Source organism: Mesorhizobium sp. M0077 (genome assembly GCF_040322955.1).
GTDB lineage: Bacteria > Pseudomonadota > Alphaproteobacteria > Rhizobiales > Rhizobiaceae > Mesorhizobium.
Genome location: NZ_JAMYUL010000007.1, coordinates 218,938 through 275,000, shown reverse-complemented (window position 1 = coordinate 275,000; position 56,063 = coordinate 218,938). Strand labels below are relative to the sequence as shown.

Genomic DNA, 56,063 nt, shown 5'->3' with positions numbered 1-56,063 from the left:
CAAGGCCAACAAAGAAGGGCTCGGCGCGGCCCGCGAGGTGCCTTCCTATAAGAGCCAAAGCGGGGTCTGCGCATCACGGTTCGGAGCCTCCTATAAGAGGATAAAGGCGCCTCTCTACAAGGGGCTGTAAAACAGAGCGTGTGAGCGGGGATTTCGCCGCTTCGTTGACTTCACCCGCCGTGACAGGCAAATGTCATGGCCCAACAGAAGCGAAAAGCCGTTCCGCCCGGGGAAGAAGCAGCCTTTCTGGATGCCAGACACGGAAGATGTCATAGCCGAACTCGGCAATGAGCCGCCGCTGATCGCGGATGGCCACAGCGGCCCGCCCGACCGGCGCGAGGTTTCGGCGCGCTGGCTGTCGGGCACCTTTCTTACCGGCGTGACCTCGAGTGTGCTGATGGGCGTGGCGTTGTTTGCCGCCCTTGACGGCCGCCAGCAGCTGGCAACCCCGCCCGAAATCGCCGAACTGGCCCAGCTCGAAAGCGGCGGCGATTCCGGCGAGGTCGCCAAGACCACCAGGCTGGTGGCGCCGCGCCAGATCGCCAAGGCCAAGGACCGCCGGCGCATGGAAGTGTCGATGGTGACCAAGGTCGGCGACCGCGACGTTATCCACACCATGCCGTTCGTGCAGATCAAGATCGCGCTGGCAGCCGGCCACACCACCAACCGCGCCTATCCGCCTTTCGACCCGATGCAGGTGTTCGGCGACGATGGCGACTCGACGCCGGCGCAGCCGGCGACGGCCTCCGCAGTTGGCGGCCAGATCTACGGCGCCAAGGTCGAAAGCGAGATGAGCCTCAAGACGGTCGATTTCCCGGTTGAGACGGCCTCCTTCGACGAAAAAAGCGACCTGTCCGCCGACGAGGTTGAAAAAGTGGTGCGCGAAGCCGGCACCGACCTCAGCGACGGCGCCGTGCAGGTCGCCTCCCTGCATTATGTCGACCCGCAGCGATTCGGCGATGCCTTCGCCGAATCGATGGCCGGCTCCTACGACGTCAAGATCGTGCCGGAAAACGTCTCGGTGGCGCCGCGCGTCGCGCTCGACGACCAGACCCCGGCTTTCGCCGAGGAAATCATTCCCTTCACCAGGGACCGCGACATTGCCGAGGCTTTCGCTGATTCGGGCTATACGGGCGATGACGCCACCGGCATGGCGGAGGCGATCGGCAAGCTGCTCAACGCACCGGCGCTGAAGACCGGAACCGTGCTGCGCGTCGGGCTCGAGGTACATGGCGACGCCGCCAAGGTCGTTCGCACCAGCGTCTATGACAAGACAACGCACATCGTCACCATCGCGCTCGACGACCGCGGCCAGTATGTGCCGGCGCAGGAACCGGAGCCGAACCCCGAATTGCTGACCGCGTTCGATGATTCGTCGGCGCCGGTGGTGGTGCGCGGCAATCTGCCGAACGTCTATGACGGCATCTACCGCGCCGCCTATTCCTACGGCATGTCGAAGAAGCTGACCCAGCAACTGGTCAAGCTCCTGGCCTCCGGCGTCGACTTCCAGTCCAGGCTCAATCCATCGGACCGCATCGACGTGCTGTTCTCGCAGCCGGACGGCGACGACCAGGCCTCCGACGAATCGGAACTGCTCTATGTCTCGTCGACCTTCGGCGGCCAGACGCGCAATTTCTACCGATTCCAGATGCAGGACGGCTCGACCGACTATTTCGACGAGGACGGATCTAGCGCCGAGCAGTTCCTGTTGCGCAACCCCCTGCCCGCCGGGAAATTCCGCTCCGGCTTCGGCGCCCGCCGACATCCGATCCTCGGTTATGTCCGCATGCATACCGGCGTCGACTGGGCGGCACCGATCGGAACGCCGATCATCGCCGCCGGCAACGGCACCATCGAAAAGGCCGGCTGGGCCGGCGGCTACGGCAAACAGATCATCATCCGCCATGCCAATGGCTACGAGACCTCCTACAATCACCAGAGCGCCTTTGCCAAAGGCATCGAACCGGGCGTTCATGTCCGCCAGGGCCAGACCATCGGCTTCCTCGGTCAGACCGGCCTCTCCACCGGTCCGCATCTTCACTACGAGCTGATCGTCAACGGCACCAAGGTCGACCCGATGCGCGTGCGCCTGCCGGTCGGCAAGGTGCTGAAGGGCGACGACCTGGTCGCTTTCAAGCGCGAGCGCGAGCGCATCGATGAACTGCTCAAGCAGGAAGACAGCAATCCGCTGAAGGTCGCGAGCGCCAAGATCGAAGGCTAATGCATGTCGCCCAGAAGTGTGCCGCGGCTCTGGGACAAGGACATGCGTCAAAACAAAGACTTAACAGGCTGCTGCAAAAATCGCATTTGGCTTTGTTTTATGATTCACTTTCGTCTGACAACGGGAGTGATTTGCGATGCGGGGTCGTAGTGAAGGACCGGGAAGCCTTTTCAGCTATGTTCCGTTAGAGAAGTGCATTCCGTTGGATCATCCTCTGCGGGCGATCCGGCAGTTGTGCGATGAAGTGCTTGGTCGTCTGGATGGTCGCTTCGAGGCGCTCTATTCGGGCATGGGCCGGCCGTCGATCCCACCGGAGATGTTGCTGCGGGCGACACTGCTGCAAGCGTTCTTCTCGGTTCGTTCGGAACGGCAACTGATGGAGCAGATTGATTACAATCTGCTGTTCCGCTGGTTCGTTGGCCTGCCGCTTGACGCGCCGGCGTGGCATGCGACGGTTTTCACCCACAATCGCGACCGGCTGCTTGAAGCCGATGTGGCGCGAGAGTTTTTGGGTGAACTGATGGGCCTCAAGCGGGTGAGCAAGCTTCTGTCGAGCGAGCATTTTTCGGTGGACGGCACGCTGATCGATGCCTGGGCTTCGATGAAGAGCTTCCGCCCGAAGGATGGTTCGGGCGATCCGCCAGGGCCAGGGCGCAATGGCAAGCGCAACTTCCGCAAGGAGAAGCGCTCGAATCAGACACATGCCTCCACGACCGATCCCGACGCCCGGCTCTACCGCAAGGCGGACGGCCATCCGAGCCGCCTGTGCTTCATGGGCCATGTGCTGATGGGAGAACCGCAACGGGCTGGCGGTCGATGCAACGTTGACGCACGCCACCGGCAAGGCCGAGCGGGAAGCCACGCTTGTCATGCTCGACCGGCGGCAAGGCAAACATCGCATCACGCTGGGCGCCGACAAGGCCTATGACGTCATGGATTTCGTTGGCGACCTGCGCCAGCGCCAAGTCACTCCGCACATCGCCATACAAGGCACGGTCTCAAGCGCGGGCACGGTGCGCAAGACCGCTATCGACGGGCGCACCACGCGCCATGCCGGCTATGTGATCAGCCAGCGCATCCGCAAACGCATCGAGGAGATATTCGGCTGGGTGAAGAAGCCGGGCGGATTGGCCAAAACCAAATTGCGAGGGCAGCCAAGAGTGGAGGCCGTCTTCACCTTTGCGGTCATCGCCTACAATCTGGTTCGCATCCCAAAGCTCCTGAAAGGGCAGATCGCATAACCGTCAGCAGAAAGGACCGCAACTCGCGCAGCAAGCTCAGCTGCAACCCGCCGCGAAAATCGCGCAGACAACAGAAACTTCCGTCAAAAATATCGAGATCAGCAACGATCAGACTTTTGCAGCAGCCTGTTAAGCCGTCACACTCGACGCCGGCGAATCATAATCGCCCCATCAGAGCATTCCGAATCGGGTCGGCTCCGAATCAGGTCGACTGCTCCTCTTCGGCTCGTGACCAAGGCAGCTTTTGCCCCGAAACGGTGGCCCAGGCGATAACAGCGGCAAGCAGGCAAAGCACGGCCGTCACCGTCGACACGGCCGCGAACGCCGCATCGCTGGCGGCGAGCCGTGTTGCATCAAGGTCTGGCGCCAGGCCGGCCAATGCCGGTTCTCCGAACCCCGGAATGCCCGGCCTGACGCTGGTATCAAGCATCGTCGAATAGACCCAGGCCGCGAGCGAGCCCATCGCCGCCACAGCAATCAGCCCGCCAATGCGCGAAACCGCATTGTTGATGCCGGAAGCGGCGCCGGTATCCTTGTCCTCGACCGCGGTCATGACCGCCGTCGACAGCGGCGACACCACCAGCGCCATGCCGAGCCCCATCACCGCCATCAGCGGAAAGATACCGGTCCAGAAATTGTGCATGCCGGCATGAGTGAGCAAAGCCAGCCCGGCAAAGGCGATGGCGACCACCAGGCAGCCGCTGGCGATCGGAAAACGCGGACCGATGCGATCCGACCACTGGCCGACGAGACCCGACAGCAGCGCGATCGACGCCGACAGCGGCAGGAAGATGAAACCGACCTCTTTGGTGCTCAGCCCCCATCCGGCGATCAACAGCATCGGCAGGTAGAACAGATTGGCCGACAGCGCGAAATACAGGAAGAAGGTGGCGAGGTTGGCGCCGGCGAAGGCGCCGATCCGAAACAGCTTGAGATCGATCATCGGCTCGCGCTGCCGAAGCTCGAAGACGATGAAGATGATAAGCAGCACGGCGCCTGCGGCGATACTCGGCCCCGACATCAGCTCGCTGCCTTCGGCGCTCATCGAGGTCAGTCCGTAGGCAAGCGCCCCGAAGGCAAGCGTGGCGAGAGCGGCGCCGCCGAGATCGAGGCTTCGCTTCTCCGTCGGCGCGTCGGCGGGAATCTTGGCCAGCAGGAGATAGATCGAGATCAGCCCGAGCGGCAGGTTGACGGCGAAGATCGCCCGCCAGATACCGCCGCCAAAGGCCGACAGGACGAAGCCGCCGAGCACCGGACCGAGCGCCGTCGTCAGCGCCGAGGCGGCGGCCCAGATGCCGATCGCCCGGCCGCGCTCCTTCTTCGGATAGGCCTTGGCGATGATGGCGAGGCTGCCCGGCACCATGATCGCCGCACCAATGCCCTGAATGGCGCGAAAGGCGATGAGCACCAGCGCATTCGGCGCCACCGCGCAGGCCAGCGAAGCGATGATGAACAGCGCAATGCCGGCAACGAAGGCGCGCCTGAGGCCAAACCGGTCGCCGGCGGCGCCGCCGGCCAGAATCAGCGCCGACAGCGTCAGCGCATAGGCGTTGGAAATCCACTGGACCTCGGCCAGGCTGGCGCCGAGGTCGACGCGCATTGCCGGCATGGCAATGGCCAGGATCGACCCGTCGATGAAGCCGAGCGCTGACGCCAGGATCGCCGCTACCAGCACGAACTTGCGCTGCGACTGCGGGCAAAATGTACCGTTGGAAAGCGACCTGGTCAGGGGAACGGCTGCGGCTTCGCTCGGAGACTTCATGAGCGTCTGCTTAGACTTGTTGCGGGCCGGCAACAACCAGCCAGCGCCCTGTGCTCATGAATCCAGCTTTGGATATCGGTCTGCCTTATGGGCAGGCCGACATCACTGCGCTGGAGCGCTCACTTGCTCCGCAACATCATCGGCCGAGGGACCGCCGACGAACTCGACGGTGACGCCCGGCGACACCAGCTTGGCCAGTTCACGCGCATCCCAGTTGGTCAGGCGCACGCAGCCATGGCTTTCGGTCTTGCCGATCTTGGAGGGATCGGGCGTGCCGTGAATGCCATAGGTCGGCTTGTCCAGCGCGATCCACACCGAGCCGACCGGGCCGTTCGGACCCGGAGGGATGGTCAGGATCTTGTCGTTCTGGCCCTGCTTGAAATTGATGCTGGGGTTGTAGGTGTAGTTCGGATCGAGCGCGACGCGCGACACCGTATGGGTGCCGGTCGGCGAGGGCGTGTCGGCTGAACCGATGGTGGCCGGATAGGCCGCGACCAGCTTGCCACCGGCGTCATAGGCGAACACCTGCTTCTTGTCCTTGTCGGCGACGATGCGGGCAACCGGCGTCGCCACCAGCCTGCCGAAATTGGCGACCTTGATGATAGTACCGGGACGGCTGAAGTCGGCCTCGGGATTGAGCCCCTTCAGATAGTTCTCGTCCATGTGGAACCGTTCGGCCAAGGCTTCGGTGACGGAGGTGTAAGCCATGCGGTCGAGCTGCGCCTTCTGGCTGTAATCTTCCGGTATCGAGGCGACATAAGGCCCGGCCGCGTCCTCGGGCGTGATCGTATAATTGGCGAAAGCATCGCCACCGGTTTGCGCCAGCGCAGCCTGGATGCCGACGGCGTCGGTCGAGCGGAGATTGCTGCCGGTGATCTGGTTGTAGGCGGCAAGCGCTTTGTCGACATTGGAGCCGAAGCGCCCGTCGACGACGCCGGGTGAAGCGCCGGCGCGGTCGAGCAGCACCTGCAAGGCGGCTACATCCTGACGTGCGCCGAGTGAAAGCGAGGGATCGACCACGGTCTTGCCACCGGCTTTCGGCGGCAGCGCGGCCTGGTCGGCGGGCACCGCCGGTTCGGCGGGATCGATCGAAGCCTCGTTCAGCGGCTGGCGCTTGACGGGCCGCGGTTCAGCGGACTTCGGCGCTTCCGGATAGGTGTCGCTGTCATTGGCATCATCCTGCGGAGCGGCCCCGAGGAATCTGTCGCTTTCAGGATCGTATTCATCAACCGGCGGGCCGGGGATTCGTCCCTGATCGTCCAGTTGCCTGCGGCGGAAACGCGCCATGTCTTCGGGATCGTCGAGATAGTAGCGGTCGTCGTCTTCGACCGGTGCGCGTCCAAGCTCACGTGCCCGCATTTCCCGGCGCAGCGCGCGGCGGTCGAGCCTGGTCTGCGGCGGCTGGATGGCGATGACCTTGCCGGTCTCGGCATCGACGATGACGCGGTTGCCCCTGGCGTCGTAATAGATGTCGAGATTGCCGTCCTGGGCAAGCACAATGCCGCCGCTATCGGCGGCGCGGACGGCCGGCAGTGCGTTGTCCAAAGTCGGCGATGCCATGGCGCTGGACGTGAGCGGCCCGGCGGCGAGCACCGAAAAGGCAAGGATCGTGCGGAACATGGTGGTCAAACTCTCCGGTACTTACAGCGCCGCGCGTCCGTTTGGACGCGCAAAGGACGCTGTAACACTTCATGTCTGCGCATGATCCTTTCCGAAAATCGAATTTCGATTTTCGGGGTCATGCGTAATTGCCGCCGCCCGGCAGTGTTCCCACCAGAACGTTCTCGCCACCGTTTGGATGCGCAAGGAACGCCCTGATCGTCAAAAGCCTGCAGGCAAACCCCTTCGCCAGCAAACCACAACATAAGCTTTCCAACATGAACCGGGCATGAAGATGGCGGATTACTGGTTGCTACAGGCCCAATTCCTTGCGCGTCTGCTTCGTCAGCTTGAGGACGACGAGGCGGTGGCTTTCGCCGAGATAGTCCTTCAGCGCATCATCATCCATGCTCTGGCTTGTCTGACGCTGGATCCATTTCATGCCGCGCGAGGCGAGATAGGGCGCAGGCCGGCAGCCGGGCTGATCCTTCAGCACGTCATAAGCCATTTCAGAGCATTTGAAGGTGACGAAGACGCCACCCTCCCGGTCATGGCCGGCGATGGTGAAGACCTTGCCACCGACTTTCCAGACATCGGCACCGCCCCACTGCACGACGTGCGTCGTCTGCGGCAGCGAGGCGCAGAAGCTGTTGTAGTCGTCCAGCGTCATCTGCACCCCCGTCAAAGGATTGTTGTTTCACAAGAAAATGCCGCGCGTCCGGTCGGACGCGCGGCGTTGGATCAGGCTGCCGCGTCGGTCGGCACCACAGTGGGCCTGGACCGGAAATTCAACCGGTCGGAGCCGGCGGTGACCTTGACGGTCGAGCCGTCGAGGATCTCGCCAAGCAGGATTTTTTCCGCCAGCGGATCTTGCAGGTCCTTCTGCATCACCCGCTTCAGCGGCCGAGCGCCATAGGCCGGGTCGTAGCCCTTCGCCGCCAGCCAGTCGATCGATTCCTGGTCGAGCGACAGTGTGATCTTGCGGTCGACGAGCAGATTTTCCAGCCGCTTGAGCTGGATCTCGACGATGCGACCCATATCCTGCCGGCGCAGCCGGTGGAACAGGATCACCTCGTCGACACGGTTGAGGAACTCCGGCCTGAACGAGGCTCTCACCACGCTCATAACCTCGTCGCGCACGGCATCGACGTCCTGCTCTTCGCCGAGATTGACCAGATATTCGGCGCCGAGGTTCGACGTCATGACGATCAGCGTGTTGCGGAAGTCGACCGTGCGGCCCTGCCCGTCGGTCAGCCGCCCGTCGTCGAGCACCTGCAACAGCACGTTGAAGACATCCGGATGCGCCTTCTCGATCTCGTCGAACAGCACGACCTGATAGGGCCGGCGCCGCACCGCTTCGGTCAGCGCGCCGCCTTCCTCATAGCCGACATAGCCGGGAGGCGCGCCAATCAGCCGGGCGACCGAGTGCTTCTCCATGTATTCCGACATGTCGATTCGCACCATGGCGCTCTCGTCGTCGAACAGGAAATTGGCCAGCGCCTTGGTCAGTTCGGTCTTGCCGACGCCGGTCGGTCCGAGGAACATGAACGAGCCGATCGGCCGGTTCGGATCCTGCAGCCCGGCCCGGGCACGACGCACGGCCTTGGACACCGCCTGTACCGCTTCGCCCTGGCCGACGACTCGCTTGCCGATCTCGTCTTCCATGCGCAGCAGCTTGTCGCGCTCGCCCTGCAGCATCTTGTCGACCGGAATGCCGGTCCAGCGCGACACGATATGGGCGACGTGGTCGGGCGTGACCACCTCTTCGACCATGCCGGCCTTGCCGTCCTGGGCTTCGGCTTCCTTCAGCTTCTTTTCCAGTTCCGGGATCTTGCCATAGGCAAGCTCGCCGGCGCGCTGGAATTCACCCTTGCGCTGGGCAATGGCGAGGTCGTTGCGGGCCGCGTCGAGCTGCTTCTTGAGGTCAGCGGCGAGGCCAAGCTTCTGCTTCTCCGACTGCCATTTGGCGGTGATCTCGGTCGATTCCTCCTCGAGGCCGACGAGTTCCTTTTCGAGACGCGCGAGCCGGTCCTTTGACGCCTCGTCCTTCTCGACCTTCAGTGCCTCGCGCTCGATCTTGAGCTGCATGATGCGGCGATCGATTTCGTCCAGCGCCTCGGGCTTGGAATCGACCTGCATCCTCAGCCGCGACGCGGCTTCGTCGACAAGGTCGATCGCCTTGTCCGGCAGGAAACGGTCGGCGATGTAGCGGTTGGACAAGGTCGCCGCCGCGACCAGCGCCGAATCCGAGATGCGCACCTTGTGGTGCTGCTCGTACTTCTCCTTCAGGCCACGCAGGATCGACACGGTATCTTCCACCGACGGCTCGTTGACGAAGACCGGCTGGAACCGGCGGGCAAGGGCCGCGTCCTTCTCGACATGCTTCCTGTATTCATCGAGCGTGGTCGCGCCGACGCAGTGCAGTTCGCCGCGCGCCAGCGCCGGCTTCAACAGGTTCGAAGCGTCCATGGCGCCATCGGCCTTGCCGGCGCCGACCAGCGTGTGCATCTCGTCGATGAACAGGATGATGCCGCCGGCCGCCGAGGTGACTTCGTTGAGCACGGCCTTCAGCCGCTCCTCGAACTCGCCGCGATATTTGGCGCCGGCAATCAGCGCGCCCATGTCGAGCGCCATCAACTGCTTGTCCTTCAGCGATTCCGGCACGTCGCCATTGACGATGCGCAGCGCCAGACCTTCGGCGATCGCCGTTTTGCCGACGCCCGGCTCGCCGATCAGCACCGGGTTGTTCTTGGTACGCCGCGACAGCACCTGGATGGTGCGGCGGATCTCGTCGTCACGGCCAATCACAGGGTCGAGCTTGCCGGCGCGGGCATCGGCGGTGAGGTCGCGCGCGTATTTCTTCAGCGCGTCATAGCCCTGCTCGGCGCTCGCCGAATCGGCGGTACGGCCCTTGCGGACGTCGTTGATCACCTGGTTCAGCGCCTGCGCTGTGACGCCGGCCTTGGACAGGATATCGGCCGTCTTGGCCGACTTCTCCATCGCCAGCGCCTGCAGCAGCCGCTCGACCGTGACAAAACTGTCGCCGGCTTTCTTGGCCAATTCCTCGGCGGTCGAAAACACCTTGGCCAGCGGCTGCGCCAGATAAAGCTGGCCGTTGCCGCCTTCCACCTTGGGCATGGCCTCAAGGGCGGTCTCGACGCCAAGCTTGACGTCGCGCACGTTGCCGCCGGCGCGCTCGATCAGCGAGGCGGCCAGCCCCTCGTCGTCCTCGACGAGGACCTTCAGCATATGTTCGGGAGTGAATTGCTGGTGATTGCGCGAGAGCGCCATGGTCTGGGCGGACTGAATGAATCCGCGGACGCGCTCGGAGTATTTCTCGAGGTTCATATCTGTCTCCTTCCATCACCGGCCCGCTTTGCGGCACCGGATCAGATTGCGGTGACGGACCCGCTCATCCGAGCCGGGTCCAGTTCACGCCAGATATGGGGCGCAAGCCATTGCCGCTCAAGACGTCCGGCTGATGATATTGCATGGCCGAGCAAACGAAAACGGCGGAGATTTCTCTCCGCCGTTTCATCGACTTATGTCTTGTGGGTCAGTTGTTGGCGTCGACGGCGAACGGGTCGCCGGCAGGGCTTTCGGCCGGCGCCGCATCCACCACGTCAATAGCGGCAGCGGTCTCGCCGGCGCCATCCACCACCTGGCCACCACCAGACTGTTCGTCACCGACCTGATCGGCATTGTTGCGCGGGCGGCGCGGACGCCGCGGGCGACGGGCAGCGCCGCTCTCGGCGGCTGCCTCATTGAGTTCGGCCCGGGCGGCAAGAGCCGCCGGCGACAGGTTTTCGTACAGCGGCGCCCGCTCGGAGAAACCGCTCTCGGCTTCGGGCTCAACCGCGGAAACGGTTTCCGCCTGTGCCGGGGTTTCGGTGAAGCGCTGCTGGTCGCCGCGCTGGCCGTTCTGCTCGCCACGCTGGTCGTTCTGGCCATAGCCGCCATTGGGGCGGCGGTCACGGTTGCGGCCATTGTTGTCGCGGCCGTTGTTGTTGCGGCCATTATTGTCACGGCCATTATTGTCACGGCCACTGTTGTTCTCGCGGCCGTTTTCCTGGCCGTATGCGAGTTCGGCCGGCGTGCCCTCAATCGTCGGCTGCGGACCGTTGCCGTGGTTCGCCATCGGCGCTTGAGTCTCGCCGCCATTGCCGCTGCCGGCATTGTCAAAATCGTCGCGATCTTCATCGTCGTCGAATTCGTCGCGGTTCTGCGGGGCATTCTGGATCGGCATCTGCGCCTGTGCGGCGGCAATGATGCGGTTGTAGTGCTCGGCGTGCTGGAGGTAATTTTCCGCCATAACCCGGTCGCCGGAGCTTTGCGCATCACGGGCCAGAGTGGCGTATTTTTCGGCGATCTGCTGAGCCGATCCACGGATTTTCACGTCCGGGCCGTTGCTCTCGTAGTTGCGCGTCAGGGGATTTGGGCCCTTGCGGTTGTTGTTGTTGTTATTGTTGTTGCCACCGCCGCCGCCATTGTTGTTGCGACCGCGCATGCGCCTGTTCTGCTGTTGTGGCCTCATAAGACTCTCTTCATTTTGAAATTTTCGAAAAACGTTTCACGAACGGAGGCGCTCATGCAGCCAGCCGTTTCGTTTCTTCACCGGCGTTCGCCCGCATCAATTGCGTTGGCGCCACGTGTCATCCTGTTCCGGTTACATCACTTGCCGGACGATTCCCGCACGAAGCTTGGGCGTCGTTTGCGCAAGAAGGCAGCTATTTCCAAGGAAAACCGAATCGCTAAGAGCACTGCCTGCTTCGTCTCATCCGGTTAGGGCGGACCCTAGCCGCATTCCCCGGCATTGCCAAGCGCTTTTTTGCACTGCGTCAAGGCTTTCCCTGTTCAAACATAAGAACCCTGTCGTTTCCGCCAAGATCGACAAATGCCCCGGCCAGCCTGTAGCCGGCTGCCGCGAATATGTCTTTGACCTCATTGCGCTGCGTGTGGCCGATCTCGACCGCTATCTTGCCTTCTGCTTCCAGAAACTTTGCCGCCTCGGCGGCGATGATCCTGTAAGGGCCAAGACCGTCCACACCGCCATCAAGGGCTCTGTGTGGATCGAAATCGCGGACCTCGTCCTGCAGATTTCCAATGTCTCCAGACGGTATATAGGGAGGGTTTGCGGCAATTACATGGTATCGGCCCGAAACTTTTTCGAACCAGTCGGACTGCAGCCCCACGAACCGGCCGGCGAGTCCGAGTTGCTCGGCATTGCGTATCGCGGTTGCCAGCGCGTCTTGTGAAACATCGACCCCGGTGGCGGTCGCGGCCGGAACCGCGCTGAGCAGCGCCAGCGCAATCGCGCCGGTACCGGTGCCGAGATCGAGGATACGGCATAGCCCTAGCCTTTCGGCCGTCGCGCCGGCAAAAGGGAGGATCGCCTCGACCAGCGTTTCGGTGTCCGGCCGCGGCTCCAGCGTTTCCGGCGACAGCGACAGCCGCAGGCCGTAAAACTCGCGAAACCCGAGGATGCGGTGCACCGGTTCGCCGGCCATGCGGCGCTGCAGAGCAGCGCCGATTGCGGCAACCGCACCCGCATCGACCGTCCGTTGCGGGTCGGCGATCGCCTGCGTACGGTCCGTGCCGGAAAAATGTTCGACGATCAGCCTGGCATCCAGCGCCGAGTCGGAAAGGCCGGCCGCGGCAAGCCGCTCCCGCGCCACCCGCAACAACGGCCCGAGCGCGCCGGGCAACATGTCAGCCATCGAGGCCGATATCGGCGAGCAGCTTCGATTGATGGTCGGCGATCAGCGCATTGATGACCTCGTCGAGCTCGCCCATCATCACCCGGTCGAGCTTGTAGAGCGTCAGGTTGATACGATGGTCGGTAAGGCGGCCCTGCGGGAAATTGTAGGTGCGGATGCGCTCCGAACGGTCGCCCGAACCAACCTGCGATTTGCGTGACTCCGAGCGCTCCTCGTCTGCCTTGCTGCGCTCGAGGTCGTAAAGCCGCGCACGCAGGATCTGCATGGCTTTCGCCCGGTTCTGATGCTGCGACTTCTCCGCCTGCACCACCATGATGCCGGTCGGCAAATGGGTGATGCGCACCGCAGAATCGGTGGTATTGACGTGCTGGCCGCCCGAACCCGAGGCGCGCATCGTGTCGATGCGGATGTCTTCGGCGCGGATGTCGATGTCGACCTCTTCGGCTTCCGGCAGTACGGCCACCGTCGCCGCCGAAGTGTGGATGCGCCCGCTGGCCTCGGTCGCCGGCACGCGCTGCACGCGGTGCACGCCGGATTCGAATTTCAGATGGGCAAAGACGCCCCTACCGGAAATGGTGGCGATGATTTCCTTGAAGCCGCCGGCATCGCCGTCGCTGGCCGACACCGTCTCGAAGCGCCAGCCGCGTTCGGCGGCATAGCGCTCATACATGCGAAAAAGGTCGCCGGCGAACAATGCCGCCTCGTCGCCGCCGGTGCCGGCGCGGATTTCAAGGATGGCGTTCTTGTCGTCGGCCGCATCCTTGGGCAACAGCAGGATCTGGATGTCCTTTTGCAGCTCTTCGATACGCTCTTCGACGCCGGGCAGATCTGCCTCCGCCAGGGCCCGCATCTCTGCGTCGGTGCCCTTGTCGGCAAGCATCGCCTCGAGGTCGGCTTGCTCGCGCTCGACTGAGCGCAGTTCCCTGACCTTGGCCACCATGTCCTGCAGCTCGGCATATTCCGAGGCCATCTTCACATAGGCATCGGCCGCCGGGCCGGCCGACATCTGCGCTTCGAGCATCTCGAAACGCTTGACGACCTGATCCATACGCTCGCGGGGAAGATTGACCATGGCTAATGCTATAGCGGGATGGAGCGGTCGTCGGCGAAGGCCTGCAGCAGCGCCCGCATCGGCAGCCCTTGAGCCGGCGCCATCAGATTGTCGGCAAAGAAAGCCTCCAATTCCTCCAGTGGCAGTTCGGTCAACATCGCCTTGACCGGGCCGATCGAGGCTGGAGACATCGAGATCGAGCGGTAGCCGAGGCCGATCAGCGCCATGGCGGAAATGGGTTTTCCGGCAAGCTCGCCGCACAGCGTCACCGGCGTGTGGTTGCGAACCCCGGCGTCGGCGATCTGCTTCAGAACCCGCAGGAACGGCGTCGACAGCGTGTCGAAGCGGTCGGAGAGCTGCGTGTTCCCCCGATCGACCGCCATGACGAACTGGAACAGGTCGTTGGAGCCGACCGAGACGAAATCGACCGCCTTCATCAACTCGTCGAGCTGGAACAGCAGCGACGGCACTTCCAGCATGGCGCCCACCTTGAGGCTGGTCGGCAGATGGTGGGCAAAGCGGGAGAGATGCCGCACTTCGCGGTCGATGATCTCGCGCGCCTGGGCGATTTCGCCGAGCTCGGTCACCATCGGCAGCATCAGCTTCAGTTCGCGCCCGCCGCAGGCCTTCAGCAGAGCGCGGATCTGGGTCCTGAGCAGACCCGGCCGGTCGAGCGTCAGCCGGATCGCGCGCCAGCCGAGCGCAGGGTTTTCTTCCTGGATGGCGCCCTTGAAGTAGGGCAGCACCTTGTCGCCGCCGATGTCGATGGTGCGGAAGGTGACCGGCTTGCCGCGCGCCGCGTCCAGCACGTCGCGGTAGAGCCGCTCCTGCGCCTCGGCGCGCGGGAAGGTCGAGGCAACCATGAACTGCAATTCGGTACGGAACAGGCCGATGCCGGCGGCACCCGCCTCGGCCAGCTGCGGCAGGTCGACCGCCAGGCCCGCATTCATCAGCAGGTCGACCTGGACGCCGTCCTTGGTCACCGACGGCTTCTTGCGCAGTTCCCGGTAGACTTCCTGCCGGCGCGCCCGGAAGCGCACTTTTTCGGCATAGGCGGCTTCGAGGTCCGGCTGCGGCCGCAGATGAATGGTGCCTTCCTCGCCGTCGACGATGATGGCATCGCCGTTTTCCGCCATCGAAACGGCGCCCTTCATCTGGCCGGCGACCGGAATGCCCATGGCGCGCGCGACGATGACGACATGGCTGGTGGCAGCGCCGTCTTCCAGCACCACGCCGCGCAGCTTGTCCCTGGGATAATCAAGCAGTTCGGCCGCGCCCATCGAGCGCGCGACCAGGATGGCATCCTTCGGCAGTGACGCCGCGACGTCGTCAGGCCCGCGCCCCATCAGCTGACGCAGCAGCCGGTTGGCGAGATCGTCGAAGTCGCTCATCCTCTCGCGCAAATAAGGATCCGTCATGTGCAGCATGCGGGCGCGCATGTCGCTTTGGACCTTTTCCACCGCCGCTTCCGCCGTCAGGCCGTTGCGGATCGCCTCTTCCAGCCGGCGCACCCAGCCGCGGTCGTTGGCAAACATGCGATACGCTTCGAGCACCTCGCGATGTTCTCCCTCGAAGGCGACATCGCGCCGCTCCAGCATGTCGTCGATGGAAAGCCTGAGCGAACCGAGCGACGTCTCCAGCCGGCGCACCTCTTCCTCACTGTCCTCGTTGAACAGATTGGTGACGACGATGCGTGGCTCATGCAGCACGACATGGCCGAGGCCGACACCCTCGTTGAAGGACAGGCCGGTAAAGCTGACGGGACGGCGCAGGTCGAGTTCGAGGCCGGGCCGGGTCAGGCGCGCGAGATCGCCGGTGGCGATCATCTCGGCGATCACCATGGCGGTCGTTTCCAGCGCCTCGACCTCGTCGTCGCGGTAGTGGCGCATGGTCTTGTTCTGCACCACCAGCACGCCGAGCGTGCGCCCTGCCCTTAGTACCGGCACGCCGAGGAAGGAATTGTAGATCTCTTCGCCGGTCTCCGGCAGGTAGGCGAAGGCCGGATGTTCCTGCGCATTGGAGAGGTTGAGCGGCCGCGCGCTGGCGGCAATGGTGCCGACGAGGCCCTGCCCCAGCCGCAGCTGCGCCAAATGGACGGCGTTCGGGTTCAGACCTTCGGTGGCATAGAGTTCGAGCACCGAATCGGCGCGCAGCACATAGAGCGAGCAGACCTCGGCGACCATGTTGGAGGCGATGTCGCGCACGATCCGGTCGAGCCGCTCCTGCGGCTCCAGCGGCTCCTGCATGAGCTCGCGGAGCCGTTTCAGCAGAACGCGCGGGCCACTGGCCGTATCACGCATCGCGGCTTCTTCTCCAATGGGCATTTTGCCCGCCGCAGTTTCCACTGCCACCGGCGCACACGCAACAACTCAAATCGCTCTCGCTACTGCTTATCCAGACCGTACACGGAATGCAAAGTGCGAACCGCGAGTTCCGTGTAGGGACCGTCGATCAGTATCGAAATCTTGATCTCGGAGGTGGTGATGGCGCGGATGTTGATCGCCTTGTCGGCCAGCGCCTTGAAAGCGGTGGCGGCCACACCGGCATGGCTGCGCATGCCGATGCCGATGACCGAAACCTTCGACATGCCGGCTTCCGACTGCACCACGTCATAGCCGATCGAAGCCTTCAGACGCTCCAGCACGGCCAGCGCCTTGTCCACGTCGCCGGACGGCACGGTGAAGGTCATGTCGGTGAACTTGCCGTCCTCTGAGATGTTCTGGACGATCATGTCGACATTGATGTTGGCCTCGGCCAGCGGGCCGAAAATGCCGGCGGCAACGCCCGGGCGGTCGCCGACGCGGCGCAGAGAAATCTGCGCTTCGTCCTTGGCGTAGGCAATTCCGGTGACGACCTGCTGTTCCACGATCTCTTCCTCGTCGCAAATAAGCGTTCCCGGAGGATTGAGCAAATCCCCCATTCCGGGCGCATCGGGATCGTCGAAGGACGACCGCACGAACGTACGCACCCTGTGCACCATGGCAAGCTCGACCGAGCGCACCTGCAAGACCTTGGCGCCGAGCGAGGCCATTTCGAGCATTTCCTCGAACGAAATCTTGTTGAGCCGCCGCGCCTTCGGCTCGATGCGCGGATCGGTGGTGTAGACGCCGTCGACATCGGTGTAGATGTCGCAGCGGTCGGCCTTGACCGCCGCGGCAATGGCGACCGCGCTTGTGTCGGAGCCGCCGCGGCCGAGCGTGGCGATGCGGTTGTCCGGGCCGATGCCCTGGAAGCCGGCGACGACAGCCACCTGGCCCTCGCCGAAGCGCTTGATCAGGAACGCGCCGTCAATGTCGAGGATGCGCGCCGCGCCATGCGCGTTGTCGGTCTTGATCGGGATCTGCCAGCCCTGCCATGAGCGGGCGTGCACGCCCATATTCTGCAGTGTGATCGCCAGCAGGCCGGCAGTCACCTGCTCGCCCGAGGCGACCACGGCGTCATACTCGCGCGCGTCGTGCATGGGCGAGGCTTCGCGCGTCCAGCCAACCAGTTCATTGGTCTTGCCCGCCATCGCCGAAACCACGACAGCGACCTCATGGCCGGCATCGACCTCGCGTTTGACGTGACGCGCCACATTGCGGATGCGGGCGATGTCGGCGACGGAGGTTCCGCCGAATTTCATCACGATGCGCGCCATGGAAGCGAAATGCCTTTGACTGAAGCCGGCCCAGGACCGAAAGGGGAAGAAAGCGCTCGACAGAAGCCGGCCGCTGAATGCGCGCCTCCTTAGCCAAATGATCACGGTTTCGCAAGGCTGGCGGCGGATGCCGGCTTCAGGAGCGCGGCATATTGCGTTCGGCCCCGCCGCCGCTTACCAAATGCTGCCCGCGGGAAACTCCTTTTGGTCCGGCATATCGAATGATTGTTCGCCTTCGACGCGCCATGCGGTGGCAATCGCTGCCGCTGTTCATCGGCTTCGCCGTGCTGGCGTTGATCGTCGGCACACGCGCCGTGCTGGTCGAGACCCAGAGAGCCAATCGTGAGGCCGCGCGCGAGGCGGTCGAGTATCAGGAATTGCTTTCCGGTTTGCTTGCGATGGCTCAGGAGGCCGAGACCAGCCAGCGCGGCTATCTCCTGACCGGCGAGAAATCCTACCTCCAGCCTTATCGGCAGGCGGTCGACGCCATTCCGGGCCAGCTTGCCCGCATCCACGGCATGACCGCGCCGGACGACGAACTCGTGCAGCAGATCAACCACGTCAAGGACGCGCTTTCACAAAACCAGGCCGAATTGGCTGAGACGATTGCACTCTACGATCGCGGCGATGCGGCAAAAGCTCTGGAACTGGTCCGCAGCGGCCAGGGCAAGGCCGCCATGGACCAGATCCGGGCCAGCATGGACACGATCCGGCGCATTGGCGGCGCAGCCATCGCCGCGCGCGACGCTCATACCGACCGGGTCGAAAACTGGCTGCGAATCGGCTCGATAGCGGCGCTGCTGGCGATCTTCCTGCTTGGCGCCTACACGGTTCGCCTTTCGCGCCGCCGGTTCCGCGCAGTGGCGATCGCCCAGGAAGAGCTGATGCGCAAGAACATCGAGCTCGGCAACGAAATCCAGACGCGTGAAAAGGCCGAATCGCAGATCCGCCAGATGCAGAAGATGGAGGCTGTGGGCCAGCTGACCGGCGGTATCGCCCACGATTTCAACAACATGCTGGCGGTGATCATCAGCGCCATGAACCTCGCCCAGCGCAAGCTGACGCGGGGCGAGCACGACATCATGAAATTCATCGAAGCGGCGACCGATGCGGCGACCCGGGCCGCAAACTTGACGTCACGGCTGCTTGCCTTCTCGCGCCAGCAGCCGCTCGCGCCTCAGGTTGTAGACGCCAATCGTCTGGTCACCGGCATGTCGGACCTGCTTCGGCGGGCGCTCGGCGAAACCATCCGCATAGAAACCGTGCTGGCTGGCGGCCTGTGGAAGACCCATGCCGATCCGAGCCAGCTCGAAAATGCCATTCTCAACCTGGCGGTCAATGCGCGCGACGCCATGGGCGAGGACGGCAAGATGACCATCGAGACCGCCAACAGCCACCTCGACGAGGGCTACGCCGCCACCCATGCCGAGGTCAAAGCCGGCCAGTATGTGATGATCGCGGTCAGCGACACCGGCGCCGGCATGCCGGCGGACGTCATGGAGCGGGCTTTCGAGCCATTTTTCACCACCAAGCCGGTCGACAAGGGCACCGGCCTCGGGCTGAGCCAAGTGTTCGGCTTCGTCAAACAGTCCGGCGGACACGTCAAGATCTACTCGGAACCCGGCCAAGGCACCACGATCAGGATCTACCTGCCGCGCTTCTTCGGCCCGGAAGAGGCCGCCATATCTTCGGAACGAGCCGGAAATCCTGCCGTGCCGGTCACCGAAACCATCCTTGTCGTGGAGGACGATCCACGCGTGCGGGCTTCCACCACGGATGCCATGCGCGAACTCGGCTACACCGTCATTCATGCCGCAAGCGGCCAGGAAGCGCTGGAAAAGCTGAGCGACAACCCTGGTGTGGCGCTCATGTTCACCGATATCGTCATGCCGGTGATGAATGGCCGCAAGCTCGCCGAGGAGGCGCTGGCGCGCATGCCGAAGCTGAAGGTGATCTTCACCACCGGCTTCACCAGGAACGCCGTCGTCCACAATGGCGTGCTCGATCATGACGTGCATTTCCTGGCCAAGCCCTTCACCATCGAGCAGCTGGCGGCGAAATTGCGCGACGTGCTGGACGCAAGATGACCGAGGCCCTGGAAATCGTCACCTTTCGCCTCAAACCTGGAGCGGAAGCGGGCTTTGCCGCCGCCAACAACCTGGTCGCCGACTGGCTGGCGCGGCAACCTGGTTTCGTAAACCGCTGCCTGGCGCGGCGGGACGATGGCGGATGGGTCGATGTGGTGCGCTGGCGAAGTCGCGAGCAGGCTCTCGCCGCCGCAGGCCGGATCATGGCCGAGATCGGCGATTGCGAAGCGATGCGGGCCATCGATCCCGCAAGTGTTGCGATGGAACATGCGGCGATTGTGATCTCGAGGCCATAGGTCGACTAGCCAGCAGTCGCAAAAACCGGCCTTGACTTTCTTGCCCCGGCACCCGACTTCCTAGCGTCCGAGGAGACCCGCCCCATGCCAGAGGCCCGACGATCGACAATCGATGCCGGAGAAGTGGAACGCTTTTCCGCGCTTGCCGCCGAATGGTGGAACCCGAACGGCAAATTCCGTCCGCTGCACAAATTCAACCCGGTCCGGCTGGCCTATATCCGGGACCAGGTGGCGGCGCGCTTCGGCCGCGATCCGCGGGCGGCGCGGCCGTTCGAAGGCCTGCGTTTCCTCGATATCGGCTGCGGCGGTGGATTGTTGTGCGAGCCGATGGCAAGGCTTGGAGCCGAAGTGGTCGGCGCCGACGCCTCGGCAACCAACATCGAGGTGGCGAAGCTGCACGCGGCCGAAGGCGGCGTGACGGTGGATTATCGCGCTACAACCGCTGAGGATTTGGCCGATTCCGGCGAGAAATTCGACGTCGTCCTCAACATGGAAGTCGTCGAGCATGTTGCCGATGTCGACCTGTTCATCGGCAAGTGCGGCGAGATGGTCAAGCCCGGCGGCATCATGTTCGTGGCCACCATCAACCGCACGCTGAAGGCACTGGGCCTGGCCATCATCGGCGCCGAATATGTGCTGCGCTGGCTGCCGCGCGGCACCCACCAGTTCGGCAAGCTGGTGCGGCCCGAAGAGCTTGAAAAGGCGCTCGGCAGCGCCGCCATGACCATCATCGACCGCACCGGCGTGACCTACAATCCTCTCGCCGACCGCTGGGCACGCTCCAAGGACATGGACGTCAACTATATGGTGCTGGCGGAAAAACGATCGGTCTGAACGAAGGGGCGGCCGTGGACACTATGAGGGCCCGAGAGCTGGCGCTCGATCTTCCCGAAACGGTCGAGCAATCGCATTTCGGCAAGGCTGACTTCCGCGTCCGCAACCGTATCTTCGTCTCGCTGCCCGAAGCCGACCGTGCTGTCGTCAAGCTCGACCGGGACCAGCAAGAGATGATGGCCGCGGCTGAGCCATCGGTTTTCAGGCCCGTGACAGGCGGCTGGGGCCAAAAGGGATGGACGTCGATCATGCTCGAAGCCTGCGACGAACAGACATTCCGCAGCGCCGTTCGGACGGCCTGGCGAAACGTCGCCCCGCCGGCGCTACGGAAGCGCCTCGACGCGAGCCCAATTTAAGCTTGAGCAGTTCGAGGAAAAGTGTGAAGCGGTTTCCCGGGAAAGCGCATAGCGCTTTGCCTAGGGAATTGCGTAAACCAAAGACCCTATGCCTTCTGGCTCTGCGCCTTGGTGGTGATGATCACGCCGATGGTGATGATCACCGCGCCGGCCCAGGTCAGCAACTGGTAGTGCTCGCCGAGGAAGATGGTTCCGGCAAACAGGCCGACGGCCGCCGCCACATAGCCGATCTGGCTGAGATAGACCGGACCGCCCACGGCCTGCAGCCGGAAGAAGAAGGCAAACATCGCCGAGGCCGAGGCGACCTGCGCCACGACAACCAGCGGCACGGCCCTGAGCGGGGCGAAGGCGCCGACCCCGAACAGCGCGAGAATGCCGACCAGCAGCAGCGTTGCCGAAGCCAGATGGCTGCCGACGGCCAGTTCGATCGGGCCGGTGCCTTCGGGCCAGTCGACGGTGCGATAGATATTGCCGGCGGCAAGGCTGACCGGGATCAAAAGTCCGACCAGCACCCAGTAGACATCGGCCGGCTGGCCGGCCTCGCCGCGCGTCACCGCCACCATGACGGCGCCGATGAAACCGACGGCGATACCGATACTGCCGAGCATATTTGGCCGTCGAACGCCGAGCAGGATCGAAAACACCAGTGTGATGACCGGCGACAGCGTGAACATGATGCCGGTATAGCCGGCGCCGAGATGCGGGATAGCCGAAAACATCAGCAGATTGGGCACGGCGTAGGACACGGCGGCGGTGATGAAGAAATAGCGCAGTCTGTGCGGAGTCAGCCGCATGCGCCCGCCGTTGGCGAGCAACGCGCACAGCAGCACGCCCCCGGCGCCGAACGAGATGACGAAGGCCCAGACCATGGCCGAAACGCCGGCAGCCGTCGCCAGCTTGCCGAACGGCAGGGTCAGGCCGAGCAGGCCGCCGGTGACGACCAGCAGGCCAAGCGCCGATTCCCAGAGAAATTTCATCGGATGGTCCCGTCACTCACTTGCGGCACAGGGTCGAAACTGTATCTTGAGGAAGCATACCACAACGATTCTTAACGTCAAGATACTTAGCGGTGAGACAGATGGATCGCGCGGCAAAGGCGGTCGAGCAATGGAAGCGGGAACGGCCGGACCTGGAGGTGTCGCCAATGCTGGTGCTTGGGCGGCTGAACGAAGCCTCGTCGCTAATCGCCCGCGAGCGCCTCGCCCCGCTGTTTGCCCGTTTCGGACTGCAGGCCGGCGAATTCGATGTGCTGGCGACGCTGCGCCGCTCCGGCCAGCCTTACGCGCTGACACCGACCGCTCTCTACGAGGCGACGATGGTGACCTCCGGCGCCATGACCAACCGGCTCGACCGGCTTGAGAAGGCCGGACTGATCCTGCGCGGCCCGCACCCCAACGACCGGCGGGGCATTGTCGTGCAACTGACCGAAAAAGGTCTGGCCTTGATCGATGAGGCCCTGACCGCCCACGTCGCCAACGAGCATGAAATCCTTGCCGGCCTCAGCGGGGCCGAGCGGGGGGCACTGGCTCGGTTGCTTGGCAAATTGATCGATAGCGCCAGCTGACCGCTCAGTTGCGCTCCTCTGGAAAACTCGGGATCGGCATGAAATCGATGCCATCCTCGGCCAAGCTCTTGGCTTCGTCCAACGTCGCCTCGCCATAGATGCCGCGCGCATCGCTCTCGCCGAAATGGATCTTGCGCGCTTCTTCGGCAAACTTGTCGCCGACATAGTCGGCATTCTCGCGCACCTTCTCGGCCATCGCCTTCAGCTGCGCCAGCACCTGCTTCTGGGTTTCGCCCATGGCCAGCGCGATCGTTTCTCGGCTGCGCGCGGTGGACACCGCCGGCGCCATCAGCGCCTTTTGCACCTTGTGTGAGCCGCAGCTCGGGCAATCGACAAAGCCACGCTTTTTCTGCGTGTCGAAATCGTCATTGCTGCGAAACCAGCCCTCGAACTCGTGCTCATGCTCGCAGATCAGGGCAAAGCGGATCACGAAGCCGCGCCCCTCAGCCGCGGCACTTCAGCCGTGCCGGCATTGACGGCAAAATCGCGCGCATTCCTAAGGTTGGGGATTTTTTTGCGCGCGGCCGACGACTGTGCGGTGTCGATCTCGGCGACAATCACGCCCGGCTCGGCATGGACGGCCTCGGCGATAATGCGACCCCATGGGTCGACGATCAGCGAATGGCCATAGGTTTCGCGGCCATCCTCATGCAGGCCACCTTGTGCTGCAGCAACCACATAGGCGCCGTTCTCGATGGCACGGGCTCGCAGCAGCACATGCCAGTGCGCTTCGCCGGTCTGGCGGGTGAAGGCGGCAGGCACCGACAAGAGGTCGGCGCCGGCCATCGCCTCGGCGCGGAACAGCTGCGGAAAGCGTAGATCGTAGCAGACGGCAAAGCCCAGCCTGGCGCCGTCGATCTCGGTGACGACCGCTTCGGTGCCCGGCTCATAGGCGGCGGATTCGCGCCAGCTTTCGCCATTGTCGAGATCGACGTCGAACATGTGGATCTTGTCATAGGTGGCGAGCGTCGCGCCATCCGGTCCAAACAGCAGCGCCCGGTTGGCGAGCTTGCCGTCGGCGCGCAGGATGGCGGTAGAGCCAATATGCAAGAAGACGCCGAGTTCGCTGGCGAGCTTGCGCGCGGTCGCCACGACGATGTCCTTGTCTTCCGAGGTGAAGGAAGCAGCCCTGGCTTCCTTGTCGCGAATCAGCGCTCCGGTCATTTCCGGGGTCTGGATGTAGGTTGCACCGAGGCCTGCCGCCTCGCGAACCAGCCGTTCGAGATCGACCGCGTTGCGCTCGGGGCTCTCGCCCGAACGCATCTGGATCGCCGCCGCCTTGAAAACACCCATCGTCACGTCCTCTTTGAGCAATTCCAGGAAAAGTGTGTACCGGTTTTCCGTCCGAAATCGCATAAAAACAAAGACATAGAGCGGCCCTACGAACCGCTCTTTGTCGTCGAGCCGTTGGCAAGCAGCCTGTCCAGTTGGCCCCGCGCCTCCAATTCGTGGAGGTCGTCGGAGCCGCCGACATGCGTGTCGCCGATGAAAATCTGCGGAAAGGTCGAGCGGCCATGCGCCCGCGAAATCATTTCCTGGCGCAATTCCGGCGAAAACGAAGCGTCATGCTCGGTGTAAGCGACGCCCTTGCGGTCGAGCAGCCGCTTGGCCGCCGCGCAATAGCCGCACATCATACGGGTGTAAATCGTCACATCGAGCATCGGTCCGTGCCTTTCCTCGACCTTATATAGTCGCGGACTCGTCGGCCCGAAAGTCCCCCGGCAGGACACGCGCGAAGGTCAGCACATCGACCGCTCCGGCGCCGCCCTTCTTCAGCGCCCTGGCGACCGAGCGCACGGTGGCGCCGGTGGTGTAGACATCGTCGACCAGAAGCACGCGGCGCCCAGTGATCTCGATTTCGGCTTCCGCAGGCACACGGAAGGCGGCGCGCACATTGTCCTCGCGCTCCTGCCGCTCCAGCCCGACCTGCTGGCGCGTGAGCTTGACGCGCCGGACCGCCGAGGGCGAGAAAGGCAGCCCGCCAAGCTGCGCAACCGCCCTTGCCAACTCCGCCGACTGGTTGAACTGCCGCCGAAAGAAGCGCCGCCAGTGCAGCGGCACCGGTACGACGACATCGGCGTCTGCAATTAGCTCAGCGCCGGCGCGCAGCATCCAGCGCGCCATCCACGGCGCCAGATCGGTGCGATCCTGGTATTTCAGACCTTGCACCATCTGGCGGGCGACACCTGAATAGGCCACGGCCGCCCGCGCCCGCTCGAACGGCGGCGGATCGGCGATCGCCTCGGCCGACAGGAAACCCTCGCCCATATCGTGGGTGAATGGCGTGCCCATCACCGCGCACCATGGCCGCTCCAGCAGCCTGAGTTTCGGCCAGCAGGCACCGCACAAAACGCCGGGTTGCGAGACGTGCCTGCGACAGCCGGCACAGACCGGCGGGAACAGCATCCGCGCCGGCCAGTCCAACATGGCCAGCTTCAACATGGTTTGAGCGAGGCTCTTGATCTCCATCACCGGATCGGCCACGTGGTTTTGTCGTCCGCGCCAGGATATCACTAGACGGACAAACAGGGATGTCTACCGTTGCAGCCGATCATCGATACTGAACTTTGGCTGGTGCGCAAGCGCAGGGCGCTGGCCCACCCCGTAGCCGGCGCGGATTTTCTGATGCGGCGGGCGGCGGAAGACCTTGCCGACCGGCTCGGCGCGGTCGAGCGGAAATTCGGCAAGGCCGCGGTGCTGTTTTGCCAGACGCCGGACGCAACGGACGTGGTCGCTGCAAGCGGCAAGGCAGCGGAGATCGTGCGCGTCGAGGCAGATCCAGCGTTTCTGGACGGCCGGCCAGGGCTGATAGCACCGCTGGAAACAGTGCCGTTCCTGCCGGAAAGCCTCGACCTCGTCGTTTCACTTCTGTCGTTGCAGGCGATGAACGACATTCCCGGCATGCTGGTGCAGATCCGCCGCGCTCTGCGGCCCGACGGGCTTTTCCTCGGCGCCTTTGCCGGCGCCGGCACGCTTTCCGAATTGCGCGAAAGCCTGCTCGCCGCCGAGACCGAACTCTATGGCGGCGCCAGCCCGCGTGTCATCCCCTTCACCGATGTTCGCGACGCCGGCGCACTGCTGCAGCGCGCCGGACTGGCGCTGCCGGTGGCCGACGTCGAAACGGTGACCGTCCGCTACGATACCCTCTTCGACCTCATTGCAGATCTCAGGGCGATGGGCGAAACCAGCGCGCTGACCGATCGCAGCCGGCGACCGGGAGCGCGAAAGCTTTTTACCCGTGCCGCCGAAATCTATGCCGAACGCTTTTCGGACGCTGATGGCCGCATCAGGGCAAGCTTTTCCATCGTCTGGATGTCGGGCTGGGCGCCCGATGCCTCGCAGCAAAAGCCCTTGAAACCGGGTTCGGCGAAGGTCTCGCTGAAGACGATACTGGAAAACCCCGGCGGGCGGTGACGGCGCTCCGGATCAGTGCTCGGCGAAGGCGTTTGCGAGCCTGCTGTTGTTGTCGCTGAACAGAAACTGGATCGCATTGCTGGCCTTGCCGACACCCCCGACGATGGCAAGCGACAGCACCGCAACGATCAGGCCATATTCAATGGCCGTGGCGCCTGTTTCGTCCTGCAAAAATCGGCGCAGCAATGGCTTCATGATCGTCGATCCCTCTCATCCCCGACCATATCGCCGACCTGTTAAGAAAGGTTAACGGCACAAGCTTAACAGGCTGTGAAATGGGCCTGCGTTGAGGAAGTTCTCAAGCTGGTGTCGACCTTGTTGGTCAGCAGTCGCCGCTGCGTTGGCCGTCGGCGCGGATGATGCAGACTGAGTTCGGTGAGGGCTGCAGCACGCTTCTGCGCAGCGTATAGGTGGCCCGCGAGCCGATCGAACCCGTGCTCATCGGGTCGAGACCGCCTGCAAGAGCATCGCGGCTGGACGATCGCGTCTGGTTGTCCAGCACGGGGACCGCGATCAGCGCCAGCGCCACTGCGGCCGAGCCGAACAACAGCGTGACGCGCAATAAGCCGACGCCGGCGGCGCGAAAGCTGCGATCTGGCCGGATCGAGTCCCATTCCCTGTCGAGGCTCATGCAATCGCTCCCCGCGAACCCGCTTTGCCGCAATTTTTCACGACGAGATGAATCTTCCATTAACGCTGGCTAGATCAGACCGCGAAATGGCTTTGTATCACAACAGGTCGATGAGGAACTGGATTAGCGGCGCGTCGGCCGGCGGCATGGGATAGTCGCGCATCTGCTTTGGCCGCACCCATTTCAACGCCTGCCCTTCCCTGGGCTGCGCGATGCCGCGGAAGCGGCGGCAGACGAACAGGGGCATCAGGAGATGGAAATCATCATAGGAATGGCTGGCGAAGGTGAGCGGCGCCAGGCAAGGAATGTCAGTCTCGATGCCGATTTCTTCCTGCAGTTCGCGGATCAGGCATTGTTCCGGCGTCTCGCCTGGCTCTACCTTGCCGCCGGGAAATTCCCACAGGCCGGCAAGCTGTTTGCCCTCGGGCCGCTGCGCCAGAAGCACGCGGCCATCGGTATCGACCAGCGCGCACGCGGCGACCAGCAGCAGGCGTTTGCCGGTGATCTCGCTCATGCGCCCGGCGGCCGGCGATAGTGGTAGCGATAGACTTCGTCGAAGCCCAGCGAGCGATAGAGCGCCAGCGCCGGCGCATTGCCGGCCTCGACCTGCAGCCAGGCTTCGCGAGCGCCACGCAGCCTCGCCCACTTCAGCGCCGACAGGATCAGGTTGCGGCCATGGCCCTGATTGCGCGCCGGCTTGGCGGTGGCGATCTCAAACAGGCCGGCAAGATCGCCGTCATGGACGCAGATCAGCACCGCCAGCGGGTCGGCCCCTTCCTCCAGCGCAAACAGCCCGACTTCGGGTTGGATAGCGCCGATTATTTCCGAAAGACCGGGCCGCAGCGATGCATCCGAGCCGCTGACCTTGAGCGACGCGCCGAGAAAGCGGCTGATATCCCTCAGCGGAATCTGGTCCATGGCCGGCGCCAGTTGCGCGTCCGCCAGCGGCAGCCGCATCACCAGGGATTCGTCGAATGTGCTCCAGCCCTCATTGTCGAGATGCTTGGCTAGGTCCGGCCCCGACAGCGGCGAGATGCGGAAGGTCAGCGGCCTGCCATAGGCGTCGAAGCGCCGGCTGGCGCGGCCGATGCGCTCGGCAATGTGCTGGGTGTCGCCGGGATCGAGCGGGTTGACCGAGTTCAGCCGCTTGGCCGGATGGCCGGCTGTCAGCCGCACCACCCAGGTGCCGTCATAATGCACGGCCGCCGCCGGCCAGGCGCGAAAACCCGCCGCCTCGTAGCGGCGCACGATGGCGAGCATGCTTGCCGGATGCCTGGAAGCCAACTCCATCAGCTCCGGTAATCGCCATTGATGGCGACATATTCCTTGGTGAGGTCGCAGGTCCACACCGTCGCCTTGCCGCGGCCGATACCGATATCGGCGCGGATGCGGATGTCGTCGCGCTTCATATAGGCCGAGGTCGCCTCCTCGGAGTAGCCCGGGTCGCGTTCGCCCTCATGCGCCAGACGGTTGTCGCCGAACCAGATCGACAGAAGGTCGCGATCGGCCGGCTCGCCGGCCTTGCCGACGGCCATGACGACGCGGCCCCAATTGGCGTCCTCGCCGGCAACCGCCGTCTTGACCAGCGGCGAATTGGCGATGGACAGCGCGATGCGCTTGGCCGAGCGCGCCGATTTGGCGCCGGTAACGGTGACTTCGACCTGCTTGCGGGCGCCCTCGCCGTCGCGCACCACTTGCAGCGCCAGCGATTTGAGCACCTTGCCCAGCGCGCGGCGGAAGGCGCCGAGACGCGCATCCTTGGGATCGCTGATGGCGGGCGCGCCGCGCTTGGCGGCGGCTCCGGTGGCGAACAACAGCAGCGTGTCGCTGGTCGAGGTGTCGCTGTCGACGGTGACGGCGTTGAAGGTCTTGGCCGTGCCGCGCGACAACAAGTCCTGCAGCACGGGGGCGGCGATCGGCGCATCGGTGGCGATGAAGGACAGCATAGTCGCCATATCGGGCGCGATCATGCCGGCGCCCTTGGAGATGCCATTGATGATGACGTCGGTGTCGCCGAGCTTGACCGTCGCTGTCGCCACTTTCGGATAGGTGTCGGTGGTCATGATGGCCTTTGCCGCCTCGGCCCACAGATCCGGCTTGCCGTCCTTGACCAGTCCGGCGAGCAAATGGCTGAATTTGGTGGTGTCGAGCGGCTCGCCGATCACCCCGGTGGAGGCGAGGAACACTTCGCCTGGCGTGCAACCTGCGGCCTTGGCCGCGGCCTCGCCGGTCAGTTGGGTGGAGGCGCGGCCCTTCTTGCCGGTGAAGGCGTTGGCGTTGCCGGAATTGACCACCAGCACCCGCGCCTTGCCGGCGCCAAGGTTTTCGCGGCAGAAGTCGACCGGCGCCGAGGGGCATTTCGATTTCGTGAACACGCCGGCAACCGCTGTGCCGGCATCGAAGACCATGGCCAAGAGGTCGGTACGGTTCTTGTACTTGATCCCGGCCTCGGCGGTGGCGATGCGCACGCCCTCAATGGCAGGCATTTTGGGATATTTCTTCGGCGCGAGCGGCGAAATCGTTGCGGACATTGGAGACCTCGGGCGAGGGACAAACGCTGGGCGAAGGCCGGTTTGCCCGATAGCACGGCCCGGCGCAAGGGCGTTTTCTTGGCCGCCGCTGTCGGCAAGCCACCAGGGATTAAGCTTGCATTTCAAATCCGTTGGCGTCACCGGGGCCTCTGGCGTTATGATATCGGCCATGGGCAGGCTGGTGATCTTGGCGGTGGCGTTTATGGGGCTTTTGCTCCTGAGCGCCGATGCGCAGCCGGAACGGCGGGTGGCGCTGGTCATCGGCAATGGCACCTATGCCGAAGCCGGCACGCTCACCAATCCGGTCAACGATGCCCTCGACATTGCCGGCAAGCTGCGCTCGATCGGCTTCGAGGTCATCGAAGGCAACGACCTCGGCAAGCGCGAACTCGAGCGCAAGATCGGCGAATTTTCCGATGCGCTGGAAGGCGCCGGGGTCGGGCTGTTCTATTATGCCGGCCACGGCCTGCAGGTCGAAGGGCGCAACTACATCGTGCCGGTCGACGCCCGGCTCGACATGCCGGTCAAGCTGCAGCTCGAAGCCGTGCCGATCGACGAAGTCCTCGACATCATGGAGCAGCAGACCAAGGTCAGCCTGGTTTTCCTTGACGCCTGCCGCAACAATCCCTTTGCCCGCAGCCTGAGCCGCACCGCCACCACGCGCTCGGCAACGGCGCTTGCCGGTCTGGCGCAGTTCGATTCGACGCGCGGCTCCTTCATCGCCTTCTCGACGGCGCCAGGCGCTGTCGCCATGGACGGCACCGGGCGCAATTCGCCGTTCGCCGCCGCCCTGCTGCGACACATGGCCGAGCCCGGCCAGAGCATCAACGACATGATGATCGCGGTGCGCCGCGACGTGGTCTCCGAAACCCGCGAGGGACAGCGCCCATGGGAACAGGGTTCGCTGCTCGAACGGTTTGAGTTTGTGCCCGGCGGCGAAACGGTTGCACAGCCGAAGCCCGCCGTCCCCCCGGCGCCCGAAACAAAGGTTGCGGCACTCGAACGGTCTGTAGGCGACGACAAGACCGCAATCGAGAAATTCCTGCGCGACGACTATCTTGCGCCCGATGCCGCGGCGATCGGCGAGACCGTCAAGCGGCTCTATGCGCCTTCCGCCACCATCTTCGGCACGCGCTATGACAGCGACGCCGTCGTCAAGCTCAAGACGGGCTGGTTCGCGCAATTTGCATCCTGGTCGTTCAGTCTCGAGCCCGGCAGCCTCGAGGTGACGCCGCAGGGCGAGAACCGCGCCGAAGCCGTGTTCGCGATGAGCTACGACTATGTGTCGAAAGACAAATCGGCGGCGCGCATGACCGGCAAGGCACGCGTCACGCTTGGGCTGGTGAAGAGCGACGGCCAGTGGCGGATCGCCTCGGAAACCTCGCAAGCGATGAACTGAAAATCCCCGCGCAGGGCGAACGTGAGGCCTGCTTCTACAAGCGCTGGAAACGGGCCGTTTCGTTTGCCTGCCAGCTCACCTATATTGTCGGCGAGATTGTTGGCCAGGATTGCCGGCGAGATTGTTGGCGAGGACAGACATGGGCGAGGATCCGGCGCGCAGATCGATCGGGGCGCGGCGCAACCCAGACAGCGCCGAGGCCATTCTCGAGGCTGCGGAGGCGGTGCTGGTCGAGGCCGGCTATGCCGGCTTCTCCATAGAGGCCGTGGCGCGGCGGGCGCGCGCCGGCAAACCCACGATCTATCGCTGGTGGCCGAGCAAGGCGGCCCTGCTGTTAGAGGTCTACAAGCGGCAAAAGCGTGTCGACGTCCCCGATACCGGCAGTCTCGAAGACGACCTCGTCGGTTTCCTGAGGAACCTCTTCGCGCATTGGCGCGACACATCCTCGGGCAGCGTATTCCGCTCGCTGATCGCCGAGGCCCAGTCGGACGAAGCGGCGGCCGCGGCCCTGACTGGCTATGCCGATGGGCGCGTGTCCCACACCGCTCGGATCATCGAGCGCGCCAAGGCGCGCGGCGAGGTTGCGGCCGATGTCGACGCAGCGCTGGTCGCCGACCTCATCGCTTCCTATGCCTGGAAACACCTTTTGACCAACCGGCTGGACGAAGATGAGGCGACAATCCGTGCCACTGTCCGCTATGTGATGTCAGGCATCTCCCGCAATTGAAAAGGGCGCCGAACGGCGCCCTTTGCATGTTTTTTCGGTGCCGGCCTTACTTGCCGGCTTCCATCGTGTCGACGGCCTTCTTCAGATTGGCGTCGGGGATTTCGACCTTGGCGGCGCCGCGCAGCTGCTTGACCAGTGCGAAATACTTGTCGCGGATCACCGCCTGCTTGGCCTGGTCCTTGACGTCGTCGAAGGCCGGCGGCTGTTTGGTGCGCTTGTCCTCGAGCTTGATGACATGCCAGCCGAATTGCGTTTGCACCGGCTCCTTGGTGTATTTGCCGATTTCGAGCGCAACTGCCGCCTTGTCGAATTCCGGCACCATCTGCCCCGGGCCGAACCAGCCGAGATCACCGCCATTGGTCTTGCCCGAGGGATCGCTGGTATGCTCGTTGGCGAGCTTCTGGAAGTCTGCACCGCCATCGAGCTGCTTGATGATCGCCTCGGCCTCTTCCTTCGTCTTCACGAGGATGTGACGGGCATGAATCTCATTGACCGGCGGCGTGCTGGCGATTTCCTGGTCGTAGCGGGCGCGCACCTCGGCATCGGTAACCTTGTCAACGACGCCCTTCTCGACCATCTCGCCATGCAGCGCGCGCTGCTGCAGGAACGCCATGCGGCGCTGGAATTCGGGATCCTTGTCGAGCCCGGTAGCGACCGCCTGGGCGGCCATGACGCGGATTTCGATGGCCGCCGAAAGGGCGGCGGCGCGGCGCTGCTCGGGTGGCAACTGCGAGAACTGCTGCGACAGCTCGCCCTCGGCAAGCCCAAGGTCCGCCTCGGTCAGCTTCTGGCCATTGACGGTAGCGATAACGGCGTTCGGATCGACGGGGGCTGCCGCCGGCGCTGCTGCGGCATCGGCCGGGGCGGGAGCGGCTTCCTGGGCCATCAGCGGAGACAGCGACAGGGCCGACAGGCCGAAAGCCAAGCCAAGGCTGGCGAGCGACGCACGGCGAAACAGTAAGGACATCAAGATTAACTCCAAGGGGGGATTGGTAGGGCTTGCAGATCAGCCGGATTGTGGCGGAATTTGGCGCTGCCCATAGGGCTAACGCGGCGTTGACATCAGTTGAGCCCCCTCTTATCTGTCCAACGACTTTGCGTCCAGAACCGTTTTCCGGGCGCTTTTTGTGTTTGTCCGCGTTTCACGCGGAATTGATGGGGCCGGCCGGCGCTCATCTCAAAATTGAGAATTCTATCGAAAGGACCATCGGATGGTCAGTCTCGGCGGTCTCGCCCGTAAGGTTTTCGGTTCCTCCAACGATCGTCGCGTAAAATCGACCCGGCCGCGTGTCGAGGCGATCAACGCCATGGAAAACGAGATGCGGGCGCTGTCCGACGCCGAGCTTCAGGCCCGCACGGAAAAATTCCGCCAGGATATCGCCAACGGCGCCACGCTCGATGACCTGCTGGTGCCGGCCTTCGCCACCGTCCGCGAGGCATCCCGCCGCGTGCTCGGCATGCGCCCGTTCGACGTGCAGCTGATCGGCGGCATGGTGCTGCACAATGGCGGCATCGCCGAAATGCGTACCGGCGAGGGCAAGACCCTGGTCGCCACCCTGCCCGTTTATCTCAACGCGCTTGCCGGCAAGGGCGTCCATGTCGTCACCGTCAACGACTACCTTGCCACCCGCGACTCCGAATGGATGGGCCGCGTCTACAAATTCCTCGGCCTCTCGGTCGGCGTCATCGTCCATGGCCTGTCCGACGAGGAACGCCGCGTCGCCTACGCGTCCGATGTTACATATGCCACCAACAACGAGCTCGGCTTCGACTATCTGCGCGACAACATGAAGTATGAGCGCGCGCAGATGGTGCAGCGCGGCCACAATTACGCGATCGTCGACGAAGTCGATTCCATCCTGGTCGACGAGGCGCGCACGCCGCTGATCATTTCCGGTCCGCTCGAGGACCGTTCGGAAATGTACAACACCATCGACGCCTTCATGCTGCAGCTCGGCCCGGCCGACTACGAGATCGACGAGAAGCAGAAGACCTCGATCTTCACCGAGGAAGGCACCGAGAAGCTGGAAAACCTGCTGCGCGCGGCCGGCCTGCTCAAGGGCGAGTCGCTCTATGACGTCGAGAACGTCGCCATCGTCCACCACGTCAACAACGCGCTGAAGGCGCACCGGCTGTTCCAGAAGGACAAGGACTACATCGTCCGCAACGACGAGATCGTCATCATCGACGAATTCACCGGCCGCATGATGCCGGGGCGCCGCTATTCGGAAGGCCTGCACCAGGCTCTCGAAGCCAAGGAGCATGTGGCGATCCAGCCGGAAAACCAGACGCTGGCATCCGTCACCTTCCAGAACTATTTCCGCCTCTACAAGAAGCTGTCCGGCATGACCGGCACGGCGCTGACCGAGGCCGAGGAGTTCGGCAACATTTACGGCCTCGAAGTCACCGAGATCCCGACCAATCTGCCGGTCATCCGCAAGGACGAGGACGACGAGGTCTACCGGACGGTCGAGGAGAAGTACAAGGCGATCGTCAAGGAGATCAAGGAAGCGCGCGCCAAGGGCCAGCCGACGCTGGTCGGCACCACCTCGATCGAGAAATCCGAGCAGCTGGCCGAGCGCCTGCGCAAGGAAGGGTTCAAGGATTTCGAAGTGCTGAACGCCCGCCATCACGAGCGCGAAGCGGCCATCGTCGCCCAGGCCGGCAAGCCCGGCGCCATCACCATCGCCACCAACATGGCGGGACGCGGCACCGACATCAAGCTCGGCGGCAACGCCGAGATGCGCATCGAGGACGAACTGGGGGACATGCCTGTAGGCCCCGAGCGCGAGGCGCGCGAAAAGGAAATCATTGCCGATGTCGAGCGCCTGAAGGAAAAGGCGCTGGCCGCCGGCGGCCTCTACGTGCTCGCCACCGAGCGCCATGAATCGCGCCGCATCGACAACCAGCTCCGCGGCCGCTCCGGCCGCCAGGGCGACCCCGGCCGTTCGAAATTCTTCCTGTCGCTGCAGGACGATCTGATGCGCATCTTCGGCTCCGAGCGCATGGACGGCATGCTGCAGAAGCTTGGCCTCAAGGAAGACGAGGCCATCATCCATCCGTGGATCAACAAGGCGCTGGAAAAGGCGCAGAAGAAGGTCGAAGCGCGCAACTTCGACATCCGCAAGAACCTGTTGAAATACGACGACGTCTCGAACGACCAGCGTAAGGTGGTGTTCGAGCAGCGCATCGAATTGATGGACGGCGAAGGCCTGTCCGAGACGATCGCCGAGATGCGCGAAGGCGTCATCGAGGAGATCGTCACCAAGAACATCCCCGAAAACGCCTATGCCGAGCAGTGGAACGTCGCCGGCCTCAAGGCCGAGGTCGCCGAATTCCTCAATCTCGACCTGCCGGTCGAGGACTGGGTCAAGGAAGAAGGCATTGCCGAGGACGACATCCGCGAGCGCCTGACCAAGGCCGCCGACGCCGCCGCCAAGGAGCGCGCCGAGCGCTTCGGCCCAGACGTGATGAGCTATGTCGAACGCTCGGTGGTGTTGCAGACGCTCGATCATCTGTGGCGCGAGCACATCGTCAACCTCGACCATCTGCGTTCGGTCGTCGGCTTCCGCGGCTACGCCCAGCGCGACCCGCTGCAGGAATACAAGAGCGAGGCGTTCGAGCTGTTCCAGGCGCTGCTCGGCAATCTGCGCCAGGCCGTCACCGCGCAATTGATGCGCGTCGAACTGGTCCGCCAGGCCGCCGAAGCGCCGCCGCCCGAAGCGCCTGAAATGTTCGGCAGCCACATTGACGGCACCACGGGCGAGGACGATTTCGAGGGTGGCGAGACCGCACTTCTGGTCCGCCAGGAGAGCAACGCAATAGTCGCTCCCGAAGACCGCGATCCGAACAACCAGGCGACCTGGGGCAAGATCGGCCGCAACGAAGCCTGCCCCTGCGGCTCCGGCAAGAAATACAAGCACTGCCACGGCGCGTTTGCCTGATTTCAGCGGCTAGGTCGGCGGGACAGCACCCCCCTCCGGCCTGCCGGCCATCTCCCCCTCAAGGGGGGAGATCAGCAGCTTCGGCGCCGTAACTTCTTTCAATTTCGACAATTGGCGAAAGCCACAGTGACAGCCAATCTTCCCCCTTGAGGGGAGATGTCCGGCAGGACAGAGGGGGGTGCGAAGGATCGCGACCTCTCGGTCCAACCCTCGTCAAAACCTCACAACAACCCCGAATCGCGCGCGGTCGCTGTCGCCTCGCCGCGCGACACCGCATCCAGCTTGCCCAGCACCGCCGAGACATGGTGATCGACCGTCTTTGGCGAAATCGTCAATTGCTCGGCGATCCGCTTGTTGGAGAGGCCGCGTTCGATCAGCTGCAGCACCTGCATCTGGCGCAAGGTGAGGCCGGCGAGGTTGGCGCGCGTCGAGCGGCGCGGGCCGCGGGCGATGCCGCCAACGCCGTTCCTGCGCATGATATCGCGCAGGCGCTGGGCCGCCGGCCTTGCCCCCAGGCCGTCGAAAATATCCAATGCCAGACGCTGCCCCTCGTCATCGCCGAGGATGAGCGCCAGTCCGCGCTCGTATGGCGCATTCAATTCGGACCAGAGTGCCGAAGCCGAACGCCAGTCGCCGGTCAGGAGCAGCCGGTATGGTGTCGCCATCTCGGCGGTGTCGCCGGCCGGCATATCGGGAGAGAGCAATGTTCGCCACAGAGCCAGCTCCCCGACATGGGCACGCGAGCGCACCGGCGTTTCGGCGCGGGTGATCAGCGCCAGCGCCTCTTGCCTGTCGGCCAGGCCCAGCCATGCCTGCTCCGCCATCAGCGCTGCGTAAGAGCTCAGCATCTGCAGGTCGCCGCCGCTTCCGACCAGACGCGCCATTTCGGCGAACAGCGGCTCGGCCGAGGGATCGCCGCGCCTCAGGCGCAGTTTCGCCAATGCCAGCAGCGCCGGAAACCGGCCCACGGTCGTTGTCCGCTCATTGTCGATGACATCGCTTGCCGTCGCGGCGGCCTCATCCCATTGGCCCTGACGCAGCTGCACATCGGCCAGCATGCCCCTGAGATAGTCGCGCCAGGTGCCGAGGTCGTTCTCGGTGCAATAGTGGATGCCGCTCTCGAGCACCGGACGCGCCGCGTCGTAGCTCATCTGGGTGATCTCGAAACAGGCGCGGTTGGTGAACGCGCGCGCGGCATGTTCCTGGAAATTGCCCTGGAGCGCAATCTCAAGGCTTTGGTCGAGGCGCAGGCGTCCGGCATCCGGATTGAGCCACTGCTCGACGCAGCCGACATTGTTGAGGGCATGCGAGGCGATGTCGGGACGGTTCATGCGCGCAGCCAGCGCCGCTGCCTTCTCGCCATAGAACAGCGTGTCCTCCACCCTCTCCGAAAGCATCGCCAGATGCGAAAGGTTCGAATAGGCCATGGCGAGTTCGGGACCGGCGGGAGCCGCTTCCAGCATCGCCACCGCCTCGGCGCCGAAGGCGGCGGCCGCCTCGCGGCCATCGGCCATTTCGCTCAGCCGGGAGAGCCATCTCAGGCTGTCGCCCTCCTTCAGCCTGTTGCCGTCTGCCTGATGCAACCGGCGCGCCTCGCCCTGCGCTGCAAGCGCGTCGTCGATCTTGCCGATGAGATGGCACTCGAACGCATGGCTTTCGTAAAGTGCAGCGCGCTCAATCACCGGCAGGCTGTCGGCCTGCTGCAAGGCGATCTCGTAATAGCCGGCGGCATCGCGATGGGCGCCGACGCGCGACGCCTCGCGCGCGGCGATTGGCGCAAGTTCGCGCACCGCCGCCAGATTATGCGCCTCGACCGCATGATGCACCAGGCGGCCTGTGGAGACGTCGCCATTTTCGAGCAGTGCCGCCAGCGCACGCTGGTTGAATTGCCGCCTGTGCGACGTCGTCAGCATCATCTCGATGGCGCGCCGCGCGATGTCGTGCCGGAAGGCGTAGCCGTCGCCCAGATCGTCGAGCAGGCCGTTGGCGACACACTCGGCCAGCTGGCCGGCGCTGGCGACGCCGCACAGGCCCTGCAGAGCCCAGACGTCGGCGCGGCGCGGAAACACCGACACCGCGTCGAGCATTGCGCGGGCGCCTGGCGACAGCCGTTCAGCCCGCGCCAACACGGCGTCGCGCACGCTTGCCGGCAGCGCCATTTCGTTTTCGGCGCACAACAATTCGGTGACGAAGAAGGCATTGCCTGCGGTCGCCCGGTAGATGGCGTCGCCATCGCGGCCGGCCGCATCGGCGAGCGACAGCACGGCCGCCTCGCTGAGCAGCGGCACGTCGATGCGCGCCACGCTGCCGGCCGGGATTTCGCCCAGGGCGCGGCGCACCCGCATCTGTCCTTCGCTGCGGTCGGTGCGGGCCGTCAGCAACAGCAGGATGTGGGTGTTGACGATACGCCGGCCGAGGAAGCGCACGAAATCGAGCGTGGCATCATCGGCCCAGTGCAGGTCTTCGATCACCAGCAGGCTCGGTCCCTTGGCCGCAAAGGCGTCGAGCGCATCGGAAAACAGCGGCAGTCTCTGCCCATGCCGGGCGTCGATTGCGCGCGGCAGCGCCCATTGCGCCTCACGGGCCAGATCGTAAAGCGGCCCCAGCGGATCGGGGATCGACAGATCCTCGCAAGCGCTGCGCAACATTGCCGCGCTCTGCCCGACACGGGCCGCGAACGCCTCGACAATCGCCGTCTTGCCGGCGCCGGCCTCCCCCGCCAGCACCGCGACTCGGCCATGGCCGCCTATTGCATCGCCAAGCAGTGTCTCGAGCTGCTGCAGCTGCGTCTGCCGTTCCAGAAGCATCATTGTCATCGTCTCACAGGATCGGAGTTTTCCCACCATGGCGGGCCGCTCACGATTAGCCCGTGAAGAAAGCGACGCAATGTGACTTTGCACACATTGCCGTGCCTCTTTCCACAAAGAACGACGCCAATATAGGGAATCGTCCCGTCCAATATGGGGAATCGTTCCGATGCGCGGGCCGGGCCGGCGTGGTCAACGTCCAGCCGCGCTCCGATCGAGCGTGAACCAATGGAAAAGGAAGTCTTCCATGCCTCGCTATCTGATTGAACGCACATTTCCGGACGGCCTCAACATTCCGATGACCGACATCGGCGCCACTGCGGTCGGCGGGGTCGTCATGCGCAATGCCGAAAAGGGCGTCACCTGGATCCAGTCCTTCGTCACGCCCGACAAGAAGCACAGCTTCTGCATCTACGACGCGCCGACGCCCGAAGCTATCCGCAGCACCGCTCAGAAAAACTCGCTGCCGGTCGACAAGATCACGGAGGTGCGGGTTCTTGACCCTTACTTTTACCTCTGATCCTGCGTTCGGTCGCCACGATGATGAGCATCAAACTGTCCTTCGCGGCCGTGGCGAACTGCCTGATGGCCTGCCGCTCGGTGGAATCGGGCCTGTCCTGGGAAAGACCGGCCGGCCAACCTCCGTGCTCGGCCGTCTATGGCGGTTCGCGTCGAAGCTGCCTGCGTATCTGTCTGAAAGGCGGCGCTTGCCCCCGGAAGGCGGCTATCTGAGGCGCGACATCGGGCTATCGGAGCGGGACGTCCCGCAGGAATATTGGCAATATTACTTTTGGGATCGTTGATTTTGCACGGTTTTTAATGGCTGCGGCCAAAGCCCGGCAGCGGAAGCCGCATCGCATGAACCGGGACGGACAAACCAAATCCTAAACCAACGCCGCAGGCGTTTCGGCATCGGCCGCCGTCGCCTCAAGCGTCAACAAACGAACGGAAGACCATGACCAAAATGCTTTGGACGACACGCTTCGCGGCTTTCGCCGCCATCTCGATCGCGGCGGGTGCGGCCGCCCAGGCGCACGACGCCAACCCGTTGGCCGAAAAGGTGCGCGCAGCCAACAGCCGCTTCGAAAATGTGGCAGCCGCCACCGCCGAAGGCTATGCCCCCATCCCTTGCGCCAGCGGCATCACCGGCGGCGCCATGGGCATCCACTATGTCAACGGCGCCTATCTCAAGGACGATGCCGTCGATGTCGCCAAGCCCGAAGCGGTGATGTACGAGCCGACGGCCGACGGCAGCCTGAAGCTGATAGCGGTCGAATACATCACCTCGAAAGGCCCGGCCTCGCTCGAAGGCCAGCTGTTCAACTTCAACAGCGCCCCCAATCGCTACGGCCTCGGCCCGTTCTACGAACTGCACGTCTGGGCATGGAAACAGAACCCGACGGGCGCCTTCGCCGACATGAACCCGAACGTGTCGTGCGACGCCATGAAGGGGATGTAACGCCTCACATGTGACACCTCGGGCACCGGACATCCGGTGCCTGGCCATCCCCCTTGGCGGGGGAGGGGCGAGCGCAACGCCGACCGGCTCCCCAGTCTTCCCCGGCGTTCGCTCGCCCTTTTGTTTCCTCCGACTCGCCAAGCCCGAGACAGCGATGCCCGAGCCGACGACAACCCAGGGCTGGCGTATCCGTTTCTACGCCGCCTTCAGCCGCACCATTTCGGCCTCGAACTCGAACTTCAGCTGCGCGGCTTCTTCTTCCGGCAGCCAGAGCACCATCTGGGGCACGATCTTGCGGTAGAGCCGGACACTGTCCTGATCCAGGGCAGCGTTTCCACGCTTCGCGCCTCGGCGATAAGCCTATGCAATCGCGCGCGTACCCGGCCAGGATCGCCATGATAATAAACAGTCAGCGCAACAGCTCGGACTGTTCTTCGGCGCCAAAAAGATCGAGTTGATTTCTTGCCATGTCCACGGATGTAACGGGTCGATTCTGGGCCGAACTCTGCCTCATCCCGTTTTCATGAAGCGACCACCCGTAACCGGCGTATCCCCTGTTCCTGACGCAGCCTGTCAGTTGACAGCTTCGCGCCGGCTGCCAGCCGGGCTTTGTTATTGCCCACTCCCCACCTGGGGGGAGATGGTCGGTAGGCCAGAGGAGGGCACTGTCCGGCCCAGCGTATCAATATTTCCTAAGCTGCCTTGAGCCGTTCCCATTCCTGGTCAAACTGGAAGCAGTACTGCGCTGCCTCCTCGTCAGACAGCAGCCCGGCCATCTGTGGAAAGATTGTCCGGTAGAGGCTCTGCTTGGACCAATCCCAAGGCATCGACTTTGCCGCCCTCGCTTCGGCAAGAATGCGCTCTAGTCGCCGCCGCACTTTATCCGGATCGGGCTGCCACACGGGCTGCGTGAGTTCGGTCCCGAACAGGTCGCCCTGCGAGTCGACATTACCGAATAGGTCAGGTTCGCTTTGCTTTGTCATGGCGCCTCGAATCACCCCGATCATGACAAAGCTTGGTGGACGATGCGAGTGGCGTCGCCAGCTTATCCCCGGTTGGGAAAAGCCTGTGCATAAGCAGTATCAATGCGCGCTATCTGCTCATTCGTGAAGGCCAACGCGTCGGCGATACGCCCGACTTGGTTGATTTCGTCGAGTGATAGCATTCGCTCTTTGCGCGATTTCAGATATTTGTCGATCACTTGATAGCCGCCAATATGGAAATTCCACACCGCCTCCGGCACAGGCGCAAAACTCTGTGTTTTATTAATTGAAATGCGCTCATCTTCCGCCGACCAACGCACATGCTCAACCTCGTTAGCCCCTTTGCCGTGATAGTTTGCTAGGCTCCGCCGAGGCAGATCATGAAGCAGATGTGCCTGCACCAAGGCCCACCCAAGCAGAGACAGCACCTCGAAATCTTTTGCCTTCTCGGCAAAAGGAATGCGTGGGAAATCAATGCGAAGAAACGCAGCATAATGCGACCGGTAAGCTGGCGCGTGCAGAACCGCATAGATGTAGCCGAGAATTTCTTCCGGCGAATAGTGGTGGTCGTACCCCCTGTCGAGGAAAGCGCGGAAATCGGGGGAGAGGTTCTCTGACTTGGTTCCAGTTACATCATACAGCCATAGCGGAAACGCGTAGTTCGCCTCGCTTGAGGCATCCGAGACGGTGCAATCATTCGCGGGCGTTTCGACGACGAGCGAGTGTCGCCAGCTGCCGGTTCCAATTTGACGAGAAACCAGCAATTGAAGATTTTGCTGCCAAGCCACATGGTCGAGCAGTTCCCTTCGGGGATAGTCCATGAACTCTGGACCAAAATAACATGGTCGGTCATCAAAGGGTCGAAAGGCGCAATCGATGATGGGACGTTCCGGATTTTCCGCTTTCTGTAATGATTCGCGTGCGTTTTTGAGCTGCCAGTCCCGGTTGTCTTTGAGGAAATACAGATCCCTGAGAACCTGATCTGATTTGCTTGTGTCGCACATATCTCGGACGCGAGACAGCATCTCTTGGCGATCAAACGCCACGGCGAAATGGTCCCTATGAGTTTGAAATCCTAGCAGTTCGCAGAGAAGATTTGCCTTTTATCGGATGCAGCGCTCAGGCTATCCGCGATCTGCCACCATTGCCCGTATTCTTCCCATCCAGTCCAGTCGACCGCTGAGAGCATGAAGTAGGGAGAGAACGGTTTAGGTCGCGACCATTCGATCGTGGAGATCTCTGCCTCGGCACACTCCTGATATTTGGACAGCCGGCTTCCCCAGATGTCCGTATGCCATACCCCTTGCTCAGCATCCTTCTTTTTAACTAACAGCGCGATCGCCACGCCTTTCTGAATATCAAAGACGTTTTCATTCTCTTTGCCCTCTGGCACCAGCTCCTTGGGCTTAGTACTGCCGTGGAGATCGACCAAATATATCTGGTCGAAGCTGCGCAACAGACTTTGGCGCATACCGCGAAATGTCGGATTGTCCAACCATGAGTGATTGGTGATAATTCCGACGACCCCTTCTTCGACCTCGTCCATTTTCAACTGAGCAAACCGAATGAATTTGACATAGTCGTCATTCAGCCATTTCGGATTCTTTTCCCCCAGCGGCTTTTTCACATCACTAAAGACCGGATTTCCGTCCGCGTCCGTCTCCGTTTGCACACGACCGAAGGTGTATTTATAGCCGTCAATAGCAGTTGTGATCCACTTTCCCTTATTCTTTGAATGGCCTGCATAAGGCGGGTTGCCAAGGATCACGAGGATCGGCTTCTCCTTAACGGTCTGCGCTTCCCTCACCTCGTTCGACAGCTCCGGTAAGAAGGCGCTTTTTTGCGGCTCAACAGGCTCCAACGTGTTGGTTAAGAACACCTGTAGCCGTTCATTTTCTGTCAGCGGATGGCCTTTGTCCTTGAGATACTGCGAAAGCTTCAAATGGGCGATCGTATAGGGCGCGATTAGGTACTCAAATCCGTAGAGATTCTTGAGCATGTGCTCGCGCACCACAGCATCCGCCTTGCCTGTCTCCGGCCCGCCTATGTTGTCGAAGATGCGTTGCATCACTTCGAGCAGGAAAGTGCCCGTTCCTGCCGCAAAATCTAACACCGTCACCTTCTTGTGGTCGGCAAGTCCGTCGGCGATTTGAAACTGATTTTTTAGGATGTCGTCTACAGCCCGCACAATGAAGTTAACCACCGGTGGTGGCGTATAGTAAACGCCACGTGCCTTGCGTGTCTCCTTGTCATAGGCTCTCAGAAAGTCTTCATAGAAATAGATGAACGGATCGCGCTCGAAGAGCCGGTGCTCTTCTTCGTCCCCGGCACGGATCTTGCGACTGATCGCCTTGCGCTGGCGGAACGACAGGTCTTCGCGAATGTTAGCTATGGCGAGGCCGTTGACGATCGATAGAATCTCGTCGACCACCCATTTCGCCTCATCATATTCGGTCTCCTGCATCTCCTCCAAAAATCGGACTAGTTCGCGGATCAGTCGAAAAGATCCGGGAATGAAGCGGCGCACGTTGTCGAGCCGGATGATTTCGTCGTCGCTCGCGTTCAACTTTGCGAGAAAGAGACCGTAAGCAAGCATCTGCGCGAACGCGTCGGCGAACTCGGTAACTGTTAGCTCATGGAAGACCTGCTCGCGAAAAACGTCGTAGAGTCCATGTAGTCTCCCTTCTTTGTGCACTTTTGTCTGTCGAACCAGTTCCTCTGTCAGGTAGTCGCGAAGCAGCTTCGATCGGGTCGCTAGAGCGACCGCCAGTTGCTGTGCCCTTTGCAAACCCTGCGGGGGAGAGGAGAAGAATGCCGCGAGCAGCTTTGACACCGCTTCGGCCTTGTCCGGGTTAACTTGGATCGTGCGGCTTTCGATGTCGTTAGGAAAGGCCAGCGACTGGCGGTCTAGTATCTTGCCGGCACCGTCAATGCGGATGAAATGGAAATAGTCGGTGACGACGATATTGTCCGATAGCTTGCGATACTTGACGATTTGGTCGGACTTCAAAATCTTGTCCAGGTTTGCGCCAATCTCTTTCACCTCGACATATCCAAGGATCATGCCTTGCCGCTTCACTTTGAAATCTGGTGAGCCCTTGTCGGCGTCTCGTTTCGGCTCGTGTTGCACTTCAATGCCGGGCGCCATCGCGTCCACAGCGAATGTATTAAGAAAGTTTTCAAGCGCGGCTCGCCCGGTATGTTCCGTTCCGCCATCGCGGTAGTTGGCCGCCAGCGCCTTCAAATACCTATCGAAACGAATGTCCATGCGCTCCCCCTATTCTAGCAATGAACCCGTAACTGATGTTCTAAGCAAGCGTCGACAAGAAATCGTTGGCCTTTCGTCCGCTCCGGCGGACCGCCTCTCCGCCCACCCTTTCTTAATGTGTCTCCGCTACATCGAAACCTTGAAAAGAGGCGGAAAACGGAGAGACATCGGGGTGCGCTTTTCCGCGGCGACGACGGCCGGGCGGTTCTTGCCGCAGCGCTTGGCGCTGCGCATGGGGCCTCTGCTTGGCCGCATCGATGCGGTGCTGTTCACCGCCGACGAGCGCGGCGAAGCCGGTCGCATGTCGCTGATCGCCTTTGCCATCCGCATCGTCAGCGCCGTCATCGCCTTCATCAGCCAGGTGCTGATGGCGCGCTGGATGGGCTCGTTCGAATACGGCATCTTCGTCCTCGTCTGGGTGACGATGGTCATCGTCGGCAACCTTGCTTGCCTCGGCTTCCACACCTCGGTCATCCGCTTCATCCCCGAATACCGCGAACGCAACATGATGGCCGAGCTGCGCGGCATCGTGGTCGCCAGCCGCCTGTTCGTGCTGATTGCCTCGACCGCGATCGCCGGACTTGGCGCACTGGGCGTCTGGCTGTGCGCGAACTGGATCGAGAGCTACTATGTGATGCCCTTCATCCTCGGCCTGTTCTGCCTGCCGATGATCGCCATGGGCGACCTGCTGCAAGGCCAGTCACGCGCCAATTCCTGGGCGTTGTTTGCGCTGTCGCCGACCTATCTGGTGCGGCCGGTGCTGATCCTGGCGCTGATGGCGCTGATGCTGGCGCTGGGCTATGCGCCCGACGCCAGGACAGCGATCTTCGCCTCGATCGCCGCCACCTACGCCACCACGCTCGGCCAGCTCATCGGCGTGACCACGCGCATGGGCAGGAATATCCCGCCCGGGCCGATGAAGGTGCATTTCGGCGAGTGGTTCATCGTCTCGCTGCCGATCTTCCTGGTCGAGAGCTTCTTCTTCCTGCTCACCAACGCCGACGTGCTGATGGTCGGCGCCTATCTCCAGCCCAATGACGTCGCCGTCTATTTCACCACCGTCAAGACGCTGGCGCTGGTGCATTTCGTCTATTTCTCCGTCAAGGCCGGCGTTGCCCAGCGCTATGCGCAGTTCACCCATGGCGAACCGGAAAAGCTCGCCGCCTTCGCCCGCGAGACGGTGTCATGGACGTTCTGGCCGTCGCTGCTGATGGCGCTGCTGGTGCTGGCGCTCGGCGAACCGATGCTGGTGCTGTTCGGCCCCGAATTCACCGCCGGCTATCCGCTGCTGTTCCTGCTGGTGTTCGGCGTCGTGGCGCGCGCCGCCGTCGGCCCGTGCGAAAGCCTGTTGACGATGAGCGGCAACCAGAACATCTGCGCCGCCGTCTATGCCATGACGCTGGCCTTCAACATCGGCCTCAACGTGGTGCTGATCCCGCTCTTTGGCCTGTGGGGGGCGGCGATCGCCACCAGCCTCGCCATGGTCTTCGAGGCCAGCGCCCTGTCCTTCACCGTCTGGCGCAAGCTCGGCATCGTCATGCTGATCTTCGTGCCCGCTGCCGAGGGAGCCGCCTGATGGCCGCCATCCCGCTGATCGAGGAAACCAGCGGCGGTCCGGCCGGCGCCATGGTGTCCGGCCTTGCCGGCCTGGCGCGCGACGCCGATCCGGCGCATCTCGAGATCCTCGCCAACAACCGGCCGCTGCGCAAGCTGGCGATCTATCCGGCTTCGGCCGGCTTCGAACTGGTCGAGGAACTCGACTATCTGTGCACCCGCACGATCGAGCCCAACGTCTTCTTCAACCCGCGCTTTCTGGCGCCGGCCATGCCCCGGCTGGAAGATCGCGAGGTCAAGCTGGCGGTGATCCGCGACGGCGACGAATACCGCAACCGGCTGCGCCTGCTGGTGCCGTTCTCGGTCGAACGGCCGGCCGTGCCGCTCGGCGTTCCGGTGATGCGCACCTGGTCGAGCCCGTTCGGCCCGATCGGCACGCCGCTGGTCGACCATGACGACCCGATCGGCGTCGTCGAGGATTTCTTCGGCATGCTGTCGCGGCCGCATCTCAAGCTGCCGAAGGTCTTCGTGCTGCCCGACATGCGGCTCGACGGCGCGTTGGCCAGCGTGCTTGCCACCGTTGCCGAGACGCGCGGCCTGACAATGGTCACCACCGGCAAGGCGGACCGGCCGGTGCTCGAAAGCACCCTCGACGGCGAGGCGTATCTGAAAGCATCGCTGCGCGCGCACCACTACCGCGAATTCCGCCGCCTGAAACGGCGCCTGGGGGATCTCGGCAGGCTGGAGCATGTCGTGGCGCGGGGACCGGACGAAATCCGCCACGCCATCGAAAATTTCCTGACGCTGGAGGCGGCCGGCTGGAAGGGCCGCGAGCGCACCGCCATGGCCATCGACCGCTACCGCGCCGCCTTTGCCCGCGAAGCCGTGCACCGGCTGGCCGAGCACGACATGTGCCGCATCCATTCGCTGACGCTGGACGGCCGCACGATCGCCTGCCTGGTCGTCTTCGTCGAGGCCGGCGTCGCCTACACCTGGAAGACCGCTTATGACGAGACGCTGGCGACCTATTCGCCGGGCACGCTGCTGATGATCGAGGTGACCAGGCAGCATCTCGACGACCCCAACATCATGATGACGGATTCCTGCGCCGTGCCCGACCACCCGGTGATGAGCCGGCTGTGGAGCGAGCGCAAGCCGATGGGCTCGCTGGTGATCGGACTGACGCCGGATGCCGACCGCCTCGCCCGCCAGGCCGCCTCGCAGCTGCATCTCTACCGCGAGACCCGCAACATGGCCCGCCTGCTGCGCAACCGCGTGAAGAGTTTGCTGGGACGGCGATAGAGCCGATGGCCTGCGCATTGTTATAGTGGCGGAGCGCGACCGGGCTTCTTGATCTGAGACTTTGTAGTAATCGCGGCAGCTGGCGGTTCCGGTTTTTGGACCGGCGGGAGGGGGGCTGGAATTGGGGGGCTATCGGGCGCCTTGGGAGCGCTGGTGCCGACTTTGACCAACATGGCAGAAATCTTCCACTGCCGGTCGATAGGAGCGAAAACAAGTTCGAAGTTTAGCTGCATCGCGGCAGAGGGAAAAAACCCTGCCATATGCAGCATGCCGTTGGATTCGATTTGCGGCATCAACGTCAATTGCGGCTCGAGCACGGCTACACCGCTGAGATCAAGCCCTTCGTTGCGCTGCTTCGCGAAAATCTCACCCAGCCGAGCAGGGTTGTTGGCTTGAAAGTCCGGGGCGCCAAGCTCACGCAGCACGGAATAATTTCCGGTCCTGTTTGCATGGTCGAGTGCCAGCAATGTGGACCTGACCAAGATCAGGACGCCATTGTGGTCGATGTCCGCCGGTTTTGGGGCGTCGGACACCTTGGACGCCGAACGACCATCCTTCTTAGCCTGTGCGTGGGCGGGAAGCACTTGCAGGCAGCAGACGGCCATGACCAAGGCCAGCCACGTCAATCGGCGCATTTTTCACACCCTCCGGCCAAGGCCGCCGGCTCTTGCTCCATCCTCGGCGCTTGCAGGCAGGCGCTAAAACTCGCCGGCTAGACCGAGGCGGAAACCATGGCTGGTTCCACCGCCATAGGCATAACCCGCGGTGAACGCGAAAGGTTCATCGAAGTCGAGGCGATGAGCGAGCGAGCCACCGAACGCCGTTTCACCCTTGAAATAACCGACATTGCCGGCCCAGCTCGTGCGGCCCGGAACGGACGGCATTGGGGCAGTTGTCATTGCTATTGCCGCTGCGATGCCCTGACGGGCCTCGGTGCGATTCTCGGAAATCTCCGTCCCTAGTTCAGAGAAGCCGCTCTCCAGCGCGCCGACTCGTCCGTCGAGCGATGCGATATCGCTGGTGTTTGTCGTCACACGCGTATCGAGCGACGCGAGCATGGTGTCGTGTCCGGCAAGCCGGCCGTCTTGCTCCGTATCCTTCGCTTCCGTCTGCGTGATCCGCGTCTCGTGATTGGCGAGGGTGGTGTCCTGCTGGACGTTTTTGGTCTCGACGCCGGTGAGCCGAGTATCTTGCTGCGTGTTCTTGGCTTCGACATCGTCTAGTCGGCCATCCTGCTCAATGTTCTTTGCTGAAGCGTCGCCGACGACGCCGTCAACATAATCCTTGTTGGCCGCATCCGTTCCTGCCGTCGGGGTGCCGACGTTCGTTACGATGTTGCCACCCATATCAACCGCTCCACCGAAGGTCGCCGCACCCGTCGCCGCGTCGAAATTAATTTGGCTGCCGTTGGGGCCAATAGTGATACCCGGTGCGGGCACAAAATAATCGTCGGAGTCCGAACAATCGTCGTTTATTGTGGTGCCGATCACGCCGGCAAAGCTGCAGATCGTGTTCTCTGGATCTCCCGCGTCACCACCGAAGACGACCTGTGCCGAAGCTGGCGCTACCGAAGAAAGCATGAGAATGAGAAAAAACACTGACAGCGAGGCCACTACGCAGCCAAATCGGCTCTCGTGAGAAGCTTTGCAAGTTGAGTCCATCACGCCCTCCACCACCATTCCCTGCGTAAAGGTGATCGGCGGCCCAAGGTTGAGTCAATCGTCAATAGCGGTTTTCCTCCCGAATCCAGGCCCAGCTCGGCGACATGGCGTTCTCGATGTTGCTCCTGAGCAACAACTTATGCGGTCATTAGCAGGCAGTGTGTCAACCTGTGTGCAAGGTGGACGAGGAGATCCGAGGACGTTCGCAACGTGAGGTAATGATGGAAGCCATGCAATATTGCGAGCGAAATTGAGCGCTTCGGCGGCAGTCCGGACGTGGGCAATCTCAGTGCAGACGGCAGACAGCTTTGACTGTCCGGCCGCTTCGATGGCGGCGCTGTAGCGCGGTCAAGGCATCCGACGCGCCAAAGCAGGCTGATATTGACCGAAACGGATTTTGATCTTGGTTGCTATCGAGCCGCTTGTGCTCGCGATACAGGTCACCAATGACTGCGCCAACCGCGCGGGGAGCCTGAGAAAAGCCACTGGATCAACGGCAAGACACCAGCTATGGCTCCGGCGGCAATTTCGGCCGGCCTTCACGACAAGCCATCCTGATGATCAGAACCTTTTTGCGTCACGCCGGTCCCCGTGCGGCCTTTTTGCTGCTTGCGCTGCTGCCTGTCCGCGCCTGGGCCGATAGCTGTCCCGAGGATTGCAGCGAGCCCGCGCCGTCCATCAACATCTACAGCCACACCGCCGCCAGCCATCTCAGCCCGGCCACGCTGGGTGCACTGCCGCGCGTCTATGTGCCGAACCGCTCCTCCAACAGCGTCACGGTGATCGACACCATGACACTCAAGGAAGTCGACAGGTTCCCGGTCGGCAGCAAACCGCAGCACGTCGTGCCGTCCTGGGACCTGAAGACGCTCTGGGTCGCCAACAATGGCACCGGCAAGAACGGCAGCCTCACGCCGATCGACCCGATGACCGGCAAGCCCGGCCCGCAGATCGCCGTGGACGATCCCTACAATTTGTATTTCATGCCGGGCGCGGCCATCGTCGTCGACGAAGCCCTGGAGCGGCTCGATTTCCGCGATCCTCACACCATGGCGCTGAAGTCGGCCCTGCCGACGCCCACTTGTCCCGGCATCAACCACGCCGATTTCTCCGTCGACGGCGCCTACGCGATCTTCACCTGCGAATACGGCAATGGCGGGTTGGCCAAGATCGACCTGAAGAACCAGAAGGTGCTTGGCCATCTCGACTTCTCGAAAATGGGCATGCCGCAGGACATCCGCCTCTCGCCCGACGGCAAGGTTTTTTACGTCGCCGACATGATGAATGACGGCGTGTTCCTCGTCGATGGCGACAATTTCAAGGAGATCGGCTTCATCCCGACCGGCATCGGCGCCCATGGCTTCGTCGTCAGCCGCGACGGCAAGCGGCTCTATGTCTCGAACCGGGGCTCGCACAAGATGGAGCAGGGCCAGGCAAAGGGACCGGGCAGCGTGACGGTGATCGACTTCGCTACCCGCGCGGTCGTCACGCAATGGCCGATCCCCGGCGGCGGCAGCCCCGACATGGGCAACGTCAGCGCCGACGGCAAACAACTATGGCTGTCCGGCCGCTTCGACAGTGCCGCCTACATGATCGACACGACATCAGGCGCGGTGACCAAGTTTCGGGTTGGCTCAGAGCCGCACGGCCTGACGGTGTGGCCACAGACGGGGCGGTATTCGCAAGGGCATACGGGGAATATGCGCTAAGTCCGCGTTCGAGGCGCGCTCGAACGCAAGGGGTCGCAAAGGGCGACCGCTCGTCGGCCCGGAACGAGCAGGGGCTTTCCTTGGAAACCGCGAAGCTGTAGCTCCACACACTGGTTTCGGATACTGCCAGAAGATGAACCTTCGCCGCATCGTCCTCATCGTCGCGCTTCTCAATCTTGCCTATTTCGGGATCGAGTTCGCTGTGGCGCTCGCCATTGGATCAGTGTCCCTGTTCGCCGACAGCATCGACTTTCTTGAAGATGCTTCCGTGAACCTCCTTATCCTGCTCGCACTTGGGTGGTCTGTGCGCTCCCGTGCGCGGGTGGGGATGGCGTTGGCGCTCATCCTTCTCATGCCGGGTCTGGCAACGCTCTGGACGGCTTGGGAGAAGTTCAACGTGCCGGTGCCGCCGCAGCCCATCGCCTTGACCTTGGCGGGACTTGGCGCTCTCGCCGTCAACCTGTCCTGTGCCTACATGCTGGCCGCGCACCGGCATCGTGGCGGCAGCCTCACAAAGGCGGCCTTCCTGTCGGCCCGCAACGACGCCTTGGCCAACATCGCCATTATTGCCGCAGGGTTGGTCACGGCCTTGCTCTGGCATTCCGCGTGGCCCGATTTGGCGGTGGGATTGGGGATCGCGGTCATGAACGCCGACGCGGCCCGCGAAGTGTGGGAAGCTGCCCGTGAAGAACACCGTGCGGCGGCCTGAGAGCACGTAGAGCGGGGCTACCGGCCGCCGCTGATTGGCGCTATCACTGTCATCCTCAGCAGCCGCGGTTGGCTCTGTGTTCGAGGCACTGTTCGAACCCGGAGGGTTCGCAAGGGCGACCGCCCGTCGGCCGGTCAGGCCGCCCCATCGGAGCCCATGAGCGAAGCGAACTGGCGTGAGATCAAAAATGGTGCCCCTAGCCGGAATCGAACCAGCACTCCTTGCGGAACTCGATTTTGAGTCGAGCGCGTCTACCAATTCCGCCATAGGGGCTCAGGCCCAAAGGCCTGGATGGGCGCGGACTATACGGTTGGAGGCCTGTTCGTCAACTGGCCAAATGCGCCGCCGTGCCCTGCTTGCGGCAAAAGCCCGCCTTTCTGTTTCATGAAGCTCCTGCCATTGTGCGGCGCGGGAAATCTTTCTAGACAGACGCGCATCAAAGCGCGTTGCGTGTGGCAACCTGCATCCAGGAGAGCCGATGCTTCGCGGACTTTACGACTGGACCTTGTCGCTGGCGGCCCGCAAATCCGCCGAATGGTGGCTGGCCTTCATCGCTTTCGTCGAAAGCTCGGTGTTTTTCATACCTGCCGACGTCTTGTACCTGCCCATGGCGTTGGCGCGGCCCGAACGCGCCTATCGCTACGCGCTGACCGCTACTGTCGCGTCGGTGCTGGGCGGCATTGCCGGCTGGCTGATCGGTTACTATGCCTACGACACGATAGCACGGCCGATGCTGGAGCACTTTGGCGGCCTTGACGCGTTCGAGAGGTGGCAGTCGGCCGGCACCGGGCTGATGCTGGTGCTGCTCGTCACATCGGGTGCCGCCCACCTGCCGCCGATCAAGGTGGTCACCATTCTGGCAGGCGCCCTCCACGTCAATCTTTTCGTCTTCATCGTCTCCGCCATCCTGGCGCGTGGCGCTCGTTTCCTGCTTCTTGCCTGGCTGCTGCGCCGCTATGGCGAAGAGATCAAGGAATTCATCGAGAAGCGTTTGGGATTGATCGTCGGCGCCGGCGCCGCCGCCCTGATTTTGCTCTATATCGTCGTCAAATACGCCTTCTGACCGCCCAAGGCGGGCGGTGGGTCAGGACTATGCCGGCGGACGGCGAATTCAACGGACGAAACATGACAGCCACGATGACAGCCGATACCGGACGCCAGCGGACGCGCACCGCTTTGTTTCTCGCCGTCGCCATGGCCGCCACGGTCGGCTCCGCGCTCGCCTTCCAGCACATAGGCGGCTACATCCCCTGCCATCTGTGCCTGGAGCAGCGCACGCCCTATTATATCGGCGCCCCGCTGATGCTGCTGGCGGTGATTGCCTCGATGCTCAGCGCGCCCGCATGGCTGACGCGCGGCCTGCTTGCCGTCGGCGGCCTGCTGATGCTCTATGGCCTCTATCTCGGCGTCTATCATTCGGGCGTCGAATGGGCCTGGTGGCAGGGTCCGGCCGATTGCACGGCCGGCGCCGGCCCGGTCGACACCGGCGGCAAGGGCGTGCTCGACGCGCTCGACAAATTCGTGCCGCCGTCCTGCGACAAGGCCGCTTTGCGCATCCTCGGCCTGTCGCTGGCCGGCTGGAACGCCATCGCCAGCTTCATCCTCGCCGCCATCGCCTTCCGCGGCGCGCTGGCCCGCGATTAATCAAGTGCGAGGTCGCGCCATGCGGCCAGTCTCTAAATGTTGGCACCGCCCCTCATTGCCCTGCCGGGCATCTCTCCCCGTATAGTGACGGGGAGAAAGACGCAGTCACCAATGGTTTCGCCAAGCCGGAACGCTGAAAGAAGGGCGCCAAATTTGCAGCCAATTCCCTTCTCCCCGTCACTATACGGGGAGAAGGTGGCGGCAGCCGGATGAGAGGCAGGACTGACATCGGCGATTGCCCTAGCAAGGCCGATCGCGCCAATCCCTACGGCTCCAACTCCACATCCCAGTAGAGGTAATCCATCCAGCTTTCATGCAGATGGTTGGGCGGGAACAGCCGGCCATTGTTGTGCAGGTCGTGCACGGTCGGCTGGTAGGGCTTCTGCAGCGGCCACATCTTGGCGTGCGCCGGCATCATGCCGCCCTTCCTCAGATTGCAGGGTGAACAGGCGGCCACGACATTCTCCCACGTCGTCGCCCCGCCGCGATGGCGCGGGATGACGTGGTCGAAGGTCAGATCCTCGGGCGTGCCGCAATACTGGCACTGGAAGCGGTCGCGCAGGAACACATTGAAGCGGGTGAATGCCGGGTGCCTCGACGGCTTCACATAGGCCTTAAGGCTGACGACGCTGGGCAGCTTCATCGAAAAGGTCGGCGAAGACACTGCATGCTCGTATTCGGCGACGATGTTGACCCGGTCGAGGAACACCGCCTTGATGGCGTCCTGCCAGGACCAGAGCGACAAGGGGTAATAGCTGAGCGGACGGTAATCCGCATTCAGCACCAGCGCAGGAAGCCCATCCGGAGATACGGCAACCGTCACCTTGTTGACCTCCTCGTTCTAGAACCGATCGGCGCGGATACTGTAAGCCCGACATGACAGGGATGTGAAGCGGATTGTCATCAGCCAAAAGCGGCAAAAATGCAGGATTTTCATGCTTTTTTACGGCTTCAGGCCGGAGGTGCCGCATCCCGGCCCCTGGTTTCGCGATAATAGGACCAGAAAAGCCGCGATGCGACGCCTCGCCACGGGCTCCATGATTCGGCCAGAGCGATCAGCGTTTTCTCCGGCGGACGCGGCTCTATGCCGAGCGCGTGGCCAACCGCGCTCTGCAGCGCGACGTCGCGCGCGGGAAAAATATCGGGGTGGCCGGCGGCAAACAGGAGATAGACTTCCGCCGTCCACGGGCCGATGCCCGGCACCGCGATCATAGCCGCGATCGCCTCTTCGGCGTCGAGCGAACAGAGGTGATGCAGGTCGAGCCCCTCAACCACGGCCTGCGCAACCGCGATCAGACCGCGCTGCTTCGGCCGCGACAGCCCGGCCCCGCGAAACATGTCCTCGCCGGCGGCAAGGATCGCCTGCGGCGTCAGCGGATCGACCAGTTTCACCAGCCGGCCGAAAATCGCATCGGCGCTCGCACGGGATACTTGTTGCGAAACGATAATGGAGGCCAGGCTTCGAAAACCGGGTTCAGAGAGCCGAAGCGGCACCTCGCCGGCCATGCCGCGCACCTTTTCCAGGCGCGGATCGATTGCGCAAAGCGCATCCAGCCCGCGCGCAATATCGTCCAGTGTCGCGATGCGTTGCATGTTTTCTTGTTCCTGAACCGGCCGCACGGTAGCAATTGGCAAAACCGCTGCACAACCCGATTGCCGCTTGTGAGATGACGCTCCTGACATTCCGCTTCGCGCCGAGCCCGAATGGCGAACTGCATCTCGGCCATGCCTATTCGGCATTGCTCAACCAGCAACTGGCGCGTGCCGCCGGCGGCCGCCTGCTGCTGCGCATCGAGGACATCGACACGATCCGCTGCACGCCTGAATTCGAGGCCGGCATCTTTCGCGACCTCGAATGGTTAGGTCTCGAATGGGAACAGCCGGTGCGGCGCCAGGCCGAGCATTTTACCGACTACCGGGCCGTGCTCGACCGGCTGGTCCGCGAAGAACTCGTCTACCCTGCCTTCATGAGCCGTGGCGAGATCAGGGCCTTCATCGCCGACAGCGAAAAGCGCGGCCGCGACTGGCCGCGCGACCCGGACGGCGTGCCGCTTTATCCCGGCGCCGACAAGGCGCTGCCGATCAGCGAACGCAACCGCCGCATCGCCGAAAATGCGCCCTTCGCCTGGCGCCTCGACGTTAAGGCGGCACTGGCGCGCGTCGGCACGGATTTGTCCTGGCGCGAATTCACCAACGAGACGCTTTCGGCGACGCAGCGCGTCGAGGCGCGTCCGCAGGACTGGGGCGACGTCATTCTGGCGCGCCGCGACATACCGACCAGCTATCACCTGGCCGTCGTCGTCGACGACGCCCTGCAAGGTGTGAGCCATGTCGTGCGTGGCCGCGACCTCTATTCCGCGACCGGCATCCAGCGCCTGCTGCAGGAATTGCTCGGCCTCGGCCAGCCGCAGTATTTCCACCACCGTCTCATACTCGGACCGGATGGGCGCAAACTGTCGAAGAGTTTTGCTGATACCGGCCTTGCCGCGCTGAGGCAGGCAGGCATGTCGCCGGACGATGTCAGGCGGCTGGTCGGGCTATGACTAAAGCCGGGCCAGCCCCGCCTTGAGCAGCGCCAACGCGCCGACAAACGCGAAGGCGCCGCCCAGTCCCCAGGCAACCGCGAGCTTCAGATCTCTCAGGACGATGCCATGTTCGTTCGCGGCCATGACCGCGGCGAAAAAGCCGAGCGTGAACAGCAATGTGTTGCCGGTCGACCCAAAACCGTCCTCCTGCATGATGGCGTCGAGCGCTGAACCGAAGAAGAAGCCGAACACGGCCACACTGGCCACCGTCATCAACAGCCAGCTTGTGTCCAGATGCAACAGCATGCGCACTCCCTGTCGAAGCCGAAACGCCATGTCGCCGGATCCATCGACAGAAGTCGATTGCCCTGACGCCGCCCTTTGAATTCGGCCACCCCCTACATCAGGATGAGCTTATGTACCAATTGTTTCGCTTTGCTTGCCGGATTGAACCGCATTAGAGCAATTGCCGTATTTGTCTCTTCACCCACCGGAAACGGCTTCCCCGAAAATGCACAGTCTCAAGCGGTTCATCCCCGCCTCGTTTGTCGTCCTGTGGGCGACAGGTTTCATCGGCGCGCGCTACGCCATGCCCTGGGCGGAGCCCTTCACCTTTCTGGCGGCCCGCTTTGTCATCGCCGCCTTGCTGCTCGCCGGCCTGATGCTCGTGCTTGGCTCGAAGCGAGCCACAAGGGCAGAAGCGCTTCACGCCACGGTCGCCGGCATCCTCATGCATGGCATCTATCTCGGCGCGGTGTTCTGGGCGATCCACAGGGGCATGCCCGCCGGGCTTTCGGCGCTGATCGTCGGCCTGCAACCGCTGATCACCGCCGTGCTTGCCGGCCGGTTCCTCGGCGAGGCCATCCTGCCGCGCCATTGGGCCGGCCTTGCCGTCGGCCTTGTGGGAGTGATCATCGTGCTGTGGCCGAAGCTCGGCGCGCTCGGCGGCGGCGTTACGCCCGAAACCCTGGCGGCGTCGCTGGTCTCGGTGCTGGGCATGAGCGCCGGGACCATCTGGCAGAAGCGCTATGCCTCGGGCGGCGACCTGGTGGCGGCGACGATGTGGCAATATATCGGCGGCGGCTCGCTGATGATCCTGGCTTCGCTGGCACTGGAGACCCACACGGTGATCATCAACGGCGAACTGATCTTCGCCATGGCCTGGCTGGTCCTGGTGCTGTCGATCGGCGCCATCTTCCTGCTGATGGTGATGATTCGCGACGGCGAGATGTCGAAGGTCGCGTCGCTGTTCTACCTGGTGCCGGCCGTCACCGCAGTCATCGCCTGGGTGCTGTTCGGCGAACAGCTCAGCCTCGTGCAGATCGTCGGCATGGCAATCGCGACGCTCGGCGTCGGGCTGGCCACGGCTCGGCCAGCCAGAACCTAGCTGCCGACACGTGCGCGCGCTTCGAGAAAGCGGCTGATCGCCGC

50 protein-coding genes, 1 tRNA gene and 1 pseudogene (1 of these 52 running past the window's edge) are annotated in these 56,063 nt (G+C 63.2%); 21 read left to right on the top strand and 31 right to left on the bottom strand.

Features of this window, described 5'->3' with window-relative positions; translation table 11 throughout:
* The first annotated feature begins 250 nt into the window (after nt 1-250).
* Both NKJ57_RS16885 and NKJ57_RS16880 read left to right on the top strand, forming a co-directional pair.
* On the top strand, nt 251-2,221 hold the full coding sequence (locus NKJ57_RS16885) for a M23 family metallopeptidase (protein WP_352511780.1): 1,971 nt from the start codon (nt 251-253) through the stop codon (nt 2,219-2,221).
* 136 nt (nt 2,222-2,357) lie between these two features.
* A pseudogene (locus NKJ57_RS16880) lies at nt 2,358-3,462 on the top strand (IS5 family transposase).
* A gap of 202 nt (nt 3,463-3,664) precedes the next feature.
* On the opposite strand, the gene NKJ57_RS16875 reads toward NKJ57_RS16880, so the two are convergent.
* From NKJ57_RS16875 to NKJ57_RS16835, 9 genes are all read right to left on the bottom strand, one after another.
* Entirely contained in the window at nt 3,665-5,224 is a 1,560-nt protein-coding gene (locus NKJ57_RS16875; RefSeq protein WP_352511781.1) for an MFS transporter, read from the bottom strand.
* Nucleotides 5,225-5,326: 102 nt separating this feature from the next.
* Nucleotides 5,327-6,844 (bottom strand): L,D-transpeptidase family protein, encoded by a 1,518-nt coding sequence (locus tag NKJ57_RS16870; protein ID WP_352511782.1) that lies wholly within the window; start codon nt 6,842-6,844, stop codon nt 5,327-5,329.
* A 292-nt stretch (nt 6,845-7,136) separates the two neighbouring features.
* A complete protein-coding gene (locus NKJ57_RS16865; protein WP_023685771.1) occupies nt 7,137-7,493 on the bottom strand; it encodes an MmcQ/YjbR family DNA-binding protein in 357 nt (118 codons plus the stop codon).
* A gap of 71 nt (nt 7,494-7,564) precedes the next feature.
* Nucleotides 7,565-10,171: an ATP-dependent chaperone ClpB gene (gene clpB / locus NKJ57_RS16860; RefSeq protein WP_352511783.1), complete on the bottom strand. Its 2,607-nt coding sequence runs from the start codon at nt 10,169-10,171 to the stop codon at nt 7,565-7,567.
* 208 nt (nt 10,172-10,379) lie between these two features.
* Nucleotides 10,380-11,357 carry a DUF4167 domain-containing protein gene (locus tag NKJ57_RS16855; RefSeq protein WP_023685773.1) on the bottom strand — a complete coding sequence of 326 codons (978 nt, stop codon included), beginning with the start codon at nt 11,355-11,357 and terminating at the stop codon, nt 10,380-10,382.
* Nucleotides 11,358-11,661: 304 nt separating this feature from the next.
* Complete coding sequence (gene prmC, locus NKJ57_RS16850) at nt 11,662-12,540, bottom strand: peptide chain release factor N(5)-glutamine methyltransferase (RefSeq protein WP_023737470.1); 879 nt, start codon at nt 12,538-12,540, stop codon at nt 11,662-11,664.
* Nucleotides 12,533-13,612 (bottom strand): peptide chain release factor 1, encoded by a 1,080-nt coding sequence (prfA, locus tag NKJ57_RS16845; RefSeq protein WP_352511785.1) that lies wholly within the window; start codon nt 13,610-13,612, stop codon nt 12,533-12,535. The genes prmC and prfA overlap by 8 nt, the downstream gene beginning before the upstream one ends.
* Before the next feature lie 8 nt (nt 13,613-13,620).
* The gene (ptsP, locus tag NKJ57_RS16840; protein WP_023693992.1) at nt 13,621-15,891 is read right to left on the bottom strand and encodes a phosphoenolpyruvate--protein phosphotransferase; all 2,271 of its coding nucleotides are present in this window, start codon (nt 15,889-15,891) and stop codon (nt 13,621-13,623) included.
* Between the two features lie 83 nt (nt 15,892-15,974).
* Nucleotides 15,975-17,228: an aspartate kinase gene (locus tag NKJ57_RS16835; RefSeq protein ID WP_023685777.1), complete on the bottom strand. Its 1,254-nt coding sequence runs from the start codon at nt 17,226-17,228 to the stop codon at nt 15,975-15,977.
* A gap of 245 nt (nt 17,229-17,473) precedes the next feature.
* On the opposite strand from NKJ57_RS16835, the gene NKJ57_RS16830 reads away from it, so the two are divergent.
* From NKJ57_RS16830 to NKJ57_RS16815, 4 genes are all read left to right on the top strand, one after another.
* On the top strand, nt 17,474-19,315 hold the full coding sequence (locus tag NKJ57_RS16830) for a CHASE3 domain-containing protein (RefSeq protein WP_352511786.1): 1,842 nt from the start codon (nt 17,474-17,476) through the stop codon (nt 19,313-19,315).
* Nucleotides 19,312-19,611: an antibiotic biosynthesis monooxygenase family protein gene (locus tag NKJ57_RS16825; protein WP_352443928.1), complete on the top strand. Its 300-nt coding sequence runs from the start codon at nt 19,312-19,314 to the stop codon at nt 19,609-19,611. Before NKJ57_RS16830 ends, NKJ57_RS16825 begins: the two co-directional genes overlap by 4 nt.
* 84 nt (nt 19,612-19,695) lie before the next feature.
* Nucleotides 19,696-20,445, top strand: a complete 750-nt coding sequence (ubiG, locus tag NKJ57_RS16820) for a bifunctional 2-polyprenyl-6-hydroxyphenol methylase/3-demethylubiquinol 3-O-methyltransferase UbiG (RefSeq protein WP_023672976.1) — start codon at nt 19,696-19,698, stop codon at nt 20,443-20,445.
* Between the two features lie 23 nt (nt 20,446-20,468).
* Nucleotides 20,469-20,801 (top strand): MmcQ/YjbR family DNA-binding protein, encoded by a 333-nt coding sequence (locus NKJ57_RS16815; protein WP_352511936.1) that lies wholly within the window; start codon nt 20,469-20,471, stop codon nt 20,799-20,801.
* 86 nt (nt 20,802-20,887) lie between these two features.
* Here the strand turns inward: NKJ57_RS16815 and NKJ57_RS16810 are convergent, their stop codons facing one another.
* The gene (locus NKJ57_RS16810; protein WP_352511787.1) at nt 20,888-21,778 is read right to left on the bottom strand and encodes a DMT family transporter; all 891 of its coding nucleotides are present in this window, start codon (nt 21,776-21,778) and stop codon (nt 20,888-20,890) included.
* A gap of 101 nt (nt 21,779-21,879) precedes the next feature.
* Between NKJ57_RS16810 and NKJ57_RS16805 the strand changes: the two genes are divergently transcribed.
* Nucleotides 21,880-22,365, top strand: a complete 486-nt coding sequence (locus NKJ57_RS16805; protein ID WP_352511788.1) for a MarR family winged helix-turn-helix transcriptional regulator — start codon at nt 21,880-21,882, stop codon at nt 22,363-22,365.
* A 4-nt stretch (nt 22,366-22,369) separates the two neighbouring features.
* Here NKJ57_RS16805 and NKJ57_RS16800 read toward each other — a convergent pair whose 3' ends face one another.
* The 4 genes from NKJ57_RS16800 to NKJ57_RS16785 form a co-directional block, all read right to left on the bottom strand.
* Nucleotides 22,370-22,795, bottom strand: coding sequence for a DUF1178 family protein (locus tag NKJ57_RS16800; RefSeq protein WP_352511789.1), 426 nt, complete (start codon nt 22,793-22,795; stop codon nt 22,370-22,372).
* Nucleotides 22,792-23,658, bottom strand: a complete 867-nt coding sequence (locus NKJ57_RS16795) for a carbon-nitrogen hydrolase family protein (protein WP_352511791.1) — start codon at nt 23,656-23,658, stop codon at nt 22,792-22,794. Before NKJ57_RS16795 ends, NKJ57_RS16800 begins: the two co-directional genes overlap by 4 nt.
* A gap of 86 nt (nt 23,659-23,744) precedes the next feature.
* The gene (gene grxC, locus NKJ57_RS16790; protein WP_023672982.1) at nt 23,745-24,026 is read right to left on the bottom strand and encodes a glutaredoxin 3; all 282 of its coding nucleotides are present in this window, start codon (nt 24,024-24,026) and stop codon (nt 23,745-23,747) included.
* 22 nt (nt 24,027-24,048) lie between these two features.
* On the bottom strand, nt 24,049-24,834 hold the full coding sequence (locus NKJ57_RS16785) for a ComF family protein (RefSeq protein WP_502902045.1): 786 nt from the start codon (nt 24,832-24,834) through the stop codon (nt 24,049-24,051).
* Between the two features lie 72 nt (nt 24,835-24,906).
* Between NKJ57_RS16785 and NKJ57_RS16780 the strand changes: the two genes are divergently transcribed.
* The gene (locus NKJ57_RS16780; protein WP_352511792.1) at nt 24,907-25,779 is read left to right on the top strand and encodes a methyltransferase domain-containing protein; all 873 of its coding nucleotides are present in this window, start codon (nt 24,907-24,909) and stop codon (nt 25,777-25,779) included.
* A gap of 12 nt (nt 25,780-25,791) precedes the next feature.
* On the opposite strand, the gene NKJ57_RS16775 is transcribed toward NKJ57_RS16780, so the two are convergent.
* From NKJ57_RS16775 to argJ, 5 genes are all read right to left on the bottom strand, one after another.
* Nucleotides 25,792-25,974, bottom strand: a complete 183-nt coding sequence (locus NKJ57_RS16775; RefSeq protein WP_023672984.1) for a Flp family type IVb pilin — start codon at nt 25,972-25,974, stop codon at nt 25,792-25,794.
* A 127-nt stretch (nt 25,975-26,101) separates the two neighbouring features.
* Nucleotides 26,102-26,410, bottom strand: coding sequence for a hypothetical protein (locus tag NKJ57_RS16770; RefSeq protein ID WP_023686679.1), 309 nt, complete (start codon nt 26,408-26,410; stop codon nt 26,102-26,104).
* A gap of 97 nt (nt 26,411-26,507) precedes the next feature.
* Complete coding sequence (mutT, locus tag NKJ57_RS16765) at nt 26,508-26,924, bottom strand: 8-oxo-dGTP diphosphatase MutT (RefSeq protein WP_023685791.1); 417 nt, start codon at nt 26,922-26,924, stop codon at nt 26,508-26,510.
* Nucleotides 26,921-27,670 carry a GNAT family N-acetyltransferase gene (locus tag NKJ57_RS16760; RefSeq protein ID WP_352511938.1) on the bottom strand — a complete coding sequence of 250 codons (750 nt, stop codon included), beginning with the start codon at nt 27,668-27,670 and terminating at the stop codon, nt 26,921-26,923. The genes mutT and NKJ57_RS16760 overlap by 4 nt, the downstream gene beginning before the upstream one ends.
* Nucleotides 27,671-27,699: 29 nt before the next feature.
* Nucleotides 27,700-28,941: a bifunctional glutamate N-acetyltransferase/amino-acid acetyltransferase ArgJ gene (gene argJ / locus NKJ57_RS16755; RefSeq protein WP_352511793.1), complete on the bottom strand. Its 1,242-nt coding sequence runs from the start codon at nt 28,939-28,941 to the stop codon at nt 27,700-27,702.
* Nucleotides 28,942-29,110: 169 nt separating this feature from the next.
* Between argJ and NKJ57_RS16750 the strand changes: the two genes are divergently transcribed.
* Entirely contained in the window at nt 29,111-30,340 is a 1,230-nt protein-coding gene (locus NKJ57_RS16750) for a caspase family protein (protein ID WP_352511794.1), read from the top strand.
* A 139-nt stretch (nt 30,341-30,479) separates the two neighbouring features.
* The gene (locus NKJ57_RS16745; protein WP_023704295.1) at nt 30,480-31,067 is read left to right on the top strand and encodes a TetR/AcrR family transcriptional regulator; all 588 of its coding nucleotides are present in this window, start codon (nt 30,480-30,482) and stop codon (nt 31,065-31,067) included.
* A gap of 46 nt (nt 31,068-31,113) precedes the next feature.
* On the opposite strand, the gene NKJ57_RS16740 is transcribed toward NKJ57_RS16745, so the two are convergent.
* Nucleotides 31,114-32,034, bottom strand: coding sequence for a peptidylprolyl isomerase (locus NKJ57_RS16740; protein WP_023686683.1), 921 nt, complete (start codon nt 32,032-32,034; stop codon nt 31,114-31,116).
* Between the two features lie 244 nt (nt 32,035-32,278).
* Between NKJ57_RS16740 and secA the strand changes: the two genes are divergently transcribed.
* Entirely contained in the window at nt 32,279-35,011 is a 2,733-nt protein-coding gene (secA, locus tag NKJ57_RS16735) for a preprotein translocase subunit SecA (protein ID WP_352511795.1), read from the top strand.
* A gap of 221 nt (nt 35,012-35,232) precedes the next feature.
* Here the strand turns inward: secA and NKJ57_RS16730 are convergent, their stop codons facing one another.
* A complete protein-coding gene (locus tag NKJ57_RS16730) occupies nt 35,233-37,821 on the bottom strand; it encodes a helix-turn-helix transcriptional regulator (protein ID WP_352511796.1) in 2,589 nt (862 codons plus the stop codon).
* Nucleotides 37,822-38,065: 244 nt separating this feature from the next.
* Here NKJ57_RS16730 and NKJ57_RS16725 point away from each other — a divergent pair, with 244 nt between their 5' ends.
* Both NKJ57_RS16725 and NKJ57_RS16720 read left to right on the top strand, forming a co-directional pair.
* Nucleotides 38,066-38,338 carry a DUF4242 domain-containing protein gene (locus NKJ57_RS16725; protein WP_023685308.1) on the top strand — a complete coding sequence of 91 codons (273 nt, stop codon included), beginning with the start codon at nt 38,066-38,068 and terminating at the stop codon, nt 38,336-38,338.
* A 435-nt stretch (nt 38,339-38,773) separates the two neighbouring features.
* Entirely contained in the window at nt 38,774-39,277 is a 504-nt protein-coding gene (locus tag NKJ57_RS16720) for a hypothetical protein (RefSeq protein WP_023686685.1), read from the top strand.
* Nucleotides 39,278-39,969: 692 nt separating this feature from the next.
* Here the strand turns inward: NKJ57_RS16720 and NKJ57_RS16715 are convergent.
* From NKJ57_RS16715 to NKJ57_RS16705, 3 genes are all read right to left on the bottom strand, one after another.
* Nucleotides 39,970-40,260, bottom strand: a complete 291-nt coding sequence (locus tag NKJ57_RS16715) for a hypothetical protein (RefSeq protein ID WP_156932561.1) — start codon at nt 40,258-40,260, stop codon at nt 39,970-39,972.
* A gap of 62 nt (nt 40,261-40,322) precedes the next feature.
* Entirely contained in the window at nt 40,323-41,306 is a 984-nt protein-coding gene (locus NKJ57_RS16710; RefSeq protein ID WP_352511797.1) for a type ISP restriction/modification enzyme, read from the bottom strand.
* Nucleotides 41,307-41,335: 29 nt separating this feature from the next.
* On the bottom strand, nt 41,336-43,528 hold the full coding sequence (locus NKJ57_RS16705) for an N-6 DNA methylase (RefSeq protein ID WP_352511799.1): 2,193 nt from the start codon (nt 43,526-43,528) through the stop codon (nt 41,336-41,338).
* Between the two features lie 172 nt (nt 43,529-43,700).
* Between NKJ57_RS16705 and NKJ57_RS16700 the strand changes: the two genes are divergently transcribed.
* Together NKJ57_RS16700 and NKJ57_RS16695 are read left to right on the top strand one after the other, a co-directional pair.
* Complete coding sequence (locus tag NKJ57_RS16700) at nt 43,701-45,104, top strand: lipopolysaccharide biosynthesis protein (RefSeq protein ID WP_352511800.1); 1,404 nt, start codon at nt 43,701-43,703, stop codon at nt 45,102-45,104.
* Nucleotides 45,104-46,384 (top strand): GNAT family N-acetyltransferase, encoded by a 1,281-nt coding sequence (locus NKJ57_RS16695; RefSeq protein WP_352511801.1) that lies wholly within the window; start codon nt 45,104-45,106, stop codon nt 46,382-46,384. Before NKJ57_RS16700 ends, NKJ57_RS16695 begins: the two co-directional genes overlap by 1 nt.
* Before the next feature lie 20 nt (nt 46,385-46,404).
* Here NKJ57_RS16695 and NKJ57_RS16690 read toward each other — a convergent pair whose 3' ends face one another.
* Together NKJ57_RS16690 and NKJ57_RS16685 are read right to left on the bottom strand one after the other, a co-directional pair.
* The gene (locus NKJ57_RS16690; protein WP_050589749.1) at nt 46,405-47,019 is read right to left on the bottom strand and encodes a hypothetical protein; all 615 of its coding nucleotides are present in this window, start codon (nt 47,017-47,019) and stop codon (nt 46,405-46,407) included.
* 63 nt (nt 47,020-47,082) lie between these two features.
* Nucleotides 47,083-47,997 carry a hypothetical protein gene (locus tag NKJ57_RS16685; RefSeq protein WP_023735178.1) on the bottom strand — a complete coding sequence of 305 codons (915 nt, stop codon included), beginning with the start codon at nt 47,995-47,997 and terminating at the stop codon, nt 47,083-47,085.
* A 605-nt stretch (nt 47,998-48,602) separates the two neighbouring features.
* Between NKJ57_RS16685 and NKJ57_RS16680 the strand changes: the two genes are divergently transcribed.
* On the top strand, nt 48,603-49,754 hold the full coding sequence (locus tag NKJ57_RS16680) for a YncE family protein (RefSeq protein WP_352511802.1): 1,152 nt from the start codon (nt 48,603-48,605) through the stop codon (nt 49,752-49,754).
* A gap of 133 nt (nt 49,755-49,887) precedes the next feature.
* Entirely contained in the window at nt 49,888-50,463 is a 576-nt protein-coding gene (locus tag NKJ57_RS16675; RefSeq protein ID WP_023673757.1) for a cation efflux transmembrane domain-containing protein, read from the top strand.
* A 188-nt stretch (nt 50,464-50,651) separates the two neighbouring features.
* On the opposite strand, the gene NKJ57_RS16670 is transcribed toward NKJ57_RS16675, so the two are convergent.
* Nucleotides 50,652-50,736: transfer RNA gene (locus NKJ57_RS16670), tRNA-Leu, on the bottom strand.
* 205 nt (nt 50,737-50,941) lie between these two features.
* Here NKJ57_RS16670 and NKJ57_RS16665 point away from each other — a divergent pair.
* Together NKJ57_RS16665 and NKJ57_RS16660 are read left to right on the top strand one after the other, a co-directional pair.
* Nucleotides 50,942-51,526 carry a YqaA family protein gene (locus NKJ57_RS16665; RefSeq protein WP_023673756.1) on the top strand — a complete coding sequence of 195 codons (585 nt, stop codon included), beginning with the start codon at nt 50,942-50,944 and terminating at the stop codon, nt 51,524-51,526.
* A gap of 62 nt (nt 51,527-51,588) precedes the next feature.
* Nucleotides 51,589-52,107 carry a disulfide bond formation protein B gene (locus NKJ57_RS16660; RefSeq protein WP_023731053.1) on the top strand — a complete coding sequence of 173 codons (519 nt, stop codon included), beginning with the start codon at nt 51,589-51,591 and terminating at the stop codon, nt 52,105-52,107.
* A gap of 265 nt (nt 52,108-52,372) precedes the next feature.
* Here the strand turns inward: NKJ57_RS16660 and NKJ57_RS16655 are convergent, their stop codons facing one another.
* Nucleotides 52,373-52,930, bottom strand: coding sequence for an HNH endonuclease (locus tag NKJ57_RS16655; RefSeq protein WP_008874122.1), 558 nt, complete (start codon nt 52,928-52,930; stop codon nt 52,373-52,375).
* 128 nt (nt 52,931-53,058) lie between these two features.
* Entirely contained in the window at nt 53,059-53,700 is a 642-nt protein-coding gene (locus NKJ57_RS16650) for a DNA-3-methyladenine glycosylase family protein (RefSeq protein WP_352511803.1), read from the bottom strand.
* Between the two features lie 74 nt (nt 53,701-53,774).
* Here NKJ57_RS16650 and gluQRS point away from each other — a divergent pair, with 74 nt between their 5' ends.
* Nucleotides 53,775-54,650, top strand: coding sequence for a tRNA glutamyl-Q(34) synthetase GluQRS (gluQRS, locus tag NKJ57_RS16645; RefSeq protein ID WP_352511805.1), 876 nt, complete (start codon nt 53,775-53,777; stop codon nt 54,648-54,650).
* On the opposite strand, the gene NKJ57_RS16640 is transcribed toward gluQRS, so the two are convergent.
* Complete coding sequence (locus NKJ57_RS16640) at nt 54,651-54,938, bottom strand: hypothetical protein (RefSeq protein ID WP_352511806.1); 288 nt, start codon at nt 54,936-54,938, stop codon at nt 54,651-54,653.
* 205 nt (nt 54,939-55,143) lie between these two features.
* On the opposite strand from NKJ57_RS16640, the gene NKJ57_RS16635 reads away from it, so the two are divergent.
* The gene (locus NKJ57_RS16635; protein ID WP_352511807.1) at nt 55,144-56,019 is read left to right on the top strand and encodes a DMT family transporter; all 876 of its coding nucleotides are present in this window, start codon (nt 55,144-55,146) and stop codon (nt 56,017-56,019) included.
* Here NKJ57_RS16635 and NKJ57_RS16630 read toward each other — a convergent pair.
* Nucleotides 56,016-56,063 carry the end of a YihY/virulence factor BrkB family protein gene (locus tag NKJ57_RS16630; RefSeq protein WP_023671675.1) on the bottom strand. It continues 804 nt past the right edge of the window, so the window shows 48 of its 852 coding nt (coding positions 805-852); the start codon falls outside the window, past its right edge; it ends in the stop codon at nt 56,016-56,018. The genes NKJ57_RS16635 and NKJ57_RS16630 overlap by 4 nt on opposite strands.

What these genes read in the sequence shown, in the direction of transcription:
- NKJ57_RS16775 (WP_023672984.1), bottom strand. Translation starts at nt 25,974, where the DNA reads ATGAAGCCATTGCTGCGCCGATTTTTGCAGGACGAAACAGGCGCCACG.
- NKJ57_RS16785 (WP_502902045.1), bottom strand. Translation starts at nt 24,834, where the DNA reads ATGGAGATCAAGAGCCTCGCTCAAACCATGTTGAAGCTGGCCATGTTG.
- NKJ57_RS16825 (WP_352443928.1), top strand. Translation starts at nt 19,312, where the DNA reads ATGACCGAGGCCCTGGAAATCGTCACCTTTCGCCTCAAACCTGGAGCG.
- NKJ57_RS16665 (WP_023673756.1), top strand. Translation starts at nt 50,942, where the DNA reads ATGCTTCGCGGACTTTACGACTGGACCTTGTCGCTGGCGGCCCGCAAA.
- NKJ57_RS16705 (WP_352511799.1), bottom strand. Translation starts at nt 43,528, where the DNA reads ATGGACATTCGTTTCGATAGGTATTTGAAGGCGCTGGCGGCCAACTAC.
- NKJ57_RS16855 (WP_023685773.1), bottom strand. Translation starts at nt 11,357, where the DNA reads ATGAGGCCACAACAGCAGAACAGGCGCATGCGCGGTCGCAACAACAAT.
- mutT (WP_023685791.1), bottom strand. Translation starts at nt 26,924, where the DNA reads ATGAGCGAGATCACCGGCAAACGCCTGCTGCTGGTCGCCGCGTGCGCG.
- NKJ57_RS16835 (WP_023685777.1), bottom strand. Translation starts at nt 17,228, where the DNA reads ATGGCGCGCATCGTGATGAAATTCGGCGGAACCTCCGTCGCCGACATC.
- NKJ57_RS16885 (WP_352511780.1), top strand. Translation starts at nt 251, where the DNA reads ATGCCAGACACGGAAGATGTCATAGCCGAACTCGGCAATGAGCCGCCG.
- NKJ57_RS16725 (WP_023685308.1), top strand. Translation starts at nt 38,066, where the DNA reads ATGCCTCGCTATCTGATTGAACGCACATTTCCGGACGGCCTCAACATT.
- NKJ57_RS16770 (WP_023686679.1), bottom strand. Translation starts at nt 26,410, where the DNA reads ATGAGCCTCGACAGGGAATGGGACTCGATCCGGCCAGATCGCAGCTTT.
- prmC (WP_023737470.1), bottom strand. Translation starts at nt 12,540, where the DNA reads ATGGCTGACATGTTGCCCGGCGCGCTCGGGCCGTTGTTGCGGGTGGCG.
- clpB (WP_352511783.1), bottom strand. Translation starts at nt 10,171, where the DNA reads ATGAACCTCGAGAAATACTCCGAGCGCGTCCGCGGATTCATTCAGTCC.
- NKJ57_RS16760 (WP_352511938.1), bottom strand. Translation starts at nt 27,670, where the DNA reads ATGCTCGCCATCGTGCGCCGCTACGAGGCGGCGGGTTTTCGCGCCTGG.
- gluQRS (WP_352511805.1), top strand. Translation starts at nt 53,775, where the DNA reads ATGACGCTCCTGACATTCCGCTTCGCGCCGAGCCCGAATGGCGAACTG.
- NKJ57_RS16740 (WP_023686683.1), bottom strand. Translation starts at nt 32,034, where the DNA reads ATGTCCTTACTGTTTCGCCGTGCGTCGCTCGCCAGCCTTGGCTTGGCT.
- NKJ57_RS16660 (WP_023731053.1), top strand. Translation starts at nt 51,589, where the DNA reads ATGACAGCCACGATGACAGCCGATACCGGACGCCAGCGGACGCGCACC.
- NKJ57_RS16680 (WP_352511802.1), top strand. Translation starts at nt 48,603, where the DNA reads ATGATCAGAACCTTTTTGCGTCACGCCGGTCCCCGTGCGGCCTTTTTG.
- NKJ57_RS16815 (WP_352511936.1), top strand. Translation starts at nt 20,469, where the DNA reads ATGAGGGCCCGAGAGCTGGCGCTCGATCTTCCCGAAACGGTCGAGCAA.
- argJ (WP_352511793.1), bottom strand. Translation starts at nt 28,941, where the DNA reads ATGTCCGCAACGATTTCGCCGCTCGCGCCGAAGAAATATCCCAAAATG.
- NKJ57_RS16720 (WP_023686685.1), top strand. Translation starts at nt 38,774, where the DNA reads ATGACCAAAATGCTTTGGACGACACGCTTCGCGGCTTTCGCCGCCATC.
- ubiG (WP_023672976.1), top strand. Translation starts at nt 19,696, where the DNA reads ATGCCAGAGGCCCGACGATCGACAATCGATGCCGGAGAAGTGGAACGC.
- NKJ57_RS16870 (WP_352511782.1), bottom strand. Translation starts at nt 6,844, where the DNA reads ATGTTCCGCACGATCCTTGCCTTTTCGGTGCTCGCCGCCGGGCCGCTC.
- NKJ57_RS16865 (WP_023685771.1), bottom strand. Translation starts at nt 7,493, where the DNA reads ATGACGCTGGACGACTACAACAGCTTCTGCGCCTCGCTGCCGCAGACG.
- NKJ57_RS16875 (WP_352511781.1), bottom strand. Translation starts at nt 5,224, where the DNA reads ATGAAGTCTCCGAGCGAAGCCGCAGCCGTTCCCCTGACCAGGTCGCTT.
- prfA (WP_352511785.1), bottom strand. Translation starts at nt 13,612, where the DNA reads ATGGTCAATCTTCCCCGCGAGCGTATGGATCAGGTCGTCAAGCGTTTC.
- NKJ57_RS16750 (WP_352511794.1), top strand. Translation starts at nt 29,111, where the DNA reads ATGGGCAGGCTGGTGATCTTGGCGGTGGCGTTTATGGGGCTTTTGCTC.
- NKJ57_RS16650 (WP_352511803.1), bottom strand. Translation starts at nt 53,700, where the DNA reads ATGCAACGCATCGCGACACTGGACGATATTGCGCGCGGGCTGGATGCG.
- ptsP (WP_023693992.1), bottom strand. Translation starts at nt 15,891, where the DNA reads ATGCGTGATACGGCCAGTGGCCCGCGCGTTCTGCTGAAACGGCTCCGC.
- NKJ57_RS16635 (WP_352511807.1), top strand. Translation starts at nt 55,144, where the DNA reads ATGCACAGTCTCAAGCGGTTCATCCCCGCCTCGTTTGTCGTCCTGTGG.
- NKJ57_RS16795 (WP_352511791.1), bottom strand. Translation starts at nt 23,658, where the DNA reads ATGGGTGTTTTCAAGGCGGCGGCGATCCAGATGCGTTCGGGCGAGAGC.
- secA (WP_352511795.1), top strand. Translation starts at nt 32,279, where the DNA reads ATGGTCAGTCTCGGCGGTCTCGCCCGTAAGGTTTTCGGTTCCTCCAAC.
- NKJ57_RS16675 (WP_023673757.1), top strand. Translation starts at nt 49,888, where the DNA reads ATGAACCTTCGCCGCATCGTCCTCATCGTCGCGCTTCTCAATCTTGCC.
- NKJ57_RS16695 (WP_352511801.1), top strand. Translation starts at nt 45,104, where the DNA reads ATGGCCGCCATCCCGCTGATCGAGGAAACCAGCGGCGGTCCGGCCGGC.
- grxC (WP_023672982.1), bottom strand. Translation starts at nt 24,026, where the DNA reads ATGCTCGATGTGACGATTTACACCCGTATGATGTGCGGCTATTGCGCG.
- NKJ57_RS16640 (WP_352511806.1), bottom strand. Translation starts at nt 54,938, where the DNA reads ATGCTGTTGCATCTGGACACAAGCTGGCTGTTGATGACGGTGGCCAGT.
- NKJ57_RS16715 (WP_156932561.1), bottom strand. Translation starts at nt 40,260, where the DNA reads ATGACAAAGCAAAGCGAACCTGACCTATTCGGTAATGTCGACTCGCAG.
- NKJ57_RS16830 (WP_352511786.1), top strand. Translation starts at nt 17,474, where the DNA reads ATGCGGTGGCAATCGCTGCCGCTGTTCATCGGCTTCGCCGTGCTGGCG.
- NKJ57_RS16805 (WP_352511788.1), top strand. Translation starts at nt 21,880, where the DNA reads ATGGATCGCGCGGCAAAGGCGGTCGAGCAATGGAAGCGGGAACGGCCG.
- NKJ57_RS16690 (WP_050589749.1), bottom strand. Translation starts at nt 47,019, where the DNA reads ATGCGCCGATTGACGTGGCTGGCCTTGGTCATGGCCGTCTGCTGCCTG.
- NKJ57_RS16745 (WP_023704295.1), top strand. Translation starts at nt 30,480, where the DNA reads ATGGGCGAGGATCCGGCGCGCAGATCGATCGGGGCGCGGCGCAACCCA.
- NKJ57_RS16810 (WP_352511787.1), bottom strand. Translation starts at nt 21,778, where the DNA reads ATGAAATTTCTCTGGGAATCGGCGCTTGGCCTGCTGGTCGTCACCGGC.
- NKJ57_RS16730 (WP_352511796.1), bottom strand. Translation starts at nt 37,821, where the DNA reads ATGATGCTTCTGGAACGGCAGACGCAGCTGCAGCAGCTCGAGACACTG.